The sequence below is a fragment of the Streptomyces sp. GD-15H genome (genome assembly GCF_045291515.1).
Classification (GTDB): Bacteria; Actinomycetota; Actinomycetes; order Streptomycetales; family Streptomycetaceae; genus Streptomyces.
In genome coordinates, this window is record NZ_CP149447.1 from 8,057,381 (window position 1) to 8,114,451 (window position 57,071).

General features: G+C 69.4%; 49 protein-coding genes and 17 pseudogenes (1 of these 66 cut by a window edge). 24 read left to right on the forward strand and 42 right to left on the reverse strand.

The window, feature by feature from the left end:
* The first annotated feature begins 78 nt into the window (after positions 1–78).
* A complete protein-coding gene (locus WJ438_RS38150) occupies positions 79–276 on the forward strand; it encodes a hypothetical protein (RefSeq protein WP_406729211.1) in 198 nt (65 codons plus the stop codon).
* A gap of 9 nt (positions 277–285) precedes the next feature.
* Here WJ438_RS38150 and WJ438_RS38155 read toward each other — a convergent pair whose 3' ends face one another.
* From WJ438_RS38155 to WJ438_RS38175, 5 genes and pseudogenes are all read right to left on the reverse strand, one after another.
* The gene (locus tag WJ438_RS38155; protein WP_406729938.1) at positions 286–873 is read right to left on the reverse strand and encodes an IS3 family transposase; all 588 of its coding nucleotides are present in this window, start codon (positions 871–873) and stop codon (positions 286–288) included.
* Positions 806–1,633: a transposase family protein gene (locus WJ438_RS38160; protein ID WP_406729212.1), complete on the reverse strand. Its 828-nt coding sequence runs from the start codon at positions 1,631–1,633 to the stop codon at positions 806–808. Before WJ438_RS38160 ends, WJ438_RS38155 begins: the two co-directional genes overlap by 68 nt.
* Positions 1,634–1,751: 118 nt before the next feature.
* Positions 1,752–2,162, reverse strand: a complete 411-nt coding sequence (locus WJ438_RS38165) for an IS3 family transposase (protein WP_406729213.1) — start codon at positions 2,160–2,162, stop codon at positions 1,752–1,754.
* 26 nt (positions 2,163–2,188) lie between these two features.
* A complete protein-coding gene (locus WJ438_RS38170; protein WP_406729214.1) occupies positions 2,189–2,479 on the reverse strand; it encodes a transposase in 291 nt (96 codons plus the stop codon).
* 389 nt (positions 2,480–2,868) lie between these two features.
* Positions 2,869–4,241: pseudogene (locus WJ438_RS38175) on the reverse strand (erythromycin esterase family protein).
* Positions 4,242–4,583: 342 nt separating this feature from the next.
* Between WJ438_RS38175 and WJ438_RS38180 the strand changes: the two are divergent.
* Together WJ438_RS38180 and WJ438_RS38185 are read left to right on the forward strand one after the other, a co-directional pair.
* Complete coding sequence (locus WJ438_RS38180; RefSeq protein WP_406729215.1) at positions 4,584–4,901, forward strand: DUF2795 domain-containing protein; 318 nt, start codon at positions 4,584–4,586, stop codon at positions 4,899–4,901.
* Between the two features lie 205 nt (positions 4,902–5,106).
* Positions 5,107–5,439: a DUF3140 domain-containing protein gene (locus tag WJ438_RS38185; protein ID WP_406729216.1), complete on the forward strand. Its 333-nt coding sequence runs from the start codon at positions 5,107–5,109 to the stop codon at positions 5,437–5,439.
* Positions 5,440–5,571: 132 nt separating this feature from the next.
* Here WJ438_RS38185 and WJ438_RS38190 read toward each other — a convergent pair.
* From WJ438_RS38190 to WJ438_RS38210, 5 genes and pseudogenes are all read right to left on the reverse strand, one after another.
* Positions 5,572–6,150, reverse strand: a pseudogene (locus WJ438_RS38190) (molybdopterin-dependent oxidoreductase); the annotation flags it as partial.
* Between the two features lie 94 nt (positions 6,151–6,244).
* Complete coding sequence (locus WJ438_RS38195) at positions 6,245–6,922, reverse strand: IS6 family transposase (RefSeq protein WP_406729217.1); 678 nt, start codon at positions 6,920–6,922, stop codon at positions 6,245–6,247.
* Between the two features lie 145 nt (positions 6,923–7,067).
* Complete coding sequence (locus tag WJ438_RS38200; protein WP_406729218.1) at positions 7,068–8,690, reverse strand: glycosyltransferase; 1,623 nt, start codon at positions 8,688–8,690, stop codon at positions 7,068–7,070.
* Between the two features lie 495 nt (positions 8,691–9,185).
* Positions 9,186–9,584, reverse strand: a complete 399-nt coding sequence (gene tpg / locus WJ438_RS38205; protein ID WP_406729219.1) for a telomere-protecting terminal protein Tpg — start codon at positions 9,582–9,584, stop codon at positions 9,186–9,188.
* Positions 9,585–9,622: 38 nt separating this feature from the next.
* A pseudogene (locus WJ438_RS38210) lies at positions 9,623–9,739 on the reverse strand (XRE family transcriptional regulator); the annotation flags it as partial.
* 267 nt (positions 9,740–10,006) lie between these two features.
* Here WJ438_RS38210 and WJ438_RS38215 point away from each other — a divergent pair.
* The 3 genes and pseudogenes from WJ438_RS38215 to WJ438_RS38225 all read left to right on the forward strand — a co-directional run bounded on the left by WJ438_RS38215 (position 10,007) and on the right by WJ438_RS38225 (position 12,324).
* On the forward strand, positions 10,007–10,192 hold the full coding sequence (locus tag WJ438_RS38215) for a hypothetical protein (RefSeq protein ID WP_406729220.1): 186 nt from the start codon (positions 10,007–10,009) through the stop codon (positions 10,190–10,192).
* A gap of 293 nt (positions 10,193–10,485) precedes the next feature.
* A complete protein-coding gene (locus WJ438_RS38220) occupies positions 10,486–11,106 on the forward strand; it encodes a transposase family protein (protein WP_406729221.1) in 621 nt (206 codons plus the stop codon).
* Positions 11,078–12,324: pseudogene (locus WJ438_RS38225) on the forward strand (IS3 family transposase). Before WJ438_RS38220 ends, WJ438_RS38225 begins: the two are co-directional and overlap by 29 nt.
* Positions 12,325–12,716: 392 nt before the next feature.
* Here WJ438_RS38225 and WJ438_RS38230 read toward each other — a convergent pair.
* A pseudogene (locus tag WJ438_RS38230) lies at positions 12,717–13,147 on the reverse strand (helicase); the annotation flags it as partial.
* Between the two features lie 757 nt (positions 13,148–13,904).
* Between WJ438_RS38230 and WJ438_RS38235 the strand changes: the two are divergent.
* The 4 genes from WJ438_RS38235 to WJ438_RS38250 all read left to right on the forward strand — a co-directional run bounded on the left by WJ438_RS38235 (position 13,905) and on the right by WJ438_RS38250 (position 16,232).
* Positions 13,905–14,369 (forward strand): hypothetical protein, encoded by a 465-nt coding sequence (locus tag WJ438_RS38235; protein WP_406729222.1) that lies wholly within the window; start codon positions 13,905–13,907, stop codon positions 14,367–14,369.
* 503 nt (positions 14,370–14,872) lie between these two features.
* Positions 14,873–15,541 (forward strand): hypothetical protein, encoded by a 669-nt coding sequence (locus tag WJ438_RS38240; protein ID WP_406729223.1) that lies wholly within the window; start codon positions 14,873–14,875, stop codon positions 15,539–15,541.
* A gap of 314 nt (positions 15,542–15,855) precedes the next feature.
* On the forward strand, positions 15,856–16,002 hold the full coding sequence (locus WJ438_RS38245; protein ID WP_406729992.1) for a hypothetical protein: 147 nt from the start codon (positions 15,856–15,858) through the stop codon (positions 16,000–16,002).
* Positions 16,002–16,232: a hypothetical protein gene (locus WJ438_RS38250; RefSeq protein ID WP_406729939.1), complete on the forward strand. Its 231-nt coding sequence runs from the start codon at positions 16,002–16,004 to the stop codon at positions 16,230–16,232. The genes WJ438_RS38245 and WJ438_RS38250 overlap by 1 nt, the downstream gene beginning before the upstream one ends.
* A 210-nt stretch (positions 16,233–16,442) precedes the next feature.
* Here the strand turns inward: WJ438_RS38250 and WJ438_RS38255 are convergent, their stop codons facing one another.
* The 5 genes and pseudogenes from WJ438_RS38255 to WJ438_RS38275 all read right to left on the reverse strand — a co-directional run.
* The gene (locus WJ438_RS38255; protein WP_406729224.1) at positions 16,443–16,790 is read right to left on the reverse strand and encodes a hypothetical protein; all 348 of its coding nucleotides are present in this window, start codon (positions 16,788–16,790) and stop codon (positions 16,443–16,445) included.
* 486 nt (positions 16,791–17,276) lie between these two features.
* Positions 17,277–17,378, reverse strand: coding sequence for a helicase associated domain-containing protein (locus WJ438_RS38260; protein ID WP_406729940.1), 102 nt, complete (start codon positions 17,376–17,378; stop codon positions 17,277–17,279).
* 34 nt (positions 17,379–17,412) lie between these two features.
* A pseudogene (locus WJ438_RS38265) lies at positions 17,413–17,714 on the reverse strand (DEAD/DEAH box helicase family protein); the annotation flags it as partial.
* 31 nt (positions 17,715–17,745) lie between these two features.
* A complete protein-coding gene (locus WJ438_RS38270; RefSeq protein WP_406729225.1) occupies positions 17,746–18,279 on the reverse strand; it encodes a hypothetical protein in 534 nt (177 codons plus the stop codon).
* 234 nt (positions 18,280–18,513) lie between these two features.
* Positions 18,514–18,823 (reverse strand): annotated as a pseudogene (locus tag WJ438_RS38275) (transposase family protein); the annotation flags it as partial.
* 593 nt (positions 18,824–19,416) lie between these two features.
* Here WJ438_RS38275 and ltrA point away from each other — a divergent pair.
* Entirely contained in the window at positions 19,417–20,880 is a 1,464-nt protein-coding gene (gene ltrA, locus WJ438_RS38280) for a group II intron reverse transcriptase/maturase (protein ID WP_406723623.1), read from the forward strand.
* 118 nt (positions 20,881–20,998) lie between these two features.
* On the opposite strand, the pseudogene WJ438_RS38285 reads toward ltrA, so the two are convergent.
* Positions 20,999–21,383: pseudogene (locus tag WJ438_RS38285) on the reverse strand (hypothetical protein); the annotation flags it as partial.
* Positions 21,384–21,619: 236 nt separating this feature from the next.
* On the opposite strand from WJ438_RS38285, the gene WJ438_RS38290 reads away from it, so the two are divergent.
* Positions 21,620–21,793 carry a hypothetical protein gene (locus WJ438_RS38290; RefSeq protein ID WP_170102187.1) on the forward strand — a complete coding sequence of 58 codons (174 nt, stop codon included), beginning with the start codon at positions 21,620–21,622 and terminating at the stop codon, positions 21,791–21,793.
* 389 nt (positions 21,794–22,182) lie between these two features.
* Here WJ438_RS38290 and WJ438_RS38295 read toward each other — a convergent pair whose 3' ends face one another.
* From WJ438_RS38295 to WJ438_RS38305, 3 genes are all read right to left on the reverse strand, one after another.
* Positions 22,183–22,773, reverse strand: a complete 591-nt coding sequence (locus WJ438_RS38295) for a hypothetical protein (protein WP_406729226.1) — start codon at positions 22,771–22,773, stop codon at positions 22,183–22,185.
* Positions 22,774–22,990: 217 nt separating this feature from the next.
* On the reverse strand, positions 22,991–23,149 hold the full coding sequence (locus WJ438_RS38300; protein WP_406729227.1) for a hypothetical protein: 159 nt from the start codon (positions 23,147–23,149) through the stop codon (positions 22,991–22,993).
* Between the two features lie 84 nt (positions 23,150–23,233).
* On the reverse strand, positions 23,234–23,785 hold the full coding sequence (locus WJ438_RS38305) for a hypothetical protein (protein WP_406729228.1): 552 nt from the start codon (positions 23,783–23,785) through the stop codon (positions 23,234–23,236).
* Between the two features lie 173 nt (positions 23,786–23,958).
* Between WJ438_RS38305 and WJ438_RS38310 the strand changes: the two genes are divergently transcribed.
* The 3 genes and pseudogenes from WJ438_RS38310 to WJ438_RS38320 all read left to right on the forward strand — a co-directional run.
* A complete protein-coding gene (locus WJ438_RS38310) occupies positions 23,959–24,231 on the forward strand; it encodes a helix-turn-helix transcriptional regulator (protein ID WP_406729229.1) in 273 nt (90 codons plus the stop codon).
* A gap of 462 nt (positions 24,232–24,693) precedes the next feature.
* Positions 24,694–25,995 (forward strand): hypothetical protein, encoded by a 1,302-nt coding sequence (locus WJ438_RS38315; protein ID WP_406729230.1) that lies wholly within the window; start codon positions 24,694–24,696, stop codon positions 25,993–25,995.
* Positions 25,996–26,164: 169 nt separating this feature from the next.
* A pseudogene (locus WJ438_RS38320) lies at positions 26,165–26,353 on the forward strand (DnaB-like helicase C-terminal domain-containing protein); the annotation flags it as partial.
* Between the two features lie 475 nt (positions 26,354–26,828).
* Here the strand turns inward: WJ438_RS38320 and WJ438_RS38325 are convergent.
* A complete protein-coding gene (locus WJ438_RS38325) occupies positions 26,829–28,055 on the reverse strand; it encodes an IS110 family transposase (protein WP_406729231.1) in 1,227 nt (408 codons plus the stop codon).
* 249 nt (positions 28,056–28,304) lie between these two features.
* Between WJ438_RS38325 and tpg (WJ438_RS38330) the strand changes: the two genes are divergently transcribed.
* Together tpg (WJ438_RS38330) and WJ438_RS38335 are read left to right on the forward strand one after the other, a co-directional pair.
* The gene (gene tpg / locus WJ438_RS38330; RefSeq protein ID WP_406729232.1) at positions 28,305–28,643 is read left to right on the forward strand and encodes a telomere-protecting terminal protein Tpg; all 339 of its coding nucleotides are present in this window, start codon (positions 28,305–28,307) and stop codon (positions 28,641–28,643) included.
* A gap of 117 nt (positions 28,644–28,760) precedes the next feature.
* A pseudogene (locus WJ438_RS38335) lies at positions 28,761–28,950 on the forward strand (23S ribosomal RNA methyltransferase Erm); the annotation flags it as partial.
* Between the two features lie 241 nt (positions 28,951–29,191).
* Here WJ438_RS38335 and WJ438_RS38340 read toward each other — a convergent pair.
* The 14 genes and pseudogenes from WJ438_RS38340 to WJ438_RS38405 all read right to left on the reverse strand — a co-directional run bounded on the left by WJ438_RS38340 (position 29,192) and on the right by WJ438_RS38405 (position 44,363).
* Positions 29,192–30,637: a fibronectin type III domain-containing protein gene (locus tag WJ438_RS38340; protein WP_406729233.1), complete on the reverse strand. Its 1,446-nt coding sequence runs from the start codon at positions 30,635–30,637 to the stop codon at positions 29,192–29,194.
* A gap of 198 nt (positions 30,638–30,835) precedes the next feature.
* Positions 30,836–32,099: pseudogene (locus tag WJ438_RS38345) on the reverse strand (IS701 family transposase).
* A 261-nt stretch (positions 32,100–32,360) separates the two neighbouring features.
* On the reverse strand, positions 32,361–32,558 hold the full coding sequence (locus WJ438_RS38350; protein WP_406729234.1) for a hypothetical protein: 198 nt from the start codon (positions 32,556–32,558) through the stop codon (positions 32,361–32,363).
* A gap of 328 nt (positions 32,559–32,886) precedes the next feature.
* Positions 32,887–33,876, reverse strand: a complete 990-nt coding sequence (locus WJ438_RS38355; RefSeq protein ID WP_406729235.1) for an aldo/keto reductase — start codon at positions 33,874–33,876, stop codon at positions 32,887–32,889.
* Between the two features lie 237 nt (positions 33,877–34,113).
* A pseudogene (gene istB / locus WJ438_RS38360) lies at positions 34,114–34,749 on the reverse strand (IS21-like element helper ATPase IstB); the annotation flags it as partial.
* A 207-nt stretch (positions 34,750–34,956) separates the two neighbouring features.
* Entirely contained in the window at positions 34,957–35,349 is a 393-nt protein-coding gene (locus WJ438_RS38365; protein ID WP_406729236.1) for a Mu transposase domain-containing protein, read from the reverse strand.
* Between the two features lie 27 nt (positions 35,350–35,376).
* Positions 35,377–36,147 (reverse strand): IS21-like element helper ATPase IstB, encoded by a 771-nt coding sequence (istB, locus tag WJ438_RS38370; protein ID WP_406723569.1) that lies wholly within the window; start codon positions 36,145–36,147, stop codon positions 35,377–35,379.
* Positions 36,144–37,559: an IS21 family transposase gene (gene istA / locus WJ438_RS38375; protein WP_406723592.1), complete on the reverse strand. Its 1,416-nt coding sequence runs from the start codon at positions 37,557–37,559 to the stop codon at positions 36,144–36,146. Before istA (WJ438_RS38375) ends, istB (WJ438_RS38370) begins: the two co-directional genes overlap by 4 nt.
* A gap of 125 nt (positions 37,560–37,684) precedes the next feature.
* Positions 37,685–38,596, reverse strand: a pseudogene (gene istA, locus WJ438_RS38380) (IS21 family transposase); the annotation flags it as partial.
* 120 nt (positions 38,597–38,716) lie between these two features.
* Positions 38,717–38,851 (reverse strand): annotated as a pseudogene (locus WJ438_RS38385) (cytochrome P450); the annotation flags it as partial.
* Between the two features lie 435 nt (positions 38,852–39,286).
* Positions 39,287–41,179 (reverse strand): IS4 family transposase, encoded by a 1,893-nt coding sequence (locus tag WJ438_RS38390; RefSeq protein ID WP_406729237.1) that lies wholly within the window; start codon positions 41,177–41,179, stop codon positions 39,287–39,289.
* Between the two features lie 43 nt (positions 41,180–41,222).
* Entirely contained in the window at positions 41,223–42,203 is a 981-nt protein-coding gene (locus WJ438_RS38395; protein WP_406729941.1) for a transposase, read from the reverse strand.
* Positions 42,204–42,296: 93 nt separating this feature from the next.
* Positions 42,297–44,021 carry an IS1182 family transposase gene (locus tag WJ438_RS38400; RefSeq protein ID WP_406727186.1) on the reverse strand — a complete coding sequence of 575 codons (1,725 nt, stop codon included), beginning with the start codon at positions 44,019–44,021 and terminating at the stop codon, positions 42,297–42,299.
* A gap of 48 nt (positions 44,022–44,069) precedes the next feature.
* The gene (locus WJ438_RS38405) at positions 44,070–44,363 is read right to left on the reverse strand and encodes a hypothetical protein (protein WP_406729238.1); all 294 of its coding nucleotides are present in this window, start codon (positions 44,361–44,363) and stop codon (positions 44,070–44,072) included.
* Between the two features lie 1,271 nt (positions 44,364–45,634).
* Between WJ438_RS38405 and WJ438_RS38410 the strand changes: the two genes are divergently transcribed.
* Positions 45,635–46,135: a hypothetical protein gene (locus WJ438_RS38410; protein WP_406729239.1), complete on the forward strand. Its 501-nt coding sequence runs from the start codon at positions 45,635–45,637 to the stop codon at positions 46,133–46,135.
* Positions 46,136–46,156: 21 nt separating this feature from the next.
* On the forward strand, positions 46,157–47,023 hold the full coding sequence (locus tag WJ438_RS38415) for a hypothetical protein (protein ID WP_406729240.1): 867 nt from the start codon (positions 46,157–46,159) through the stop codon (positions 47,021–47,023).
* 84 nt (positions 47,024–47,107) lie between these two features.
* Here the strand turns inward: WJ438_RS38415 and WJ438_RS38420 are convergent, their stop codons facing one another.
* The 5 genes and pseudogenes from WJ438_RS38420 to WJ438_RS38440 all read right to left on the reverse strand — a co-directional run bounded on the left by WJ438_RS38420 (position 47,108) and on the right by WJ438_RS38440 (position 49,629).
* Complete coding sequence (locus WJ438_RS38420) at positions 47,108–47,305, reverse strand: IS3 family transposase (RefSeq protein WP_406729241.1); 198 nt, start codon at positions 47,303–47,305, stop codon at positions 47,108–47,110.
* A gap of 22 nt (positions 47,306–47,327) precedes the next feature.
* Positions 47,328–48,398, reverse strand: coding sequence for an IS110 family transposase (locus tag WJ438_RS38425; RefSeq protein WP_406729242.1), 1,071 nt, complete (start codon positions 48,396–48,398; stop codon positions 47,328–47,330).
* 198 nt (positions 48,399–48,596) lie between these two features.
* Positions 48,597–49,022: a DDE-type integrase/transposase/recombinase gene (locus WJ438_RS38430; RefSeq protein ID WP_406729243.1), complete on the reverse strand. Its 426-nt coding sequence runs from the start codon at positions 49,020–49,022 to the stop codon at positions 48,597–48,599.
* 65 nt (positions 49,023–49,087) lie between these two features.
* A pseudogene (locus WJ438_RS38435) lies at positions 49,088–49,315 on the reverse strand (IS3 family transposase); the annotation flags it as partial.
* Between the two features lie 26 nt (positions 49,316–49,341).
* Positions 49,342–49,629 (reverse strand): transposase, encoded by a 288-nt coding sequence (locus WJ438_RS38440; protein ID WP_406729244.1) that lies wholly within the window; start codon positions 49,627–49,629, stop codon positions 49,342–49,344.
* Between the two features lie 90 nt (positions 49,630–49,719).
* Between WJ438_RS38440 and WJ438_RS38445 the strand changes: the two genes are divergently transcribed.
* The 5 genes from WJ438_RS38445 to WJ438_RS38465 all read left to right on the forward strand — a co-directional run bounded on the left by WJ438_RS38445 (position 49,720) and on the right by WJ438_RS38465 (position 54,085).
* Positions 49,720–50,139, forward strand: coding sequence for a hypothetical protein (locus tag WJ438_RS38445; RefSeq protein WP_406729245.1), 420 nt, complete (start codon positions 49,720–49,722; stop codon positions 50,137–50,139).
* Positions 50,140–50,151: 12 nt separating this feature from the next.
* On the forward strand, positions 50,152–50,502 hold the full coding sequence (locus tag WJ438_RS38450) for a hypothetical protein (RefSeq protein ID WP_406729246.1): 351 nt from the start codon (positions 50,152–50,154) through the stop codon (positions 50,500–50,502).
* 443 nt (positions 50,503–50,945) lie between these two features.
* Entirely contained in the window at positions 50,946–51,281 is a 336-nt protein-coding gene (locus WJ438_RS38455) for a hypothetical protein (protein ID WP_406729247.1), read from the forward strand.
* A gap of 1,131 nt (positions 51,282–52,412) precedes the next feature.
* Positions 52,413–52,763 carry a YciI family protein gene (locus WJ438_RS38460; protein WP_406729248.1) on the forward strand — a complete coding sequence of 117 codons (351 nt, stop codon included), beginning with the start codon at positions 52,413–52,415 and terminating at the stop codon, positions 52,761–52,763.
* Positions 52,764–52,795: 32 nt separating this feature from the next.
* Positions 52,796–54,085 carry an RNA polymerase sigma factor gene (locus WJ438_RS38465; protein WP_406729249.1) on the forward strand — a complete coding sequence of 430 codons (1,290 nt, stop codon included), beginning with the start codon at positions 52,796–52,798 and terminating at the stop codon, positions 54,083–54,085.
* A gap of 792 nt (positions 54,086–54,877) precedes the next feature.
* On the opposite strand, the pseudogene WJ438_RS38470 reads toward WJ438_RS38465, so the two are convergent.
* Positions 54,878–55,009 (reverse strand): annotated as a pseudogene (locus WJ438_RS38470) (transposase); the annotation flags it as partial.
* A 252-nt stretch (positions 55,010–55,261) separates the two neighbouring features.
* Positions 55,262–57,071, reverse strand: a pseudogene (locus tag WJ438_RS38475) (ISAzo13 family transposase); it runs 295 nt beyond the window's last position.

The following is a 57,071-nucleotide window of genomic DNA, read 5'->3' on the forward strand; positions in this document are numbered from 1 at the left end:
TACTCGAGCCGAGCCGATTACAGGCCAGGGATGGCGGCACCCCCGCGCACACGTCCGACCAGGCGAATGGACGAATCGATGACCGACTACATCTCTGATGACGCTTCCAACGTTGAGCTGGCCCTACGGGCGGTGGCCGAGGGCAGGGCGGACAACGCCGAACTGGACACCCTCGCCCGTAGTGTTTTCCTGATCCCCACCGGCGCCGCCCCCGACGACAACCAGAGTCCTGGCATCGGAACTGAGGGGTCTCGCGTTTTCCGGACGGGCGTCTGACCGTCTATTTCACGCGGCGATTCGCAACTTCTCGTACTCGGCGTGGACTTCACGCGGAGGGCGGTAACCCACCGCCGAGTGGAGGCGTTTGCGATTGTACCAGAATTCGATGTAGCGAGTGATGTCCTGCCGGGCGGCCTCGCGGGTCAGGTAAGTCACCCTTGATACACGCTCGTTCTTCAGGGCGCCGAAGAATGATTCGGCCATGGCGTTGTCGAAACAGATCCCGGTGCGGCCGGAAGATCTGCGGAGCCCGAACCGGTCGAGCGTCTTCCCGAACTCGGCTGACATATAGTTGCTTCCGCGGTCGGAGTGAAATATCGCGCCGGCCGAGAGGTTCCTGTTCCGTGCCGCATTGCGGATCGCTCTGGATATCAGTGGGGTTCGGTAGTGGTCGTCCATCGCGTAACCGATGACTTCCTTCGTGCAGCAGTCGATGACCGTTGCGAGGTACAGCCAGCCTTCCCCGGTCGCGATGTAGGTAATGAAATCTTCTCGGTAACGTCTCGTGACGTTTTGTGATCTTCGTTCAGGTAGTGCGGCCGTGTTCGAGCTGGAGCAGGACGAGGGCGGCTCGGGCGATCCTGGTGATGGCAGCGGGGTCGAGACTGACCCTGCGCAGCGCCTTGAAGGTGACCTTCAGCAGGGCGTTGGCGCGCTCGGCGACACCGTGGATGCCGCGGATGACGGCGTTGAAAGTCCGTTTCTCTTCTGCGAGTTCGCCTCCCGTGGGCTTCTTGTGCGGGTGGCGGAAGCCGTCGCCGGCGTTCTCGTAGCCGAGGTCGACCAGGGTAGGGATGCCCAGAGTGGCGGCGAGCCGGTTCAGGGCGTCCACCAGTCCGTGGGCCCGGGCGCAGGTGGTGTCGTGCTCCCGGCCCGGCCGGACCGGGGAGACCCAGATGGGCCAGCCGTCCGGGGCGGCGATGACCTGCACGTTCCCGCCGTGATGCTTGTGTTTCCCGGACCACCACAGGTCGGCCTTGTTGGGGCCGGCGGCGGCCACGCGGTCGGTGCGGATGACGGTGCCGTCGAGGTTGAGGTGGGTGTACCCGGCGGTCGCCGCTCGTTCAAGAGCGGTGGACAGATCGGGCGCGTGGTCGGCCAGGACGGTCAGCCCCTCGTGCAGGTAGCGGTAGGTGGTCGGCACGGAGATGCCGTTGTCCCGGGCGAGTTGGGCTATCCGGGTGCCGTCGACGAACCAGCGCAGCACGAGCACTGCCTGCCTGAAGGCGCCCAGCGCGCGGGTGCCCCTGCGGGTCCCGAGCCGTTCACGGTGCCCGCGCAGCAGCTTCGCGAAGTGCTCGGCGGTCGCCCTGCGGACATCGAGCACGGCGGTGTAGGTGATACTGGACGTCACGTGGAGCCTCTGGTTGTACGGAACGTGATCTTCGCAGACCTGTTCCTACCAGGGGCTTCACTCATGTCCGGCATCGAGTCACCACCCCGCCGCCCGGCATCATCACGCACCGCAACTGTCACGTTGCCGAGAAGACCTCAATGTCGTCGACGAGTTTTTCGCCGGGTGCGTCAGCGGTGAAGTTGCGGCCGACGAGGTCCGGCACCTGGCCGACCGTGGCCTGGGTGAGGCTGAACCTCTTCGGCTGCGGCTGGCAGGGCTCAAGGCCCAGCTCGCGCATGAGCCGGCGGACCAGTTCCAGGCCGGCGGTGACGCCCCAGCGGTCCAGCTGAGCCCGGATGCGCCGGTGGCCATAGGTGCCGTCGGACATGTCGAAGGCCTCCTCGATGAGCAGTTTCAGTTCCTCGCGTCGCTGGGCCCTCGCAGATTCCGGGCGGGATCGCCATTCGTAGTAGCCGGATCTGGAGACGCCGAGTCGGCCGCACATGAACTCGACGCTGTATGCGTACTCCGTGGTGTCGAGCCGCATCTCGTCGATGAACTCGTACTTGCTTGTTACCGGGGATCCTTCGCGAAGTACGCTGCGGCTTTTTTCAGGAAGGTAACTTCCATCTCCAGCTCGCGGTTGCGTCGTTCGAGTTCCTTCAGGCGCGCCCGCTCGTTCACCGTCAGTTCCGCATCGGGAGCCGGTTCCTGCTGCTTTTGGTGCTTCTTGACCCAGCCGCATAGTGTCTCCGGGTTCAGCTCAAGCTCCCGGGCGACTTCGGAGATCGTCTTGCTCGACCTCAACGCGATCTGGACGGCTTCCTCGCGGAACTCCGGCGAGTACTTACTGGGTGGCGCCACTTCTTCCTCGTTTCCTGTTCAGGACAACCCTATTGGGTCCCTGTCCGGAAACTTCGTGGCCCCTCAAACATCGTGCAGCTGCCTGTCTATGAGCAGCGGAACGGCACCGAGCTGGTTCCGGTCTTCACTTCGCACACACGCGTCTGCGGGAGCCTTCCCGCAGATCACGGAACATCAACGGATACCGCTCGGCAGGCCGGCACATGGCTGGCCGTCCGGCGACGTGGCGCTGGTGATCGACGCCGGCACGCCGGAGGAGGTGGCGCTCACCTCTCGGGAGGACAAGGGATCTGCTCGACCGGGGCGTCGGGTGAAGCGCACACCGACCTGGCCTTTCAGTGGATGGGCGATGGATCCGGGTTCTGCCGTCGACCCAGTCGACCCGCGGGTCATACGCCCGTCGGCCAGGTCTCTTCCTCCGGGCTCTCGGCCGCAAGAGGCTGCAGCGGGGTGAGGGCGCTGGTGCGGTCGAGATAGCAGAAGGCGTCGTAACGCTCGCCCAGGACGGTGGGAACGTAGTTGCCCACCCGCTCGTATTCCGGCCGGTAGACCACGCCGATGGCGCGGTGACCGCGTTCGTCGTGGAACCACTCGCCCCGGCCGGATGAGGGCGGCCGCTGGAACTGCACGTGGGGGAAGACGAACAGCGCCCGCTCGCCCGGCAGCGCCCGGTGCAGCAGATCCTCCAGGCTGTCCCTGCGGGCGGGCGGCACACCCATGATCCGGGGCACGTCGCCCAGGCGTCCGCGGCGACCACGATGCCGGAATACGAACCGAACCCGACCAGCACCACTCCCTCGCCCATGTGCTGTTCGCGGACCAGCTGGCCGATGTTGATCTCACCGATGTCAGCCATGTCCGTGGCACGGGCATCGCCGACGTGGGTGTTGTGCGCCCATACGACCCCCTTGGCCTCGGGGCCGTAGTGCTCCATGAGACGGTCCAGTGTGTCGGCCATGTGGTGGTCGCGGATGTTCCAGGACTCGGGGCCGCTCTCCAGCATGGCCCGGTAATAGCGTTCGGCGCCGGCCAGCACTTCCGCGTTCTGCCGGGCGGCGAACTCCGCGAGCGAGCCGTCCAGGGAGGCTGTCTCCGCGGCCCGTCGGCGCAGCTCGGTGAGCAGGCTGATGACCTCCGGTTCGCAGCCTTGGGGCAGGTAGCGGGTGGTCAGGGCATAAGTCTGCGGATCCTCGGCATACGGCTCGAAGCAGCGGTACGCCTCCAGAGCGTGCTCCACCCGGTCGGGGTCGTGCTCGCGCAGGTGGTCGAGCACCGCGTGCAGGGAGTCCCACAGGCTGTAGACGTCCAGCCCGAAGAGCCCGACACGCTGCTCGGGTGCCAGCTGCTCGTTGTGCCGGCGCAGCCACCGGGTGAACGCGACCACGTCCGTGTTGGCCCACATCCACGTCGGCCAGCGCCTGAAACGCGCCAGCACCTCTTGTGGATCCTCCGGTGCACCCGGCGTCGCGACCACCGAGCAGTGCACGGCCTGACAGTCGGGCCAGTCGCCTTCCACGGCGACGAAGGAGAAACCCTTCTCCGCGATCAGCCGACGGGTCAGCACGTCACGGATCTGATAGTAGTCAGCGGTCCCGTGGGACGCCTCGCCCAGCAGCACGTAGCGGGCGTCACCGATGCGGTCGAGCAGCGGGTCCAGCGACGCAGGATCCGTCAGCGGGAGCGCCGCTGTCCGGATACGCTCCTGCTCGGTGTCGGGCACAGCACGCTTCCCTTCCTTATCGCGTGCCGCACGGGTTCCCACCCCGCCGCAGCCTGAAACGGTGCGAAAGGGACGGGTAGGCGCGGTGATGCGAACCCTGGTCGGTGGCCTACACGTATCTCTGCAGGCTCCGGCGCTGCTGTTGGGGTCATACGGGCCCAGTCAGCTCCTGCACCTCCCCGTGGCCTGCCTGGGTGTCCGACGGCAGGGGGAAATGTCAGCCGCCACGCCGATACCCACTCGTATTGCCCATACGTCGGACAAGCCACCGTTCGGCGCCAACGAGCGCGACACGTCTGGCGCCGATTTGATCGACCCTCGTGTGCCGGGAGTCGACACGGGTACGCGGAGACCGTTCCTATCCTGAGTGAGGGAGTGTTTCCCATGGCGCACGCGACGCTCGACAACGTGCTGGGCGCTCTGCGGAACGTGGACTTTCCAGCAGACAAGACCGAGCTGCTGGAGGCGGCCCGTTCCGCCGGTGCCTCCGGCGAGGTGATGGCCGCTCTGCGTGGTATCCCGCCGGAGACCTACACCAATCGGGAAGACATCGCCCGTTCGGTACGGACCGATCCCGACACGGATCTGGGACACAGCCCGGCCCAACGCGGCGAACAGGCCCGCCAGGGCGGCAAACCCGGTCTATCGCAGCACCTGCGCGAGGTGCCCAAGACACCGATCGAGGAAGAGATGGACCGCTGAAACAGGACGGTGGCCCGGAAACCCGCGCAGCAAGGAGTTCCCGCTCACCCTGATCAACAACATGGAAGGTGACGGGCGTAGCTGCGCCGGGCCACACATCCAAGGGCATCACCGCCGAGCTGGAGAAGGTGCGGTAGATGTTCGAGGCGGAGAACTGGCCGCGCGAGAGCTGACCGCCGGCACGACAACGACGAAAGGGCATGCCATGACCGACGCCCTCGAACTCGACGCGCTGTGGGAGAACTTCCACCGCGTGGTGAACATGACCTCGCAGGAGCTGGCCGCCTGGCTCCGGGTGCGCGACGCCGACGAGACGACGGAGGCGCTGCCCGAGGAGGCGGGCACCCCGACCGGCCGGCATGTGCTGGCCATCCTCCAGAAGCGGCGCACCGACCTCACGGAGGACGACCTTCGCGTGATGCGGAAGGTGGTGGACACGGTCGCCGAACAGACGGACCTGGCGGACGAGCCCGCGGCCGAGGACACCGCCCTGCGCCACCGGCTCATGACGGTCGGCCACGACCCGCTCAAGCCCTGAGCCGACCGAAGCCTCGAGCCTGGCCTCGCTCAGGCCGCTGGCAGCACGGCCACGCGCATCCGTCGTGAGGACGCGGAGTCAGAGGCCGGTCATCGGGAGGTCGAGGAGGCGCACTAGGGTGCGCAGCACCCGGTCCGGCCTGGCCTCGCCGGGCGGTTCGACCGCCTTGTCGGACAGGTGCACGGTGCGGTCGGCGTTGGTGAACGTCCCGGTCTTCTCGCCCCAGGTCGCGGCGGGCAGGACCACGTCGGCCAGCTGGGCGGTCTCGGTCAGGAACAGGTCCTGTACGACCACGAGGAGACGCTCCTGCGCCAGGATCGAGCGGATGCGGGACAGCTCGGGCAGCGATACCGCCGGGTTGGTGCCGCTGATCCACAGCATGTGGATCGAGCCCTGCTCGGCGTAGCGGAACATCTGCAGGGCGTGCGTGGGCGGGGCGTAGTGCGGGATGGCCGCCGGCTCCACGTTCCACACCCTCGCCAGGTCGGCGACGTGGTCGTCGTTCTGCCAGTTGCGGAATCCCGGCAGGTCGCCGTTGGCTCCGCACTCGCGGGTGTTCTGGGCGGTGGGCTGCCCGTTCATCTGCAGCACGCCGGCGCCGGGCCGCCCGAGCATGCCGCGGATCAGGTGCAGGTTGTTGATCTGCACCGCGGCGGCGGTGGCCTGGTGGGACTGGTAGACGCCCTGCAGGACCGTGGACAGCAGCCGCTCGCGGACGGTCTCCTCCAGGTGCGTTGTCAGGTTGAGCGAGTGCTCGAGGGTGTGAGCCGGTTCGGCGCGTTTCGGCTCCGGTGGTGACAGCGGCTCAGGCTACGGCGGGCAGGCCGGCGACGCCGGTGATCTGGTCCCAGATCGCGAAGCAGATGATCGTCTCGGCGCGGTGGTCGGCGGCGGTCATCGGGTGGCGCCGGGGCCGGAAGGGGGGTGAGATGCGGCTGAACGCGGCCGGGAACCGCTGGGCTCCGCCGACGCTACGGAAGCCCTTCCTCGCGCGTTCGCGCTGCCGGGTGGGCCGGTGGCTGTTCTCGGCCCGGTTGTTCAGGCCCTTGGGGGAGCGATGCGCCACCGCGGGCATGACCTCGCGGTGGGCCGCCCGGTAGGAGCGGAGCTTGTCGGCGACGACCACCCGCGGCACCGAGCAGGTCTTCTTGAGCAGCTTGCGGAAGAAGTGTCGGGCCGCGGCCCTGTCCCGCCGGGACTGGACGAGGATGTCGAGCACGGTGCCGTCGGCGTCGGCGGCCCGCCCCAGGTACTTCCGCTTTCCGCCGATCTTGATGAGGGCCTCGTCCGGGTGCCACTTACCGCAGGGCCGGGGGCGTCGGCGGCGCAGGCCGTCGGCGTAGGTCTGCCCGAACGTGGCGCACCAGCGGCGGACCGTCTCGTGGGAGACGAGCACGCCGCGCCCGGGCCTCAGCTCCTCGACCCCGCGGAACGACAGCGGGAAGCGGACATACCGCCACCCGCAGTGCGCGATGATCTCCACCGGGTGCGGGTGCCCCTTGGTACGACGGCGGCGCGGACGACACGGGCGAACCCCTCCCCGGCACGACCAACTCCAAGATCATCCCAGACCGGTCAGTCAACGTGAGACAACGTCGCCGACAGTCCGCCGACACCCTTCCGGTGCCTCACCGGCGCACCCAGTGCAGGGCCTTCGCGAGCGGCCCCCGCACGTGTGCCGGGACGCGGATCAGCTCCCGCAGCCCCGCCCGCCGCGGAACCGCGTCCAGACGGTGGTAGAACTCGCCGACGTCGAGCGCCAGCTGGCGGCCGGCGGTCCAGTACGGGATGACCGCGTGCGAGGGCGTCCCGAGCCGCACGGCCTGCCCGCCCAGGGGCCAGGCTCTCCACGTCCCCCGCAGCGCGACGCTGCGGCCGACACCGAGGACCTGGAAGTACGCGGACACGTCGTGGACGCCACGGTCCAGGGGACCGCCGCCGGCCGCGGTGAGCGGATCGATCCGCATCGTCCCGGCCACCACGGGCCGCCGTCGGCCGCCCCTGCCGTTCTCGAGCCGCACGGTGAGATCCGACGCGGGGAACCAGCCGACGTGCTGTCCGCGGTGGGAGAGCCGGATCTCCCCGTAGGCGGCGGTCAGGTGATCGCCGACCGCCCACTCCCCGGCTCCGGCGATCCCCTCGGTCAGCGCCGGATCGAGCACCAGGCGCCCCCCGCGCTCCAGGAGGGTCACCGCCCTGCCGTCCTGGTGGGCCAGGTGCATCCGCACCGGGGCGGTGAGCGCGCCGTCGTGCCAGCGGGGCCGGCCGAGTTCCGCGAGGGGCCTCACCTGGCGGGTGCGGCGGGCCAGCAGCGACAGGGCGTCGAGGCGGCCCTCCTCCAGCAGACGGGCCCGCAGCCGCGTCACCGCCGGAAACCCTTCCCGGACGGACGGCGGGAATTCCTCGAGCACCAGCCGTCGTACCGCCTCGAACCGCTCCTGGACCTGACCGTGGCCGCTCAGCACGTAGGGCTCGCTCACGTGGCGGAGGATCTCCACCCGGTAGGTCCGGCGGAGCATCGCGTCCTGCACCGGGCCGGGCGGGGTGTGCGCCTTGACGGTCTGCACGACCTTGCGCAGCCAGCCGAAGTACTCGTCGACGACGAGCTGCCTGCTGCTGGTGTTCCCGCCGTCCTCCCGGCGCATCCAGTAGTAGCAGGGGTAGTCGCCCAGGACCGAGACGCATCGCGCCACCGCGTACGCGTGCGCCATGAACACCTGGTCCTCGAGCCGGCACCGGCCCTCCGGGAACCTGACGCCGTGGTCCAGGAGGAAAGCGCGGCGGAACATCTTGTGGGGCGTCAGGCTCTCGAACAGCGGGTGGTCGCCCACGGTGCAGCGGTCGACCGTGCGGGCGAAGACATTGCTGGGCCGTGCCATGGTGCCCGCCGGTTTGCCGAGGACGATGTCCGATCCGTTGCGTCTGCCCAGGTCGTAGAGCCGTTCCAGCGCCTCGTGGCCCAGTTCGTCGTCCTGGTCGACGAACTGGACGTACTCGCCCCGGCTCAGCCGTACCCCGACGTTCCTCGGCTTCCCCGGCCAGCCGGAGTTCTCCTGGCGGTGCACCCGCACGTGGGGGTGCAGGGCCGCGAGCCGGTCCAGGCGTTCGGCCGAGTCGTCGGTCGAGCCGTCGTCGACGTACACGACCTCGTAGGCGTTGCGGCCGATGCTCTGCCCGAGCAGGCTCTGCGCGCACTTGTCGATGTAGGAGCCCGCATTGTGGACGGGGACGACGACGCTGACTTTGAGCACGGGATCCACCCTCGTGTCCGACTGGGGGCCGCGGTGGTCTCGGTGTCCGACGGCGGCGGAACGCCGGTTCCGGCACCGCCGTCCGTTCCCGGAACGGCCACGGGTGAGAATCACCTGAGCCCACGGGCGAGGAACGTAACACCGGAGACGGAGCCGCACCGCGAACGAGCGGCACATGCACCCGAATGGCGCACCGCACCGGGCGGTGGCACGGGACAGCCCCGCCGGCGGGGAAGACCGGCGGGGCTGTCCGTCGTACCGCACTGGCTCAGTGGACGGAGTGCTCCTCCTGCGGGAACGCTCCGCCGACGACGTCCTCGGCGAACGCCTTCGCCGCACTGATGGTCTGCGGGGGAGTGTCGGTTGAACGTCGTCGGCTGGGGGTCAGTGGCGCAGATGCGGTGACCTGGTCGTTGATGCTGACGGGTGGTGCTCACTCGTTGCCGGCATGAGTGACGAAGCGGAACCTGTCATTCTCACGCCGACCACCACTCATCAGATCGAAAAGTCGGCGAACTCGAGGTCACTGAAGGCGATGTGGAGGCCGTGGGTACGGCGGCCTCCATCGCGGAAGTAGGCGTGCCCCAGCGCGCGGGCGAGGATCACCATCTGCTGCTGCTCGCCCGCGTCGGCATCTCGGGCGGCGAACAGCTCCCGCGCGACCTCCCCCGGCAGGTACTGGGTGATCCACCGCACCCGCGAATCGTCCGAGGAGCCTGCCGCAGCAGCGAACCCGAATCGCGCCCGGGTATGGAAGACGAAGCCCTCGCTTCGGCCTGTGCACGCCGACGGGCCCGTACCCGGGGCTGCCACCGAGCCCGGACCGCTTCCTCGATCGCCCGGGCCTGCAGCGGACCTGGCGGACGACGTGCTCCGGAATTCTTTGTCACCCACCGCTGCACGGTGCGCTGTGACACCCCCAGCACGGTGGCCACCTTCCGGGTGGAACCCCGGTGCGTCGCCAGCAAAAACCGCAGGCGGGCCTCGGTGCTTGGGGGAACGGGTCGGGTGCGCAACGCGCGCTCCAGCCCCTGCTCGATCTGTCCCACGTCCGCCTCTCCAAGCGGCCGGCCGGCAGGGCCAGCACCCCGCAGTCCGTAGCGTCAGTTCTCCCGCATCGCCCACCCCTGCCTGCCAGTTTCTGCATTCTCGGGACAGCGCCGGCTGACGCAGGCTACGAGCCCTTGGGGGAGCACCGGCGACAAGCTGGCGGCGTGGGTCAGGACGGACGTCGCCGGCACCCCGGTGCTGTCCTTCGGGTGCCGGGTCCCACCAAGGGGTGAGGCGGGAGAGTCCCGCTGGATGGAGGTACCGCTGTGATCGTCCGACTCCTGGGTGGCCCGCTCGCCGGTCGCGTGCTGAAGACCACCGATGCTCCGTGGACCGGAGGCTGGCTCACGGCCAGTGACGCCGACTGGGGCCTGTACGTCCCCGTGCACCGCCACCCGGTGACCGACGTCGTCCTGGCAGAGGTCCGGGTCACCATCCCGCGCCGACGGTAGTCGCCTGCTCCCGACAGCGACCGCAACGCCGCGCCCTGGCCGCCTCTCTGGACGGTTGGGACGCGGCGGGAAGGGCTCGGCCCTGCTTGCCGCCGCCGACCGGCTCGCGGAACGGGCCCGCAAGGAGTCCTGGACCCACGCCGAATACCTCGTCGCCTGCCTCCAGCAGGGCGGTTGCAAGTTCCGGGATCGCGTGGATCGTCCGCGCCCAGCGGGAGTTGACGCGGCAACAGCACAGGCACGAGACCGGTGATCATCAGGGTGTCTATGCCAGCTGATCACATTGAGGTCCCGTGCCTGCCACTCCATCCTCCCCGATCCCTGCCGTCCTGGCGAAACTGGGCTCCCTTCACCAGCACGACACCGGCCGCCTGAGCGCCCACCTCCGGCGCGTACCCGACCCGCGTTCGCGTCGCGGGCGGTGGTACCCCTTGGCCGGCTTGCTGCTGGTCTGCGCCTGCGCAGTCGTCTCCGGCGCCCGGACCGTCACCGAAATCACCGAGTGGGGACAGCGCGCCACCACCACGGTGCTGGAACAACTCGGCATCCGCCGCCACCTGCCCGGACGTCGACGCGCCCCGTCCCATGCCACCCTCACCCGGCTCCTGGCCGCCCTCGACGGCGATGCCCTGGACGCCGCGATCGGCGCCTACCTGGCCGGACACGACCACACCGACGTCGGCACCACCGGCTCGGCGCCGCGGCCGGCGATCGCGGTGGACGGCAAGGCGCTGTCCGGCTCCGCGCATCGACAGCAGCGCCACCGGCACCTGCTGTCCGCCGTCACCCACGCCCCCACCGTCACCCTGGCCCAGCGGGAGGTGGGGGCCAAGACTGAACCACCCCGGCTCGAATGGAGACTCGATTTCATGAAAGGATCGAGTCATGGCACGACCTTCCCGTTACCCGCTTGAGCTGCGCCGTCGTGCGGTGCGCATGGTCGCCGAGGTGCGCGACGACCACCCGAACGAGACGGCCGCCCTGCAGGCGGTGACCGAGAAGCTGGGCATCGGCTCCCGCGAGACGCTGCGGAACTGGGTGAAGCAGCACGCAATCGACACCGGGACGCGGCCGGGGACGACGACGGAGGAGTCCGCCCAGCTCAAGGCGCTCCAGAAGGAGAACGCCGAACTGAAGCGGGCCAACGAGATCCTCAAGGCCGCGGCGAGTTTCTCCGCGTCAATGACAGAGTCAGGGACACGGGCCTACGGGTGGTGACACAGTGGCAGGTACCGGCGGGGCTGGCTCGTTTCTTTGCTGCCCCGGCAACGGTGGCTTGTCGGCGATGTGCCGTCCCGCCGGCCCTGGTCTCCGCCTCGGAGTGGCCTGATAGGAGCGTGCTGCGCAAGCCCGATTGAGGCGTGCCCCCCGCGGTGGAGACGTCCGTCAACTCTCCATCGGGCTGCGGGGCCCGGAAGATCTGGCGGGAGCTGAACCGGCAGGGTCACACGGTGGCCCGCTGCACCGTCGAACGGCTGATGCGCGAGCTGGGCATCGCCGGCGCCGTCCGCGGCAAGAGGGTCATCACCACGATTCCGGACCAGCAGGCCGAGCGGGCACCGGACCGGGTGGCCCGCGACTGCGTCGCCGGCGCGCCGAATCGCTGCTGGGCCGCGGACTTCACGCACGTGGCCACCCGGGCCGGGGTGGTCTGCGTCGCGTTCGTCGTGGACACCTTCTCCCGGCGGATCGTCGGCTGGTCCGGCGCGACGTCGAAGGAGACCCGGCTCGTCCTGGACGCCCTGGCGAGGGCGCTGTGGCTGCGCGACCGCGATGAATATCGCTATGTTCGCGGCGAGTCGATACACCACAGCGACGCGGGCAGCCAGTACACCAGTTTCCGGCTGGCCGAACACCTGGACACGGCCGGCATCGCGGCCTCGATCGGCTCGGTCGGCGACGCGTACGGCAACGCCCTGATGGAGAGCACGATTGGCCTGTTCAAGACCGAATTGCTCAAGCCGCAGCGGCCCTGGAGGACGCTCTCCCGGGTCGAGCTGGCCACCGCCGAGTGGATCGACTGGTACTGCCACCGCCGACTGCACGGTGAGAGAGGCCACGTCCCACCCGTCGAGTACGAGGCCAACCACTCCAGGGAATCCACGAAACTCCAGGTCACAACCATAATCTGAGGTCTCTACCGAACCCGGGGCGATTCACCCTGCTTGGTGCGCTGGGCCTGGCTCTTGGCCACGAGCCCTTCGAGCGTGACGCGGACGACCTTGGTCTTGATGCCGCGCTCGGGATGGGCCTGGCCGAGCGCGGCGGAGATTTCCGCGGCGGAGCGCGGTTCGCTCTGCTCGGCGAGGTGGTGGCGGATGAGGTCGACCAGGGTGGGCCGGGCCGTCTTCGCGGTGCCCGATGCCTTGGCCGCGGCCTTTTTGGCGGCGGCCTTCCTCGCCGTGCGCTTGCCGGGCCCGGCGGCCGCTGCCTTCCGGGGAGAGGACAGGGCGGTGCTGTCGGGCCCGGCCGCGGGTTTGGCCGGCGCCGGGGTGATGCCGAGTGCCTGCTGCACGGTAATCAAGTAGAAGTCCGCGTCGATCGACGACCCGGGGAGCTTCTCCGCCTTGGCCAGGTCGTCGTCGGAGGCGTCGGTGACGTACAGCTCGGCTGCGGTCTGCGGCATCTTCTCCGCGAACGCGGCGGCTTTCTCTACCTTCTGGTGGAACGTCATCACGGTGCGCAGGCTGTGCGCGGCCGCGTGCTCCAAAAGTGTGGTCTGCAGCAAGGCGAGGCGCCGTCCCCGCTGCGCCTCCTCCGTTTCCCCGGGGACGGGGAGGGGTCACGGATCTCCAGGACGTCGATCTCGAACCCGGTGAGGATGCCTAGCTCGATCGCCTTGCTCAGCCCGAGCTCGGCCAGCCACGCGCCGTAGGTCCGGTCCGGGTCGTCGGCCATGCTCGCGATCTCCAGCTCCTTCCCGCCCATGTCCTTCTACGGCCGGGGAGAGGCCAGGCCTTGGCGGGCTGGCCGGCGGCGCCGGTGGCCTGGTCCCGGAGGGCGAAGCGGATGGTCATCTCGGTGCGGTGGTCGGGGGCTGTCCTCAGGGGGCGGCGTGGCCGGGTGGCTTCGTTCATCTCCCGGCACAGCGATGGCCGGTAGGTTCCGGAGGCAGTCGGTGATCACTCGCCTCGTGAATCTCGACGAAAGGCGGCGGCACTTCGCAGGTGGTGTTCGTGGGCCTCGCGCAGCCCTACCACCTGGTCGTCGTCGGCCGGGGTCGCGTTCGCCGGCGACGTCGCCGCGGTGGTGGTGTCGGCCGGATCGGCGGTCGGGGCGGGGGCGGGGTGAGGCTCCGGGCGTCGGCGAGGAACTCGCCGGCGTCGGCATTCGGGGTCGGCTCCGGCTCGGGCGTGGGTGCGGCGGGTCTGGTGCTCCAGGCTTCGGTGAGGAAGTCAGTGGGCGGCTTCTGCGGCCGTCCACCAAGATCTACGGCAGCATGCCGCCCGCCGTCGCCGGCGTGGAGGGCGGCATGTCCACGCCGTCCACTCGCCGGCCGGTGCAGACGTCGGCGAAGGGGGCGGATGGGGGAGCAGGGAAGCGTGAAGGGGCCTGGCACCGGACACGCCGACCCCGTGTGTCCGCGATTTGCTCGTGGCGACAGACATCATGTCCCTGGCCTGCTCGCGCGGTGGCGCGTGGGACCTGTTGACCCAGGACGCGAACACGGGATGGATCATGCTGGACAGTCCCGCCTCCACCCCGCGAGGCCGTGCGGAGCACGGCGGGGCGCGTCCTGGCCGGAGTTCTTCTCCTGGCCGATGCCGGGATCCACGCCTACGAGGTCATCGACGCGGACGTGCCCTTCCTCATCGGCGGTTTCATCGCCACCGTGGTCGGTGCCGCTGCGGGTGCCCTTCTTCTTCTGACCCGCGGACCGCGGCTGGGCTGGATCGTGGGAGGGCTCACCGCGTTGCTGACCACCATCGGCTACATCGTCACCCGTGCCATGCCCATTCCCACCGACGAGGACGACTACGGCAACTGGCTGGAACCTCTGGGCATCTGCTCGTTGGTCATCCAGGGCATTATCGTCGTCATGGCCGCCGTGGCTCTGAGCGGGCTCGCCCCACTACGGCCGGGCCACCTCGTCCAAGAGGCGAAGTCGGTGACACCCGGCCTTCAGCCCGAGGAACCAGGTTCCGGTTCGCCGGACGAGCCGCCCACATCACCATGAACAGAGCCCGTTGCGGGCGGCGGGCACGCGTCCGAGACGCTCACGTGGACCCGCCGGCCAGCCGCAGGTGCACAGTGACGAGGACCCGGGTCAACGTCAGGTCTTCGCCTTCATCGAAACGTTCTATAGGAACGTCACCCTTCGGACGGCAACACGTCACGTCACGGGCCCGCCCGCGCGCTCGGGCGCCCCACCCGCCATCCAGCAGCACAACGGAGTGCCGATTTGACCTGATGTGTCAACGAACGACACGCTGCGGCTGGGGGTGAGCAGGTGCCGGCAAAGTCCCCCGGACAGCGTATCGGTGCATCAAGTCCACTACAGGAAAAGTCACCTGATTGACCATCAGCATGCCATGACGCAGCATGCAAGCGCCCCCTATAACCTGATCGGAGTCAATCTACCGACTTCCCTTTGTGTCCCGATATGGCAGATATGAGAACCGGTCGGTACGTTCATCACGAGTCGGCCGGCCAGCCGATCCCCCGAGACAGGAGAAGCGCGTGATGATTACCCGTCCCACCGTCGTTACCGTGGCCGTCGCGGTCGCCGCGGGCCTAGCCGTCACCGGTATCACCTACGCCTCGGCGTCCGCCTACGGGCAGGCCCAGGCCGCCCCCGCTGTCCAGCAGGCAGCCGCCCCTGCCTCAGCCCTCATGGGCGGCGACTCCGGCCGGGGCAACGAAGGCCGGGGCGACGAAGGCCGGGGCGACGAAGGTCGGGGCGACGAAGGCCGGGGCGACGAAGGCCGGGGCAACGAAGGCCGGATCCACATCAACGAGCGTTCCTACTCGGACAACCCGGGCGACTGCATCACCGTCGTGAGCGGCCTGGGCTCCCGAAGCCTGAACATCCGCAACGACAGCCGGAGGAGCGTCGAGGTCTTCCGCGGAGCCACCTGCGACAACGGTGCCCCCATCGCCATCGTCGGACCGCACAGCTCCAGCGACGGCGTGTTCCCCTACCACGCCGAGGGCGGCGTGTTCCCCCACCATGTCGAGGGCGGCGTCTTCGTCGAAGACGGAGTGGTAGCCAGCTTCCGGGTCATCGACCACCACTTCGGCGGACACGGCGGACAGGGCGGACAGGGCGGACGGGGCGGACAGGGCGGACAGGGCGGAAACAGCGGACAGGGCGGACACGGCGGAAACAGCGGAAACAGCGGACGCTAACCAAACCGCCACCCCGGCACAACATAAAGACCCCGGCCCGCTGGAATCGGGTCGGGGTCCCCCTGCGGCACCCCACCCCGAACACCCCGCTTTCGCATACCCGCCCGGGCATCCCATCGCAAATCCGGACAACGAAGCCCTGCCAGCCCAGCCCCACCACGCCGGCGCACTCAGGGCGATCTCAAAGTCGGAGCGATCATGTAGGTGTGCAGGCCACGGCGGTGTGACGATGCCGGATGGGTACGCGACCGTACGCAACGAAGCTCCGTTGTGGAGGTGACTTTCCCAAGTCCCCTTCGCGCAACGGAGCTTCGATGTGCCGTCAGTCTTCCACCATCGGCCTGGTCAAGTCGCCCACTCATCAGCACCGTGCGACCGGTCCGCTGGCCGAGCGGCCGCTGACGCGGCCGATCCGCGGCGCCGACGCGGGAAGCGTCACCCGTTCGCGGCAGTACTGCTGATCGCGTGCTCCGCTGTCGTCACCGGAGCAAAGACGTTCACGGCGATCGGTGGGTGGGCGACAAAGGCCCCGCAGGACGCCCTGGCCCGACTCGGCGCCCGCACCGCGACGGCCCTGGCCGTACGTATCTCGCCCAGCAGCGCGACCGGGCGGATCGTCGGCGCCGGCGGCGACGGGGAACCGGCGAGGACCCGACCGACATGGTCGCCTCCTCCTCATATGCGGGACTGAGCGGGGCACCGGCCCGGTCCGCGAGCGAGTGCCGGAGTTGGCGTCACCTGAGCTGTCGCGCCAACGGCGAAGACAACGACTCCGGCGGAACACGCCGCAGTCGCCCTTCCGGGAGGTGGCACGTGAGCGTGTACCAACCCGCATCAGCCGTACTGAGACCGGCGCCACCTGGCCCGGGGCGGCGGCGACCTGCCGCTGGGCCGGGCCTGTCTACAGGCGCAGGAGTCGCTCCGTGATCTCCCGGTACTGCCGCAGCGCGTGCCGGAACTCCTCCGCCTGCGCCTGGGCCTCCTGGTCCTGCCAGCCCGCACGGAGGACGCGTCGCCGTTCCGCGAGGGCGCTCGCGAGCTCTGCGGTGACCTCGTCGAAGGCGCTCTCGGCCGCTTCCAGCGCCTCACGCGGGGTGTCGGCGAAGTCGAGGAGGGCCTGCCGCAGGCGCTGGGAGACCCGGTCCCGCTCCTCGGCGGGCAGCAGCGGCTCAGGCCCCGGGGCCCGGCGTGCGACGGCTCCGACACCCTTGTCCGGAGGCTGCTGGGCGCGTGCCTGGTCGTACATCATCGTGTGCCACTTCCCTGTACGTCGCGCAGGCCGAGTGCCACCCGGCCCTCGTCTGGATCAAGCCGGGCTCGCGAAGCCTGAGCCGAACGAAAGCCCTCGACGCTCATGGCCCGCCTGGTCGGCCTACACCGTCCCACCAGTCAACGCCCGGCGACGCCCCCTGTCAACGAACCTCTAGGACTGGCGAGTTGCGGAGCGCCACCCATCCGAGAGACGGACGGAATCCCGACGGCACGACCCGGCCCTCCCCGTGGTGACGGCCACCCCGGGACAACGGTCTCCGTGGCCGGTCCGGGGCGGGGTGCGCCGGTGCCCTGGCCATCGTCGGATGGTAAGGGTTCGTCGGGGCAGAGGGTGTTCATGACCTCATTGGCTTTGACGGCTGGTCCCCACCAAGCGGTGACGCTCTGGAGCTTCCTTGTGGGTCTGGCGGTAGTGGCTGGTGTGTGGTTGTGGGTGCATCGGCGTCGCTGGCATGCCCCGGCTCTACGACCATCGCATGCCGATGGCGGAGAGCTGCTCCATCCGCTCCGGTGTCAGCGTGGTGGCCCGCGAGCGCTGGTTACCGATCCATGCCCCCAGCTTCAGCTCTCGGACCTCCTGGTTCTTTCCACTCCCGCTTGAGCACTGGGTCGTTCTCCAGCGAGCACACCGCCACCATCGGCGCCCGGTGCCCCACCAGCCGCCACGCCTGGGCGGTCTGCACCAGCAGGTCCAGGGTCGGCACCGTGACGAGGATCCGCCCGCCCGGGAAGCATTCCAGCGCGCACGCGGCAGCCATGATCGTCTTACCCGACCCGGTCGCGGACACGATCGTGCCCCGTGCCCCCTGAGGGGGCACAGATGACCTTGCAGGGAATCCCACTCACTTACGGAAACTCGCTTTCTGGCCACCTGGTGTTCCCGAAGCCGAATACCCAGCATTTCCACGCTCCTCCTTCGCTCGCTTCGGAAATCACAGGGACGGCGTGAAGGGCGGGACGGACACCGTACCGTCCTCGCCCACCACGATCCGCTCGGCAAGCTGGGCCAGGACCTCAGAGGGGCGCAGCCCCGTCCGGCCGACCACCGTCTGGACCAGCCGGCCGGATGCGGCGGACAGCCGGACCTCCGCCCGCAGCTCATCCGCTTCCTCCCCCCGCCGTGCCCCCAAGGCGGCCGGTGCCGCAAGAGCACCGGCAAGCCGTTCCTCACGCTCGCGAGCCCACACCGAGCCCTGAGCGTCCCGTTCCGGCTCGTACACGCTCCAACCGACTGCAGTCATCAAGTCCCTGACGCGCTGCCACTCGGCGTGCTTGGCCAGCCAGATGACAGCCAACCGCTCCCGGTCCATCTCGAACTCGTAGAAGGAACCGTTCCCCCGCAGCTGCTCCGCGGTCTCCCGCTCACGGACAGCGGCCTCCGCGACCTTTTCCGCAACGGCGGCGACATCCAGGCCACTCGCCTGACGCCGGACCTGATCCCGCGCCACGTCCTGAGCACTCCACATGAGCTTTCCCTTTTCCGGAAGCGCGGGCATCTGGACCCGCATCTGACAAATCCGTTAACGATCACTAGGTGAGCGAAGCGCTGACCTGGGAGTCTAGTGATCGTTTCATGACTCGCGACTGTGGTGTGGTGCATCTCTGAACTGGGGTTTTCGTGGAACTGCGGTAGCTGGAGAGGTCCTGACGTGCAAGTTCAGTGATCGAGCCTTTCCCCTTCACTCTGAGCTGGTCAGATGAAGGGTGAGGACGGCCTGCTCGACGAGGGCCCGGATCTTCGCGTGAGACCGGTTCACCGCCTTCTGGCCTGCGGTGAGGGCCTCCCACCGTCCCCAGCACGGGATGCGGACCGTGCCGCCGGCACCCCGATAACCCTTGTCGGCCCAGCACGTGGTGCCGGCCTCGGCGAGGGCACCGACGATGCCGTGTGCACGGGCCGCGGGCGTCGTGGACGGCGCCGGGCAGGGCCGGTGAGGCCCACAGCAGCCGGCCGAAGGGATCCGCGACGGCCTGCACGTTCATCCCGTGCTTCGTGTGTTTGCCGGAGTGTGCGCCGTGAGGCGCTTGTTGTTCGAGTGGAGGTGAAAGACCGCCGCCGCCGTCCTGTCGCAGCAGGACGGTTGAAGCTGAGGGCAGCCTGACCCGGGAGGTGCCGGGGAGGGCGGGAAGCAGCCCTGACAAAGCCGGGACGTGCCAGTACTGCCAGATGGGGCGGGTTCGGCAAGCGAGACGGAGAGGAGTACGCGAGGAACCGGCGTCTACGCCTCCTTAAGGCACGCCAGCTCGAACCTGGTGGATGAGGGCTGGATGCGGTGCGTCCCCGCTGGATATTCGGCCGGCGGGGAACTTTCCGCGCGGTCTACTTCGGTCGCGCGGGGAGGCCACGGTGAAGTGCTGCGGGGTAGCCGTGGCGAGGCCGCGGGGGCATAGCCGGGCTCCTACTCCGACGATCGAACAACGAGCGAACACGGGAACCGTCCCGGTCCCGCCCTCCTGCCGCGTGTCCAGCACGGCGGGAGGGCTGGGTCCACCGTCGGCCGACCGGGCCGGGGCGGGGCGGAGCCACCGTAGTACTCCGAGCCGGGGAGAGCCTGGCACATGGGGAAGGGCGGCAGCGGTTTCGAGAAGGGAAGGAGGCTGCAATGCCGAAAGACGCGCTGCTGAACAGCAGTGCTCCTGAGGCCCCGCGGGGGTCTCACCAGCGGGTATCGGGGATGCAGGCCAAGCTTCACCGTTGGGCGGCGGCCGACCGTGGCCGCAGGTTCGACGATCTGTTCAACCTCGTATGCGATCCGGCGACGCTGCTCGTGGCGTTCGAACGGGTCGCGGGCAACAAGGGAGCCCGAACGCCGGGCGCGGACGGCCTCACCGTCGTCAACGTCGAGCAGGAACTCGGCCTCCCGGGCTACCTGGAGGACCTGCGACGCGTACTGAAGACGGGTGAATTCCGCCCGTTGCCGGTACGCGAACGCAAGATCCCCAAGCCCGGCGGGAGCGGGAAGGTGCGCAGGCTCGGCATCCCGACCGTCTCCGACCGGGTGGTCCAGGCGGCCCTCAAGCTGGTGCTGGAACCGATCTTCGAGGCCGACTTCCTGCCGGTCTCCTACGGCTTCCGGCCCCTGCGGCGCGCACACGACGCGATCGCCGAGATCCACCGCTACGGCACCCACGGCTATCGCTGGGTGCTGGACGCGGACATCGAGGCGTGCTTCGACTCCATCGACCACACGGCCCTGATGGACCGGGTGCGCGCAAGGGTCAAGGACAAGCGCGTGCTGCGGCTGGTCAAGGCGTTCCTCAAGGCCGGTGTCCTGACTGAGGGCGGCGGTCGCGAGGAGACCTTCACCGGCACCCCGCAGGGCGGCATCCTCTCCCCGCTGCTGGCGAACATCGCCCTGTCCGCGCTCGACGAGCACGTGATGGAGCCGTGGGAGCCGGGCGGGCGGATGTCCACCAGAGGCAGGCGGGCACACCATCGCCACCACGGCCGCGCGAACTGGCGCATCGTCCGCTACGCGGACGACTTCGTCGTCCTGGTCGACGGCAGTCGTGACGACGTCGCCCGCCTGCGCGAGGACATCGCCGACGTACTGCACCCTCTCGGGCTGCGGCTGTCACCGGCCAAGACCCAGATCGTGCACATGTCGGACGGGTTCGACTTCCTGGGGTTCCACATCCAGTGGCGCCGCAAGCGAGGCTCGAACAAGTGGTACGTCTACACCTTCATCGCCGACCGGCCCATCCGGCAGCTGAAGGACAAGATCCGTGCCCTGACGAACAGAACGTCGCAGCAGGACCCGGGGACCGTGCTGAAGAGGATCAACTCGATTCTGCGCGGCTGGGTCAACTACTTCAAGCACGCGGTATGCAAGACCACGCTGAAAGCCCTGGACCACTTCGTATGGCGACGGGTGACCAGCTGGTGGATGGTGCTGCATCGCTGGAGGTGGAAGGACGTCCGCCGACGCTTCACCGACCGCAACGGCCGGTGGCACAAGCTCTCGGCGGACGGGATCGAACTGTTCCCCATGGTCTCGATCGCGGTCACCCGCTATCGCTACCGGGGCAACACAATCCCCAACCCCTGGACCCTCAACCACGCCTGAACGACAGAGACCGTGGAGAGCCCGGTGCGGTGAGAGCCGCACGCCGGGTTCGGCGAGCGGCACGGAGAAACGGACCGATGGCAACATCGGCACCGCGCTCCGTGCCGACTCAACAGGACGGCCGGTCCGCGGCGATGCGGTCGATCGGCAGCAGCGTGCCGTCCAGGAGCAGATCCGCCTTCACCGACGCGGTCCGCACCGCGTCGGTGAGGCCGGGGCGAGGGTGGCCGGGAGCTGGACAGCCTCAGTGACATGGCGGTAGGCCCTCGTGGTTCCGACGCCGAACCCGGCCGTGAGCCGGGTGTTGGGGGTGCCCCGGCCGGAGGCTGGGGGAGTATGCCCCACCCGTAGATGAGCGAGTGTCGGCAGGCCTGGCGGCCGGCGCTCAGGCGCCGCCAACGGGAACCGATCGCACGGCGGTGCCGCCGCACCTGCTGCGTGAGGAAGCGGAGGGCAGAGCTGGACACGTCGACGCGATGGGGCCTCCCCTGCTCTGGGGGCACCTCCCAGCGGTAGCCGGGGGAGAAGCCGAGAGCTTGGGGAAGGGTAGAAAAGCACGTGAAGCCTCTGGTGGAGACGGTTCTCTTGGTCGAAAACCCATCTACCAGAGGCTTCACCACGTTGTCAGCCCAACTGCCGAACTCCGGAGGCAGGTTGGAAAGGGATCAGTGTCTGCGCCCCGGCTTGTGGGGGTGATGTCGGGGCATACGGGCTTCACCCGTTCGAGAGGAGCCTGTTCATGCTTGGCATAGTGGCTGCGGTGCTGTTCTTCTTCGCGTTTTTGATCAACGCGGCGGACATCGGCACCAACGATGTGTTCTCTTCGACGAATGTGATGCTGCTGGGACTGACTGCCCTGGCGCTGCATGTGGCGGGAATCGGTGCCGGCTGGGCTTCCAGGAGCCGACGCTGACCCTGGACCCCGCGCCCGCTGACCCGGTGACGGGATGCCCGGGGCGGCGCAAACACCCCGAGCCCCCTTCATGGCCGGCCTTGCCCGCGTCAGCCGGTCCCCATGAGGCGCCCGCTTATTGATCTTGATCGCGGCCTGCTGTCGCTCCGCCGCACTGCGCGGCGTATTCGGCCCGCGGTTCGGGGAGGCCTCGCTCGGGGCTGAGTGGGGCGGCGCGGCTGACACATGGGCCGAACTCGCGTTGGTGCCGCGCGGGCCAGACGGTTCAGTCGGCGGTGGGGCACGCAACGAGTTCGGCGCTCGGGCGGCGGCAGGTGACCCGCCGGGCGGTCCGATCGGCCCTGCCGCCGGCAGACGGAGGCGGGTGACGAAAGAATGCCCCCCATGTTTCAGCGGTCGGCGTCTGCGGGGCGCGTCTCGGCCTGGGCGGCGGGGGCGGTGTAGAAGACCGAGGCGCCCTGCTTGGTGCGCTGGGCCTGGCTCTTGGCCACGAGCCCTTCGAGCGTGACGCGGACGACCTTGGTCTTGATGCCGCGCTCGGGATGGGCCTGGCCGAGCGCGGCGGAGATTTCCGCGGCGGAGCGCGGTTCGCTCTGCTCGGCGAGGTGGTGGCGGATGAGGTCGACCAGGGTGGGCCGGTCCGTTTTCGCGGTGCCTGATGCCTTGGCAGCGGCCTTTTTGGCGGCGGGCTTCCGTGCCGTGCGCTTGCCGGGCCCGGCGGCCGCTGCCTTCCGGGGAGAGGACAGGGCGGTGCTGTCGGGCCCGGCCGCGGGTTTGGCCGGCGCCGGGGTGATGCCGAGTGCCTGCTGCACGGTCACCAGCACGGTGTGGTCCTGCCGCAGGGCGGTCAACCGCTCCTGAACAGCGGTGATTTCCGCCCCGATGCGCTCCTGCTCCTGGACGTTGCGCTCGAGGTCACCGGTCACCTGGGCACGGTATTGCGACGCCAGTTCGGTGGCGGGGGCCTGGGTTTTGGGCATGACGGGGCCTTTCGGCGGCTCGCCGGCCACGCCGCCGGGAGGGGTCGGTGCGCGCGTGGCCGGAAGACGGGCTGTGCGCACACTGGACCAGGTGCGGGACCGCAGGGGCTGCGGCCTGCGCCAGCGTAGACCCGGCAACGGTGAGGGAACCGGACGTTGCTGTCGAGAGAGGTCTGCCCCTGGCTCTTCGAGGGGGGCAGTCGCCTGCCGGCCGGTGTCAGTGTTCCGCCCGGGGCACGGCCGGCGACTGCCAGCAGATCTCGTCGGTTCCCCGGTCGTGCTGCCAGCCGGCCAGGGTCTGCGAGGCCACCAGCCGGTCGAGGAGTTCTCCGGTCTGCTGCGGGGAGTGCCCGCACAGCCGGGCGAGGACGTCCATGTCGATGCGGTGTTCGGCCTGGGGAGAGGCGTGTGCCCAGCACCAGGGCGGTCAGCCGCAGTGCGGGCGGCGCGGCCGGCAGGGTCAGGGGCGCGGGGTGCAGTGCCCAGTGGGCGGCGCGGCGGCGGGGGAGGTGAACCGGGGCAGTGCGGCGGGGTAGGTGAGCGTCTCCCGCACGCGCACCTGTTCCTTGAGTCCTGGACGAAACCTGTGGTGCGCGGGGACTGGCCGGCCGGGGGAGGGGTGCGGCCGGGAGGAGCCGAGCAGTGTGTCGGGCACGGCGGCGGTATGGCTGGTCGCCGCCGCGCAGGCCGCGCAGGTGTCGGCCAGCCGCCAGGTGCGCCCGCTGCGGTCGCGGGTGAGGGCGAGCAGCACCGGCCCGGCACACCCGCGGTGCCGCGGATGCCACCAGCAGCCCTGCGTCCGGCACTGGCAGCTGCGCAGGTAGGCCGGCAATGCGTCGGTGCGGGCATGGCGGGCCAGATGCGTCAGGACGGCGGACCGTGCGGAGGCGGCCTCCAGGGGAGCGGCGGGAGCAGTGCAGGAGAGGCAGACGAGCGTCAGGCCGCCCGCTCGCGGACGCAGCTCCACTGTCCAGATACGCCGCACCGCGGTATGCGCGCCGGCAAGCCTCATCGGCTAGTCGTCCTCCCAACTGTCCGTACTGCGATGGCCGGTGCCCCGGCGCCAGGAGGCCGGAGACGGACGCACGGTAGTGCGGATCCTTATACCGCGCGCCATCCGTCCTCCGGCAAATAGTGCAGAAATCTGCACTGACAGGGCGGATATCCGAACCTTCGGATGGTGGAGTGACGATCTTGCCGCCCGACCCCGACACCACCGCACTGCGCCTCCAGCTGGCGCGCCTACGGGTCGAACGCGGCTGGAGCTTCGACAAACTCGCCGGCCGCAGCGGCCTGGCCCGGCGCACCCTCATCGACCTCGAACACGGCCGCGCCGTCGGCAATGTCACCACCTGGCACACCCTCGCCCACACCTTCGACGTGCCGATCGACCACCTGCTGGACGCCCGGTGCTCCGACCACACCCCACCCGGCCCCCGCACCCCCCGCTCCGCATGAATGGGGAGCGCAAGGAATCACCCGAATCGACGAGCGGACGCCGAACGCCCGATCGCATGCCGGCCGATCCGTTCGGGCGTGCTGGGCAGGCCGGGGACAAGGCCCATGCTCCATGTCCTGGCCGGTCTGCTGCGCCAGGAGGGCGAGCGGATCGTGCGCCGCTTCACCGCCGACGACACCCACCGGCGCACCACTGGCGAACACGCTCCCGGAGCGCGGCCGCGTCCCGTCCTGCACCACCTGCTAGCCCTCAGTGGTTCCCGACCCTGCCCCACCACGCCCGACACACCGTCAGACACTCACACACTCAACCACGTGACAACGCCGTCGATTGCGATGGGCGGGTCCACCCCCTGCCGGGGTTCACCCATCGCGTTTCAGGGCAACCTTCCGGGAAGTTCGCGAGTCATGAGTATGCGTCACCGATCCGGTGCGCATGATGTCCGAATTACGGAAGGTCTCATGACTTCTCTCGCCGTCGTGCGGCGTACCATCTCCGCGTTTGTGCTGGCCGCGCTGGCCGGCACGGCGCTGGCCGGTCCTGCCCATGCCCAGGAGGAACCGCTGCCGGTCTCGATCACCGGCCCCGACAGCGTGAACCTCTCGCTGCACCCGGAGGCCGGTGAGCCGGGGGAGCCGCAGATCGAGCTGGGACTCCGGGCACCCGGCGAGCCGGTACCGGACGAGGACGGCGTCATCTGGCCGATCCACACCGGCGAGTACACGGTCACCGTGGACGCGAGCTCCCTGGCCGGCGTCGCCGCGGTGGACTTCTCCCAGCTCGGCGGGTGGCAGGGGTGCTCCGTCGACGGGCTCGTCGCCACCTGCAGCGACTACGAGATCTACGCGGGCCAGGACTACAACGACCTCGGCGGCATCCGCCTCGACGTGACCGACGGGAGCGCCGCGGGCGACTTCGGCGCCATCGAGATCACGGCCGTGGGCGAGGGTCTGGCCTTCACCGGGCACACGGTGGACGTGCTGGTGGGCGGCCCGGAGCTGCTGATGAAGCAGCTGGCCGAGCCCGAGGGCTTCCAGGCCGGTGACACCTTCCAGGCGCCGCTGGGCTTCCGCAACGTCGGCGGGCTGGGCGGTGACGGCATCGTGCTGCGGATCTCCGGCAGCCGGGGCCTGTCCTTCCCCAGCACCTTCGGCAACTGCTGGTATGACCCGCGCGACCCCGGCGAGGTGCTCGGACGCTCCACGGCGCTCTGCATCTTCGACAGCGAGTTCACCGGTGAGGCGGCATACGGGCTGAGCGCGCCCTTCCCGATCGAGACGGCCGGTTTCGCGCTCTACGACACGATGTCCTACAGCTTCAGCGCGGTGCCCGCCGAGCAGGCCCGGGAGCTGCTGACCGAAGGCGACTACCAGGCGGGTGACGGGCCGGCGCTGGAGCTGGTCCGCGTGCCGGACGCGGACCCGGCCGATTACACCCGCTACGCGGAGATGGACTTCCCGACGGCGAACACCTTCGACCTCGATCTGACCGGTGAGCGGCTGCGGGCCCGTGAGGGTAGCACGGTGTCGGTGGACATCGGCTTCGCCAACCACGGCCCAGCCTGGCTGGCCGTGCTCCGCTCCGGCGGCGAACCGATCCCCTTCTGGGTCGACCTCCCCCCGGCACCACGGTCACCGCGGTCCCTGAGGACTGCCGCCCGGGCTGGGAGGGCGCCGAGGGCGACTACCTCTGCTTCCTCGACACGCCGATCCTGGAGGACGCCTCCCGCACCTTCACCTTCGGCCTCCGCGTCGACGAGGTGATCAAGAACGCCACCGGCCGGGCGTTCTTCGCGTACACGATGCCGAACGAGGGCAACCCGGCGAACGACTCCGGGGAGATCGTGCTGAACCCGGTGGGCAAGTACTGATCGTCAGCTGTTCTGGCACAGCGGGCCCGCCCGGAAGGGCGGGCCCGCTGTGTGCTGCGGCTGATGGGCGGGAATCCGGTGCCCTGGAGCAGGACGCCGACGCGATCGTCCTGCTGCACCGCGAGGACTACTACGAGCCCGAGTCCGGGCGGGCCGGGGAGAGCGCCCTGATCGTGGCCAAGCAACGCAACGGGCCCACCGCCACGGTCACGGTGGCCCATCAGTTCCACTACAGCCGCCTGCGCGATATGGGCGCCGCCGAAGAACCCGCCTGTGGGATCTCAGATTCCGTGGCCAAATCTCACGAACGATGGCCAAGCGGCGGCCACTTGCGAGACTTCGCAGGCCGGAGCCTTGCGCATCGGTGGCCGCCCTGAGGATTCGGACACGGCCGTGAGACTGGACGGCTGGCCAAGTCGTGAGGCAGCGCGACAACTACCAGGTCACAGCGTCGCCGTTGGCCACGGGCGGCGAGACCCTACACCGCCCCCTGACCGCCCTGGACGCCGCTGTGCGGCCCGTTCCGCCCGACGTAGGGCAACTACCCCGGCCCGGGCGGGAACGCCGCACAGCGGCCCACACAGCCGATCATGAACGGAGACCCCCCGATGGGCATCGTCGGAGACGGCCTGTACCGCGCCGTACAGCAGGCGTTCACCTGCCCCCTCCCCACGTCGGCCGGCGCGCAGATGTGCTACCTGGTCAGACACCCCATGTCGTTTGGTGTCAAGCGGCGTGGGGGTGGGCGTGGTGCGACCATGCGGTCGCTTCGTTGTAGGGGGTTCGGGTCTTGAGGCATCCGTGGAGGATGCCGACGAGGCGGTTGCCGAGCTGGCGGAGGGCGGGGTTGTCGCCGGCCTCGCGGGCTCGCTGCTTGTCGTAGTAGCGGCGGGCTCCGGGTGAGGCACGCAGGGCGGAGAACGCCTGGGCCTGCAGGGCGTCGGCAAGCCGGTTGTTGCGCACGAAGCGGGCCTGGACGGTGTGGCTCTTGCCGGAGGCCCGGGTGATCGGGCTGGTGCCCGCGTAGTTCTTCCGGGCCTTGGCGGAGCTGTAGCGGGTGGGGTCGTCGCCGAACTCGGCGAGCACCCGGGCGCCGGTGATCGCTCCGATGCCGGGCATCGAGAGGTAGATCTCAGCGTCCGGGTGCGCGAGGAAATGCGCCCTCACCTGCGCTTCCATTTCGGCTATCTGCTCGTTCAATGCGATCAGCAGCCGTGCGTGGGCGATGGCGGTGGCCGCATAGGCGGTAGTCACCGGCTCAGGCAGGGTCAGGTGCTTCTCGCGCAGCGCGGCGGTGATCGTGGCCGCTTTCGCCGTCCGGTTATGCCGGCGGTGCCGGGCCAGGACGGCGGTGATCTGGGCGCGGGTCAGCTTCGCCGCCGCTGCCGGGGTGGGGGCCTTGATCAGCAGCTCCAGGGCGTCCGTGCTGGTCAGCGTGAGGTCGGCGTAGGCGTTCAGGGCGGCCGGGAAGTACTCGCGCAGGGTGTTGCGCAGCCGCTGGAAGGTGCGGGTACGTTCCCAGATGAGGGTCTGGTGGGCGCGGGCGACGACCTTGACGGCCTGGGCCTGCTCGCTGTCCCCGGCGATCGGCCGCAGCTGGGCGCGGTCGATGCGGACCATGTCGGCCAGCGCGTGGGCGTCGCCCTTGTCGCTCTTGGCTCCGGAGGTGCCGTACCGCTCCTTGAACCGGGCGGCCTGCCTCGGGTTGATCGCGTAGACCTGGTAGCCGGCGGCGAGCAGCGCCTGCACCCAGGGGCCGCGGTCGGTCTCGATCCCCACGATCACCTCGGTGGCATCGAGGTCCTCACCGCCGTGCTTCGCGACGAGTTCATGAAACTTGGCGATGCCCTCGATACCTTCGGGTAGCTTGGCGGCGGCCAGTTTTCGGCCGGTAGCGTCCTGGACCTCGACATCGTGGTGGTCTTCGGCCCAGTCATCGCCGATCAGCAGCAACTCGTCCTCCTGGTCAGGTACTTCCCTACTCGTGCAGCCTCCGGAAGACACGGCACGCGGCCTAATGGATCCAGTGCTCACGCCCCACTCGGCGGGCACGCCACCCCATCAGCGGTCTGGCCTCCCGGCCGACCAGCAGGGGCACGGTCTGACCACAGAGCTCGAACGGCTCCGGCAGCGGAAGTGCTCACCTGCTGGCGGCTACGGCACCGAGTCTCACCGACCCGGCAGCTCCCATTAGGCAGCTCAATGGCACCCGCGCGGTGGCCGACGCCCTCGGCGTCTCGCAGCGCACCGTGGAGCGGTACGTCAAAGAGCAGATCCGCCGACCCCGCCCGGCGCCTTCAGGACGCGGTCCGCGCCCGCTGGCAGCCCCGCATCCGCGAACGTGCTCGCCGCCCGGCCGCCACCAGCACCGACCTGGTCGTCGACACCCGCGCCCGCCTCGGGTTCACCGCCGCGCCCGGCACCACCGACGACGCCCGCCTCCGCCACCTCACCCTCGCCCTGCCCCCGCACCGTTCGAGGGCAGGAGCGTCTCTGCCATCGAACGGAACCTCCTCACACCGGTTGCCGCCCGCCCGATGACCGCTCACTCATACCGGCGGCGCGGTCGGGGTTGTGCCGGTGCCGGGCCCTGGCGACCGGCACAACCCACCTGGTGTCAGCGGCGGCCGCCGCGGTGGCGGCCCCAGGAGTAGTCGTCGACGAAGCGGCCGCGGTCGTTGCGCGGGGTGGCGGTGTCGGAGCGGTTGTCCCACACGTAGACGCCCCGGTGGCCGCAGGTTCGGCCCCGCCCGCGGCGGCGACGGCTACGCACCCCGCGCACAGGTCCTGCAGACGAAGGGGCGCCAGGGCGCGCGGCTCGTCGTACGGACGCCGCACCGGCAGATAGCGACCCACCGGCAGGCAGTGACCCTGTCACCCCGCCGCCGTTCACGGGCAGGGAAGGCGGCGGGGCGACGGGCGCCTGTCCCAGGCTCTCGGGTCAGCCCTGCCCGCCCCTGCTCGGTCCCGGTGGACCTCCGTACGGCGCGCCCTCGCCCGGGCCGCGCCGGCGGCACGCCCCGGCGGCTCGCGGGCGCCCGGCCCGGGTGGCCGGCCCTCGCCCGGGCCGGTGTGTTCGACGCGGGTGTTCAGCGGGTCACGGCGGCGACCTCGGACGCGCCAGACTCGGTGCCGTCGGCGTAGAGGACCGTGACGCGGTAGTACACCGTGGTGGCGGCCGGCTGGGTGTTGTCCGCCCAGAGCCCGGTGCTGGTGCCGTCCTCGGGCTCGGTGCCGATCAGGTCGAACGTCCCGGTCCGCGGGTTCCAGCGATGGATGGCGTAGCCGGAGACCGGACTGCCGTTCTCGTTGCTGGCGCTGGAGAGGGCCCAGGTGATCAAGCCGCTCGTGCGGGTGCTGAGGTAGGCGAGTGGAGCGCCGGTCGCGGGCGGGGCGGTCGGGCGGAGGTCCAGTTCGGTGATGTCGATGACGGCCGCGCCGGTGTCCGGGGTGAGCTGGTTGCCGTACTGGTCGACGGCGACGACGGCGTAGCGCACCTGCTGCCCTTCGGCGGGCACGGCGTCGTGGAAGCTCGTGGACGTGACCCGCCACGGCTTGAAGTCCAAGGGGTTCTTCACCGGGATGTATGTCCACTGCCCGTCGACGAGGGAGCCGCGCAGCACGAGGTAGTGGTCGAGATCGGGCGCGCTGCTCGCGTCCCAGGAGAGGGTGACGCCGTTCTCCTTGGGGACGGCGGCCAGGCCGGTGACCGCGGCAGGGGCGGTCGTGTTGCCGACGACGGTGATGACGACCTCTTCGGAGGGGGTGCCCCCGTTTCTGTTGTGGTCCAGGGCGATCACCGAGTAGTACGTGACGCCGGGCGGCGGGGCGGCGTCGGTGAACGAGGTGCCCTTCACTCCCTCACCGACCCGCTCGCGCATGCCCGGGGCGGGCTGGCGCGATCGGTAGATCGCGTAGCCCGCGAAGTCGTTGCTGGTTCGCTCGGAGGCATCCCAGGTCAGGGTGACGCCCGCCTCGCTTTCCGTGGCCCGCAGGTTGAGGGCGGTGTCCACCGGGCCCGTCCGGTCGCGGGTGTAGTACATCGCCGTGCCCGAGGGCGCCGACTCGTTGCCGTGCGTGTCGACGGCGGTGACGACGTAGTAGTAGGTGTCGCCGGTCTGCGGCAGGGGCCCGCTGTAGTAGCCGGGCGCCAGTTTGTCGCCGGTCAGCCGGTTCTCGGCGGTGAGGGCGACCGGGGAGGACGTCGAGCGGTACACGCGGTAGCCGGCCAGGTCGGGCTCCGTGTTGCTGTGCCAGTGGAGGGTGATGTTGTCCGGGGAGCCCATGACCCAGTTGTCCTCGACGCCCTTCGGGGCGGCGGGAGCGGTGCGGTCGATGGTGGTGATGCCGAGGTCGGCGGTGCCGGCCGAGAGGTTGCCGGCCTTGTCGTAGGCGCGGACCTCGTAGTAGTAGACGTTGCCGTCCTTCGGGACGGTCGTGTCGGTGTACGAGGTGAACGTTGTGGTGGCTATCGGCTTCGTGGGGAAGGAGGTGCCCTTCAGGCGCCGGTACACGCGGTATCCGGCGAGGTCCATCTCCTTGTTCTTGGCCCAGCCGACCTTCGTGGACGCGGTCTTCGTGCTGTAGGTGGCGGCGGCTCCGGCCGGGACTAGTAGGGCTTTGTTAGGTCCTGTGGTGTGGTTCTGGTGTCGGTGCGGGCCGGCCGCATATCGAGCAGGCGCCGGCCCAGGTGGCCAGGAGGGCCTGGAGTTCGCGGAGGACCGCGTACAGGGTCAGGCCGGCGCAGGGACTTTTGGGTCGAGTCGCAGCAGGGTACAGAACGCCTGGGCGAGGGAGGCGAGGGTGGTGTGCCGGTGCCAGCCGGAGTAGTTGCGGCCCTCGAAGTGGTCCAGGCCCAGGCCGTCCTTGAGCTCGCGGTAGTCGTGCTCAACTCTCCAGCGGATCTTGGCGATCCGGACCAGGTCACGCAGCGGGGTGTCGGCAGGCAGGGTGGACAGCCAGTAGTCGGTGGGCTCGGCGGAGCCCGGTGGCCACTCGGCCAGCAGCCAGCACTCGGGCAGGGAGCCGTCGGCGAAGCGGCGGATGGTGCGGTTGGCGGGGCGGACCCGCAGCGCCAGGAAGCGCGAGCGCATCTCGGCGCGGGGGTTGTGCTTGCCGACCCTGCTGCCCTGGCGCCAGGTCACCGTCCGCACCACCGACCTTCCTGCATCCAGGGCGAGTTGGCGCAAGGTGGTGTGCGGCTGGGGGTAGGTCGGGACGGGTGGGCGACCCCGACCGGAGTACGGCGGGCGCTCGGGGACCGCGTCACCCGGGTAAGCGGTGGTGGTGCCCTTGACCGCCACGGCGTAGGCCAGGCCGCGCTCGGTCAGCCCCTCGCGAAAGCCGGTGGCATCCCCGTATCCCGCGTCGGCGACGACCGGCAGGTCCGGCAGTTCCCAGTCCCCGCGCACTTCGTCGAGCATGTCCAGGGCCAGGCGCCACTTCTCCCGGTGCCGCTCGGCCTCGGGGATGCCGGCCCTGGCACGTCGGTGCCGGATCGCCTCCGCCAGCAGCACATCGCCGGCGTGCTGGGCGTCGTCCCAGCTCTCGGGCAGGAACAGGCGCCAGTCGACGGCCGCCGAGGCGCGGTCGGACACCAGGTTGACGCTGACGCCGATCTGGCAGTTGCCGCGCTTGCCCAGCGCGCCGCAGTACATCCGGGCCACCCCCGGGGAGTCGTAGCCGTCCTTGGGGAAGCCCACGTCGTTCGATGGCGTACGCCTCCGGCGAGATGTGGGCGGCGGCCCAACGGGCCATCCGCTCACGGACCTTGACCCAGTCCCAGGTGGAGGAGGAGACGAACTGCTGGAGTTGCTGGTGGTCCACGCCCAGGCGTTCGGCCATCGGCTGCATCGACTTGCGCTTGCCGTCCAGCATCAGCCCACGCAGGTACAGCTCACCCTTGGCCCGCTGGTCCCGCCGCGGCAGCGAGCCCAGCATCTCGGCCGCGAACGCCTCCAGGCGCGGGCGGACCGTCTCCATCTCCTCCGGTGTCACACCCGAAAGAAGATCACAACACTACCTACGCACGAACAATCGGGGTACCTAACAAAGCCCTACTAGTTCTCCTTGTCCTCCAAGGTCAGGCTTTCGGGCTGGCCGAGGGCGACCGGTTCGCGACCGCGCTCCAGAGTCACATCCACAGGATGGCAGGCGAACAGGGCGGCTGCAGTCATGCCGACCGCCTGTCCGCCAGCAAGGTGTGGTTCGAAGGAGTCACCTGGTCAGGCAAGCCAAGCGGGAAGACGGGGGCGCGCATCACGAGGTCCGCGTACTGCCTGAACCCGGCCCCGTCAGCACGGCGACCGTGGACGTCGCCGCCGCAGCGTGCTCGTCATACTCCTCCCCGCTCTTGGAGTTGCCGGCGGCGTCCAGCTCCAGCTTGCGCAGCGCGGACAATTGCCCCTCCCTTGGCAGCAGCAGCCGGGCCTCCTGGTGGCCGCGAGCGGTGAGCACCCCCAGGGTACGGAGTCGGCCGGCTTCGTCTCGATGCGGGCCAGGCCGCAGTCCTTGAGGACGTTGAACGTGTCGCGGGTGTGCCGCTCGTGCCTGTCGCCGTGGCGCAGCATCCGCCACAGCTGGTCGGCGGGCGCCCACTGGAAGATCCCCAGCGTCTTCAGCACCCCCGCCGGCAGACACCGGTCGGCCCCTTCCGCCCGGTGGTGCCTGGCTCAGAAGGGTCGTCGTACGCCGTGGCTTGTGCGGCTGCCGCCGCGTGGGCGCGACAGTCAAAACGCACCCGCAGACGCCGACGACAGAACCTGGCAGCTGCTGCCGCGCCCGGCTAGCGGTTGACGGCTCGCATCCCTGCCTCGTCATACCGCTCACCCGCCGCCTTGGGCAGCTCCGCGTCGATGCGGGCCAGCTCGTCCTCGGTCAGCGTGATGTCGACCGCGGCGACATTCTGCTCCAGGTAGGTACGGCGCTTGGTGCCCGGGATCGGTACCAGGTCCTCACCCCGGGCCAGCACCCAGGCGATGGCCAGCTGGGCCGGGGTCACGTCCTTCTCGGCGGCGATCTCCTTCACCTTTTCCGCCAGCCGCAGGTTCGCCTCCAGGTTGGCCTCCTGGAAGCGCGGGTTCTCGCGGCGCCAGTCGTTCGCGTCCAGCTCGTCCGGCGAGGTGAACCGCCCGGCGAGGAAACCGCGGCCGAGCGGCGAGTACGGCACGAAGCCGATGCCCAGCTCCCGGCAGGCGGGCAGCACCTCGGTTTCGACGTCCCGTGACCACAGCGAGTACTCGCTTTGCACCGCGGTGATCGGGTGCACGGCGTGGGCGCGCCGGATGGTCTCCGCGCTCGCCTCGCTCAGGCCGATGTACCGCACCTTGCCCTCGGCGACAAGCTCGCCCAGCGCGCCGACCGTCTCCTCGATGGGTACGTTCGGGTCGACCCGGTGCTGGTAGTACAGGTCGATGTAATCGGTCCCCAGACGCTTCAGGGAGCCGTGGACCGAGCTCCGGACGTGCTCGGCCGAGCCGTCCTGCGGGCCGACCGTGCTGATGTCGCCGAGTACGGCGCTGTCCATCCGGTAGTTGAACTTCGTCGCGATCACATACTCGTCGCGATGCCCCCGGATCGCCTCGCCAACGAGCGACTCATTGGTGAGCGGCCCGTACATCTGTGCGGTGTCGAGAAAGTTCACCCCGAGGTCGAGGGCGCGCCGGATGGTCGCGATCCCCTCCTCCTGATCGGCGGATCCGTAGAAGGCGGACATGCCCATGCACCCCAAGCCGATGGCCGATACCTGGAGGTCCCGCAGACTGCGCTTCTGCATGCCGTGTCCCAGCCTTTCCCTGCACACTCGTTCATCGTTCGGACGGCACGAAGCCCCTCATTTATTTAGCGACGGATTCCCCCGCCCGGCATCCCGTGAGAGGCACCGGGCGACACGGGCTTCGTGCGCCGCGGTGTCTGCGACGCTACGACCTGGAGCGCACTGTCGGCGGCGGCTGAACTTGGACCCACTTTGGCCGGTTGAAATCTGACCCGGGTGTCTTCGGTTTCGGTTGTTTCAGTCGTTGTCGCTGGTGGTGGGGACGCGTCCGAGTTCGCGTCCTCGCATGCGGTAGGAGTCGCCTTTGAGGGAGTGGACCTCGGCGTGGTGGACGAGGCGGTCGATCATGGCGGCGGCCACGGTCTCGTCGCCGAAGACCTCTCCCCGGCGTCCGAAGGGCTTGTTACTGGTGACGATCACGGACGCGCGTTCGTATCTGTTCGAGACCAGCCGGAAGAACAGGTTCGCCGCCTCCGCCTCGAAGGGGATGTAGCCGACCTCGTCCACCACGATCAGCGGGTAGCGGGAGAGCTTGGTGAGCTCTTGCTGGAGCCGTCCGGCGTGGTGGGCGGCGGCCAGGCGGTCGACCCACTCGGCGGCGGTGGCGAACGCGACACGGTGTCCGGCCTGGCAGGCGCGGACCGCCAGCCCGATCGCCAGGTGTGTCTTCCCGGTGCCCGGCGGACCCAGAAAAACGGCGTTCTCCTTCCCGGCGATGAAGTCCAACGTGCCCAGATGTGCGAGCTGTTGTCGCGTCATGCCGCGCAGATGGGTGACGTCCAGTTCCTCGATCGTTTTGACCGCGGGGAGGCGGGCCGCCCGCACTCGCGCCTCGCCGCCGTGCGATTCACGGGCGGAGACCTCGCGTTGGAGGCAGGCGACGAGGTACTCGGCGTGGGTCCAGGACTCCTTGCGGGCGCGTTCGGCGAGCGCCGGCGGCGTCCAGCAGGGCCGGGGCCTTCATCACGCGGGCCAAAAAGGCAAGGTCAGCAGCGGTCTGGGAGCCGGTTCTGCGGCCCGCCGGTTTGCCAGCACCCTCCTTGGTGTCGTTGCCGATGACGGTGATGGGGGTGCGGGGCATCAGCCGGCCTCCCTCTCGCCGCCGCCGTCGATGACGGTGAACAACCGGTCATAGGAGCTGAGTTCGCGTTGTTCGACCTCGACGAGTGGGCCGGAAGCATCCTGGGTTGTGGCCTGGCGTGTGGCCTTGGACTGGACGGCCTGCTGATGGTGCAGGTGTCCGCGCATCGTCTTGCCCGCATCCGCGTGGTCGGGATCGGTGATGGTCTGGTGGCGGGCCCAGCAGCGTGGGTGCCGGGCGACGATTTCGCCGCCCGGGGCAAGGGCGATGACCTCGTCGTTATCGGTGAGCACGGTGACAGTACGGCCGATCGCGGCGGGGTGCACGGAGTAGTCGTTGGTGTCGACGCGGACGTAGTGGTCGCTGTCCGCGTACTCGTCTGAGTGCACCACCGAGTACGAAGTTATGTGCACCACTGCTCAGGCCACGTCGGTGTCCCGCTCGATGGCCTGGAGGCGGTTCTTGAGCCGGTAGCTGTTGCCGTTGATCGAGACGACCTCGCAGTGGTGCAGGAGGCGGTCGAGGATCGCGGTGGCCAGGACCTCGTCGCCGAAGACCTGGCCCCACTCGCCGAAGGTCTTGTTCGACGTCAGGATGATCGACCCCTTCTCGTAGCGCTTGGAGATCACCTGAAAGACCAGGTTCGCCTCGGCCCGCTCCAGGGGCTGGTAGCCCACCTCGTCGACCACGAGGACGCTGGGGCGGAGGTAGCTGGTGAGCTTGCTCATCAGCCGGCCCTGGTCCTCGGCGGCCTTGAGGTGGCGGACCATGTCGTCGAGGCTGGTGAAGTAGATCGAGTAGCCGGCCCGGCAGGCCGCGACCGCGAGGGCGACGGCGATGTGCGTCTTGCCGACCCCCGGCGGCCCGAGCAGGGCGACGTTGGCCTTGTCCTCGACGAAGGAGAGGGTGGCCAGGTCCTTGACCTTGCGCGGGTCGAGGTCGGGCTGGAAGGAGAAGTCGTAGTCCTCCAGCGTCTTGTGGTGCGGCAGCTTCGACAGCCGCAGGCCGTTGCGAAAGCGGCGGTCGTCGCGGACGGCGAGTTCCTCGGACAGCACCAGGTCGAGCAGGTCGAGGTAGCCCATCTTGGCCTCGTCGGCCCGCTGGATGTACTGGTTCAGGGCCTCGGCCAGGTGCGGCAGGCCGAGCTTGACTGCGGTGGTGCGGATGCGGGTGCTGGTCAGCTCGCTCAACGGGCTTCCTCGGTCGGGGCGGGTGAGGTGAAGGGTCGGGTGCCGGTCAGCTCGTCATAGACCGACAGCGGACGGCGGCCGACCTCGATGTGGGCGGCTGCGGCCCGGTTCAGCAGAGCCTGCAGCGGTCCGGTCTCCGGCCCGGCCTGGCCGCGGCGGGGTGGCGGCAGAGTGTCGCCGGTGGTGACGCGTCGGCCGGCGCCGGTCGGCAGACCGTCCCAGTGCGTCTCATCCACGATGCGGGCGCCTCGGCCGACTGCCCGCGGATGGACGGCCAGCAGCGTCTGACCGCTGGCGTCATGAACAGTGGAGTGCAGCGTGATCTGGGACTTCGTGGCCCGGACTTCGACCAGTTGACGGGGGCGGACCCTGCGGGCGGGTACCGAGTAGAGGTTCGCGTCGAAGGCGACCAGGCAGTCCTTGCCGACGTGCCGCAGATGCCGCTGGGTGACCACATAGGGAGTCTGCGGCAGCGGGCGCAGAGCCATGTGATCGCGCACGGCCCGGTGTCCGATGACCTCACCGTGGGTGCCGTGGACCTTCGCCCGCCGCAGCGGCACCCAGGCCGCGAAGGCGGCGTTCATCTCCTCGATCGAGGCAAACGCCCGCCCGGCCAGGACGTGGTCGCGGACGATGCCGACCTGCCGCTCGACCCGGCCCTTGCCCTGAGGCCGGTAGGCGGCCAGCACGTCGATGTCGAAGTCGTAGTGCCCGGCGAAGGCGACCGCCTCCGGATGCAGCGGGACCGCCTCCCCGGGGGCGACGTGCCGGCGCACGACCGTCTTGGTCCGGTCGTAGACGATGCTCATCGGCACCCCGCCGAAGTGCGCGAACGCCTGGCGGTGGCAGTCGAAGAACGTCGCCAGGTCCTGGCCGGTGGTGAAGCAGCAGAACGGGTCGCGCGAGTACGACAAGGTCATGTGGAAGGAGTAGACCTTCAAGATGCCGACATGGGCGAGGATCTTGCCCTCATCGCCCCAGTCCACCTGGGCCTGAGCACCCGGGACGACCTCGAACCGCCGGTGCAGACCCGCCAGCTCGCCCGGGCTGATGCCCAGTTCCTCCGCGATCCGGGGCCGGGCCTCCTGAAGGTAGAGCTTGATCCGCTGGTAGTTGATGGTGACCCCGTACTCCTGGACCAGGCGCTCGTGGATCACCCTTCCCTTGAGCAGGATCTCGGACCTGAGCATCGCGTCGATCAGCGGAGCGACCTCGTCCACCACCCGCCGAGGGCGCTGACCTGCTGCTTCTCTCTTCGGCGGCGCTGCCGAAGCGGGGTCCTTGAGGTACTTGCCGACCGTTCGGCGGTTCAGCCCGGTCTCCTTCGCGATCTCCCGCAGGCTCATCGCGCCGGACTCGTACAGCGACCGGAACCGCCTCAACTCCAGCCAGCGATGGGGATCCAAGACCACCGTCAGCCGCCTCCCTGTCCCGTCGAACCGACAGCAGCAGACTCGCGGCCTTCACCCCATCACCGCACCGAAAACGGTGCACTTTCATCCGTACGAGGTGGTGCACGTTCGCTTGTACGCCGACAGTCGCGGCCGATCCGCGTCTGCATCCGCCACCAGGCGGGCGGGTCGACGGGCGGCAGGGTGAGCATCCCGGCCCGGTCGGCCTCCCACCGCTCGACCGGGCGGGTCTGCAGGGTGCGGTGGACCCGTCGGTTGGCGACCGCCCGCCAGGCCGTCAGCTGAGTGTTGAAGTCGCCGGGACCGCCGAATGTGCGACCGGGCAGGAAACTCGTCTCCAGGTAGCCATTGGCCCTCTCGACCAGGCCCTTCGCTTCCGGATCACGAGGCCGGCAGAGGTGGATCTTCGTGGCGAGCAGGCCCGCGAACGCGGCGAACTCGGCCGCCGGCCTGCCGCGGCCGACCCCGGCCTCGTTGTCCCAGACCAGCGTCTTGGGCACCGCGCCCCAGGCGGACAGCAGCCGCCAGTGCCCGTCGATCAGATCGCCGGTTGTGCGGGAGGGCAGCATCCGTGCGGCGATCACCCGCGAGTAGCCGGACACCATCACCAGCACCGGCGGGCGCCCCGTCTGCCCATAGCCGAGCGGGATGTCCGCCTCGGGAAACCACAGATCGCACTGGGCCGGCTCGCCCGGCTGATAAGTCGTGCGGGAGACCGGATCGACGGGAACGTAGGCGGGTCGCAGTTCACGCACCCGCTCCTTGAGGACCGTCATTCCGCGCTCCCACCCGATCCGCTCAGCGATCACCGTGGCCGGCATCGTGGGGGTCTCCCGCAAAAGCTCACGGATCTGCACCTCGACCGCGTCGACCACCGATCCCTTCGTCGGACGCTCGTACTTCGGTGGCCGGTCGGTGGCCAGTGCCCGCTTGACCGTGTTCTTCGAGATGCCCAGATGCCTCGCGATCGCCCTGATCGGCATCTGCTCGGCCCGGTGCAGCCTGCGGATCTCTGCCCAGTCCTCCACGCAGATCACCCTCTCCCTCCTGACCTCAGATCAAGATCAGGCTCAGGCGAAGATCACCAAGTGGGTCACTTTTGATCCGCCATCAGAGGGTCAGGATTCGAGCGACGCCGAGACGCACTCCAGCGCAAGTCAACCGTTCAGGCGGACCGGCAACTCGAACAGGTCGTTCTGCGTGACCACCGGCTGGCTGCGCAGCTCCGATGCGGGCACCGCCGGCTCCAGGCCGGGGAAGGGGGCGTACAGCGGCGGCAACGCGACCCCGCCTCCAGGCGCATCGGACGCCCGCCCTCCCAGAACGTCGGATCTGGAAGCGGGCACCGCCATCCCGCAACCACACAACGACTGCATCCCGCCCCAACCAGAACCAGTACAGCCCGTCACACCACGCAGCCAGATACGCTCACAACGACCCACCCCAACTTCTGTCTGGCCCAAGGCCGTCTCAACCTCGATTCTTCAGCGGTCGTGAGTGCATGACCGGGCTGCCGGTTCGCCCTGGTTGTTCCGCTTGATCGCGGGCGGGGCCTTCGCGTGTCGCTGCGGCTGCGCCGGGGTTCCACGGCACCCGGAGGTTGTGCAGGTCGTTCCTTTCCTTGTCTCGTCGGGCTGCTGGTCTGGTCGTCAGGTGACGGCGGGCAGGGCGGTCAGCCGGTGCCAGCAGGTGGTGAACGCCTTCGCCCAGGGCCCAATGCCCCGCAGTTAAGCGGAACCAGCGCTGGTCAACTCGGGCGATTTTTGGGCATATTGAGTGTGGGTGTAGTTGCCGGGCCCGCTGCGTTCGATGACGCCTTGGCGGACCCAGCGACAGAGTTCACTGACCAGACTGCGGTGTCGGGAGGGCGGAAGGTCCAAGGCGTGCAGGATTTCGTGGACCTTCCATGAGCGTCCAGGATGTGCCTGAAGGAGGGCGATCGTGCGTTCTCTCGCGGTGTGTCCGGCGCGTCTTGGGTGGGCTGGATCGGCCCACGCCGGGGTCAGGATGTAGGCGCCGGGAGCGGTGCGTTCCAGCACTCCGGACAGCGCCCACTGGCAGAGCTGACCTGCGATGACGCTGTGCTTGGGGAGGCCGAGGGAATGAGCGATCTCGCGGGCTGTCCAGGAGCGGGCGGGCATGCTCTGCAGGAGCTGGATGACCTGTTCCTTGCGCTGGGAGCGGGAGGCCGTGAGCCGTTCGTCTTGGACGGGGGTGTGGGTGGGTGCGCTCGGGAAGGCGACGTGGCCGTCGTAGATATCGATGGCCAGACGGACGACGTCTGTACTGGTCATCGCCCTGTCGCCGTCGGCTTTGCCCGCGTAACGGGACGTTGAGCACTTGACCTTGCGGATGCTGAGGCGGGGGCGCCGCGGGGGCATCTGAGCGGTGAGCCCGGCACCGCCGATGGTGCCGGGGGCGGTGGGACCGATCTCGCAGCCGTCGATGCCGGAGGCAGTGGTCACCTGATTGCGGGCGCTTTCCAGGCCGACGGTGAAGCTCATGCGGTCGGGGTCTGTGCCGGGGCGCCCCAGTGCGGCGTCCGTCATCGCCCGGCGCAGGAGCTGATAGACGATGAGGCTGGACCACAGCTCCTGCTCAAGTCCGGCCGGATCACACGAACGCAGGACCCGGCCGTCTTGCAGCGTGTGGCGTAGGGCGTAGAAGGCGGACTCGATCTCCCATCGCTCGTGATAGAGGCGGACCAGTACGCCGGCGGGGTCGTTGACGGGATCGAGCAAGGTGGTGGCCAGTCGATAGGAGTCGCTCACCTTCTTGCCGTCGGCGCAGGTCGCGGTAACCGTGGCGACGATGATGCGCACCGGGCGTCCGCCCAGGTGTGTCAGGTAGGAGCCGTCGGACAGAACGGTCTCGATCAGGGGGCGGCGACCCGATCGGAGGCGAACGAGGTACTGGGCGCCGGTATCGCTCACCGAGCTCAGGAAGGTATCGGCATCGAAGCCTCGGTCGGCCAGCAACAGCATCTTGGGGTTGAGATGACCCAACAGGGCGGTAGCAGATGCCAGTTCACCCACCGAGCAGGAACCGAAGACCGCTGCGAGCAGGCCACGGGTCCCGGTCTCGCACAGCGCGGTCAGCCGTAGCGCGGGGTAGCCGGCGTCACCCTGCTGATTGCGTGACTTGCCCAACACCGTCCGCAGACGCGGACGGTCGGGGACTTTGATCGAACTGCAGCCGTCGAAGGCCACCGTGCGCCAGCGCCGGTAACACACTCCGGGCGTTTCCGGCGGCGCCAGCGATCCGGAGATCACCTCGAACAGCATCCTGAACGGGAGCGGCCCCAGGCGGCGGCGCACCTCGCCCAGCGCGCGTTCCGACGGGCGGATGCACAGGTGAAGCGGAAGGCCCGCGACGAGCTTGTCCCATACCCGTGCGTAGCCCAGGGTGGGGAAGAGCGTCAAAGCCAAGACGAAGTACACCCCCACTCGAGAGGGCAGCAGGCGCAGCCGCCGCTGAACTCTGCGAGTCTGGGTCAGCACGTCCTCGACCAGCTCGAACGGCATGTACTGCGTCAGCTCTCCCAGGTGCCCGGGGGCGTAGATGCCCGACGCGGTCATGATGGCGCGAGTCGTCGTGGTGGTGACACACTGATCGGGCAAACGGGGCCCCCGAAGCAGGAATTCTTGGTCGTTTTCTCTGCTTCTACCAGGGGTCCCGTTCGTCTGTCAGGACAAGGGGAGTCCCTGACTCGCCGTTGACGTGATCCGGTCGGTGATCGACAGTCCTTCCCGGAAGGTTGACCGTCCTGGACCCGAGGCCTTCCTGTCGAGGGACCGCTCGACCAACGAGTTGACCAGCGCTGGTTCCGCTTAACTGCGGGGCATTGGCCCAGGGCCAGGTCCGCTCGATGCGCAGGTAGCGGCGGCGGGCGTGGTCGGCGAGGCGGGCGGGCAGGTGGTAGAGGCGGAAGAGCATGGTGTCCGGCTCGGCGTCGGCAAGGTCATCGATGTCGTGCAGGGCCAGCAGCCTCACCCAGGCGTCGAGATCGGCGGCGAGGTTCGCGGCGAGTATCCAGCCGCGGTTGACCTCCCACGATTGCGAGGGCAGGTTGCCCAGGCCCATCGCCTTGTTGGTACGGACCCGGTCTTCCACGGATGCATGGGAGCGGTGCAGCACGTCCAGGAACTGGGCGTGGCCCGAGCCGGCGACACCCCACATGTGGCGGATGTTGGTCGCGGTGATGCAGTAGCGCCAGCCGGTCTTCTTCTCGAACAAGGTCAGTTTCTTCAGGTGCCGCCGGGTCGGACGCACCCGGCGCACGATCAGCCGCATTCCCTCCGGCCAGCCCTCGCGGGTGTTCAGCCCGGTCAGCTCCGCGACGAAGTAGCCCTCCTGGAGGCTGCCGTCCTGGCACACGGAGATCTCCCAGGCGCTTTCGGGCAGCTGCGCGATGGCCCGCTCGTCGTCATCGGTGATCTTCCAGCCGACTGTGTAGCGGACCGTGCGCCGCGTGGTGTTCAAGGCTTCGAGGTGCTCCAGCAGCCCGTGGGTGGCGCCGGCCCCGTCCACCCGCACCAGGATTTTCGCTGCTGAGGAGCCGGGGATCTGCGCGAGGGCGTCGGTGAGCACGCGGAGGTGGTCGACCACCGTGTTCGCTCCGGAGTTGCCGGGCCGCAGGAGCATCGCCAACGATTCGGTGGTGTTCGCGCACCACGCGGCCAGCGGATGAAACCCGAACGTCTTTGAACGTGACCGCGACTCTGCTGCGCAATTCGTTCATGCGGAAAGTCGGTAGCTGAGTCGTTCGAGCCTGCTGCTGCGAGGGCGGTCGAGGGGCAGGGGCCCGGTGGTCCAGTGGGTGTCGAGTCTGACGAGGTTGAGTGCCGTGGCGGAGAAGGCGTGTTGAAGGCGGACTTTCGGCAGGCCGCGGTAGCGAGCCCGGCGGATGCCGGTGACATCGAGGGCCTGGTTGATGGTGCCCTCGACGCCGGCGCGCAGGGCGTACTTGTTCTTCCAGGTGTCGGTCTTCTGCTCGGCGCGGGCCCGGGCGAGGTTCTCGTGGAGTTCCTCGGGACGCAGGGTGAGCATGCGGCGCCCGGGTTTCGAGGTGGTGCACTGCTTCTGGAAGAGGCAGTCGCGGCAGGTCAGGACACTGAAGGTGATCACGATGGCGTCCTTGCCGTGCTGCTTGACCGGGTTCCAGTGGGAGCTGGTGCGACCGGCGGGGCAGCGGACCTGACGGGTCTTCCAGTTGATGGTGAAGGCGTTCTTGTCGAAGCCTTCGGCGGCCTTGGCCTGCGCGGAGTGGTCCAGGAGGACCGGGGTGACCATGCGGATGCCGTCCTGCATGGCCTTGGTGATCAGGTCTGCTGAGGGGTAGCCGGAGTCGAGGTAGTGCTCGGCGGGTTTCACGCCGCGCTCGGTGAGCTTGCGTTGGATCGGTGCGGTCGCCTTCACATCGGGCACGGTCGCGTCGGTGGTATGCACGTCGGTGATGAGGTTCGGCACCACCCCTGTCCCAGAACCTGCCCCAGACCCGGCGGCGGCGTCGGGGAGTGTGCCGCACGTCTCGGTCAGGTGGATCTTGTAGCCCATCCAGAACAGGTCCTCACCCTTGGCCGCCCACCGTGCGTCACGGTCATAGGGGGAGGACAGGCGGAGTTGACCGGGCGGGACACCGTCGTCGGCGTCCCGCTTCCTGATCACCTGCCGTCCCCGCGCGTCGCTGCGGATGAGGTAGGTCTGCACGAGGACCTGCCGCAGCAGGTCCACCGCCTCGATCTCGCGGATCCACCCCGGCGCGTCCTCGGCCCAGGCCGCCCGGCACAAGGCGAGGGCATCCTGCCCGAAGACCTGGGCGAGACGGTCGCGTCTGGTCTGCGAGGGCGGCATGCGCCAGCCGTCGGCCCGCGGCCCGTACCGCTCGGCGAACTCGGTGATGTCGATCTGCCCGGCCAGCCAGAGCGGGGCCGCGACCGCCAGGGCCTCCAGCGCCGCCCGCACGCTCTCCCCGGCCAGCTCCAGACGGTTCAAGTCCCGCACCGCACTGATCACATGGGTGGAATCGGTACGCTGCTTGCCGCCGGCCGCCACCAGACCGGCCTCCTTGCAGTGCGCCAAGAGCCGGTCGAAGACCACCCGCTCCATGCCGCTGTCCGCGAGCCGGGTACGGAACCTGGACAGGACACTGGCGTCGAAGCCGGTGTCGGTGAGCTCCGCACCGAGGGCGTACTTCCAGTCGATCGCCCGTACCGCCATCGCCGCGGCCTGCCGATCGGTGAGGTCCTCGGCGAACTGCAACACCGTCACCAGCGACAACACCCCCGGCGACAGGCCCGGAGCCCCACGCACCCCGAACGCGGCGGAAAACGGCTCATCAGCGAAGACCTCCGCCAGACGGTCCCGCACCCGTATCGCCAGACTCCCCTTCGGGAACGCCGCCCGGGCCACCATCACGGTCTGCTCCGGGATCTCCGGCAGCCCCGCCGGCCGCATCGACATCCGTACCGCCTCCACGGCCGCACGACAGAGAAGCGACCCCAGGAACGATCATCGCGGACCCGACCTCACCCCCGCAGCGAATTGCGCAGCAGAGTCGACCGCGGCCCCGGCCTTCTTCGACGCCGAGGTGATGATGGTGGCGTCGAGGTCGATGACGATCCAGCCCGTCAGCCGCTTGCCCGCCACGACCAGCCACGGGAAGCCGCCCGGCCGCAGACGCAGCAGACTCCACACCTGCCGGCGCACCCTCGCCCGCACCTTTGCGATCTTCGCCAGGGTGGCCTCGTCGAGCCCGGCCAGCGTCCGGCGAGCGGTGGAGTCCGAAGCCGCGAGCCCGAACAACGGTCGGTGATGCAAATGGAGTTGCTCAGCCTCCGAGAAGTTCGCCGCCCCAGCACGATCGCGATCGCGAGGTTCACCAGTACTCCGGCGCGTTCCCGCCAGCCGGCTGCTGTGCTGGATGGCAGCACCCCAGCCAGCGCACCCGTCAGCCCCGTGCGGTCCGCGCACCGGCGCAGTAGCACCGCCCCGGCATGCCCGACCAGCTTCTTCCCGTCAGCCACCACGGACAGCCGACGGTCCCACCCTGTACTCTCGACCACCAGAAAGGTGCCTTGCTCTCTGCAGCGGATACGACGTAGACACTCGCATCCTCGCAGGTCAACGGCACCTCTCTGCTATCGGGGCGTCAGATCACCCAATTCCGCTGAATACCCAGGGCTGATGTCGCGCCATCCACGGAGGGATGCGCTCCGCAGGCGGCGGGGCCTGATCTCCGCGACAGGGCTCTTCTGGGGGGTGCTCTGCACGGCAGTGATCTTTGTCATGCTTCCGACGAACATCGCCAGAAACGTCCAACTGGGCTCGGTGGACTGGCAGGCGGTGGTCCTGTGGGTGCTGGGAATCGCCATCCTGGTGAGCGGGCCGGGCGCCTTGGTGCTGCTGCGGCGGAACATGGCTGTGGGCCTCCTGCCCGTTCTGGAGGACTGGGAGGAACTGAGGGACCTCACATACGTCCTCTACCTGTGGCCCTTCGACGAGGACGGCGCGCTGTTCCGCGTGCGGCCGCTGTTCGACAAGGGAGCGTGGTTCTCCTGGTTCCGGATCTTCCATGGTGGCGGCGTGGACGACTTCCTGACGGGTGAGGAGCGGATCGTCCACCTCTTGCGGCGCTTCGGGAGGGTGGTCGCCGTCGGGCGCCCCGGCGAGCCGTTCCCGCTGCCGGGGGCCACGCGTTTCTACCTGCCGAGCACGAACTGGAAGCCGGGGGTCGGCGACGCCATGCGGCGCGCCCGGCAGGTACTCATCGTCGCCGGCATCGCGGGAGACCCGAAGCGGGCGGAGGGCACCTTGTGGGAGTACACCGAAGCCGTACGGCTCCTGCCGCCCTGTCGGCTGCTGCTGGTGACCGACGGCGATGCCTACGAGCGGTTCCGCCGGGCGGCCGATGACTACTTCGCCCGCCGGGCCGCCGAACTGTGCCGCGAGGGCGGGATACTCCCCCCGTCACCCGCCCTCCCCCGTACTCCGGGCCGCGGCTGCCGCAAAAGCCGGCGCGGCGCACACCGCTCCAGGGAGTCGTCCGCTTCGGCGACGACTGGACGCCGGAGCTCGTGTGCTTCGACCCCGCCGCGGAGCGGGGCGCGACCCACCGGGCCCGCCTGCGCGCGACGGTGCGGCGGCAGATCGATCCGCTGCTGGAACGCTTGGAACGCCAGCTGCCGGGAGTGGCCGTACGCGCCGGCACGGTGGACCACGGACCTACGGCCAGAGCATTCGTCGGATACGCGGTGCTCGCGGTGCTCTTCTACTACTGGAAACAGCAGTACTACGGCTGGCTCCCCGCCGAGACGCTCGCGTTCTCACTCTGCATGGGGCTGGTCCTGCTGGGGCTCGCCCGGACGGCAGTGCACGTCGGACGGCTCGGGAACTTATACCCAGAGGTGGTGTTCCCGGAAGGCGGGGCGCCCTGCGGCGGCCGGCCGGACGAGCTCACCCCACTGCTCCCGCCCAGCCGGGCCCAGCAGAAGGAAGGCCCGGGGAAGGGACGGCGTCCCGGGCCGACCCGCGAACGGGCGAGGCCAGGCGGTGGCACACCCACAACGTCGGCCTAGTTGCAGCCCTCGTCGTCTACGGTGTCGGCTCCGGCCTCCTCAACATCGGCGAGGCTGCGGGCATCGTCGGAGCCGCTCTGCTCGCCTCCTCTGTGCTGTACCACCTCACCAAGCCCCTCCGGCTACGCACGGGCCCGCGCTTCCCCCGCCGACCTCGCCAGGGAGGCCCCGATCCTGTACCTGCGCCCCTTCCCCGACCGGGGGCGCCCGCCCGCCGACACGTCCTCGGCAGAGGAGCGGGAACTGAAGGCGCTCCTCAAGCCGTACGGGGCTTTCGTCTTCGCCGGCCGCTGGGACGAGACGGCGGCGCTGACCGGCAGCGCCATCCTCCCGCTGCCGACGGAGGGCTGGAAGCACGGCGTCTCCGAGGCGCTCCCGCACGCCCGGCTCGTCCTGATCCCCACCACGAGCACCGGTCCCGAGACGCTCTGGCAGCTGACGGAGGCCCTACGGCTGCTGCCGCCGTCCCGCTTGCTGCTCGTTCTCTCCTCCGGCGAGGACGGCGCGAGGGAGTACAACCGTTTCCGGCTGGCGGCGCAGAAGGAGTTCGCCCGGCGGGACCGGGATGCGGGACGGGGCCGGCTCCGCGCGGCGTCGTCCGCTTCGGCCCGGACTGGAGCCCGCGCCTGCTGGACCTCCACCCCACGACCGCGTACGGCGGCGGCACGCCGCGCGGCGCGCGAGCGCATGCGCGTACGGCTGCGCCCCGCGTTGGGCCACCCGCCGGAACCCGCGCCACGGAAAGATCCCTCGGCAGACTCCTCCGCCCACTGCGCGGCCCGCTCCTGTCGCAACCGGCGATGCCGCACGTCGGCAGGCCGACGGACACCAGCCGGGCCGTCGAGGAGGCCACCGCGAGATGGTCCGGCAGTGCGGCCTCCGCCGTAGCGGTCTGCGCCGTCCTTGGCTCCCTCCTCCACCGCGGTGGTGAGGGGCCTCGCGTTTTTCGGACAGGGAATTTGACTGCCTAATTCACGCCACGAGTCGCAGACCCTCGAATTCGGCATGCACTTCGCACGGAGGGCGGTAACCCACTGCCGAATGAAGGCGTTTGAGATTGTACCAGAACTCTATGTACCGGGTGATGTCTCGCCGGGCCGCCTCGCGGGTGGGATAACTCACGCGGGACACGCGTTCGTTCTTCAGGGCGCCGAAGAAGGATTCGGCCATGGCGTTGACGCTCCTATAGTTGTCAACTCGCCGCGGAGGCCGTCCGTGGGGCCGGTCGAAGCAGGTGGTAGACCTCGCGGATGACGTAGCGCTTGAGGCAGCGGATGATCTCGCGTTTCGTCTTGCCCTCGGCGGTGCGGCGTGCGACGTAGTCGATCGTGGGCTGGTGGAACCGCATGCGGACGATGACGGTTCTGTAGATCGCGGCGTTCAGCTGGCGGTGTCCACCGTGGTTGATGCGGTGTCTGCCGCCGGTCATGCCGGAGCCGGTGGGCACGGGAGCGATGCCCGCGAGCTTGGCGAGGGCGGCCTCGGACTTGATGCGTTCGGGGTTGTCGCCGGTCACGACGAGGATCTCCGCGGCCGTGTCCACGCCGATACCGAAGGGCTCGAGCAGTTGCGGGGCGACCCGCTGGACCAGGTCGCCGATCATCTTCGTCAGTTCCCTGGCCTCGGCGTCCAGGTACTGCCACCGCTTGGCGAGCGTCCGCAGGGTGTGCCGAAGGGCGTCCTCGGGTCCTTCCAGACGGCGAGGACGCAGAGCTGCCAGCTGCCGCGCCAGGCTGATCTGTGTCTTGCCGGCAGTCTCCCGGCGCAGGGCGTCCGAGGCGTGGACGAGCATCGCCTTGATGGTGACCATCGCCGCCGCACGCTGTTCCACGGCCTGGTCATGGGCGATCTTGAGCTGGCGAATCATCTCGGCCTCGCCGTCGGCGGTCTTCGGCGTGGCCGTCGCGAACCCGGCCAGCACGGCGCGGGCGGCGTTCTCGGCGTCCAGGGTGTCGGACTTTCCGTTCATGCGCCGCAGCCGCCGGTCCGGGCGCCCGGCCTCGACCACCTTGTGACCGGCCCTGCGCAGGAATGAGGTCAATGTGGCGCCGTAGGAGCCGGTGCCCTCGATCCCGAAGGCCAGAACGTTACCGAACGAGCCTGCCCAGTCCGCCAGTTGCTGGAAGCCGCCGGTGTCGGTGGGAATCGTGAGGGTAGCCAGGATTCCGCCGATCGTGTCCATCACCGCTGCGACGTGCACGTGCTTATGCGTGTCGACGCCGATCACGACGTGCCCGGACCTGGGCTGCTCGCTGGTCTGCACGGAGTTCCTTCCGGTCGGTAGCGTGGGGTTCACGCTGTCGCCGGTCGGACGGACAGGACTGTCACGGGGACGCTTTGGCGAGTCGGCTCCAGGCTCCTATCAGGTCACGTCCGTCCGGCGGCAGCGCTTGCTGCGTGCCCGGCCGGGCGGTCGACAGATCAACGCCAGGACACTCACGGGGTCAGTCATAAGCACGAGTCAGACCGCCTCAGCCGGGGCTACCCGATCCTTGCGGGATCCGGTGCGAAAAGACTGACAGTCGAAGCAGATTCCAGTGCGGCAGGCCGACCGGCGCAACCCGAGTTCTCTGAGGACACCCGCGTACTCCGCCGACATGTAGTTACTGCCGCGGTCGGAGTGGAATATCGCGTCCTGCGCGAGCCTGCGATTCCGGGCCGCGTTGCGGATGGCCCGGGAAATCAGCGGCGTCTGGTAGTGGTCGTCCATCGCGTAGCCGATGACCTCCTTGGTACAGCAGTCGATGACGGTCGCCAGATACAGCCATCCCTCGCCAGTGGGGATGTAAGTGATATCGCCGACGAGTTTTTCCCGGGCACTTCGGCGGTGAAGTCGCGCCCGACGAGGTCCGGCACCGGGCCCGGCGCCGCCTGGGTCAGCGACCACCGCTTCGGGCGGGGCTGGCAGGGCACCAGGCTCAGCTCGCGCATCAGTGGGCGGACCAACTCCGGACCGGCGGCGTGGCCCCAGCGGAGCAACTGGGCATGCACGCGTCGGTATCCGTAGGTGCCGTCGGACATGCCAAACGCTTTCTTGACGAGAAGCCGCAGTTCCTCGCGCCGCTGCGCGGTCGCGGAATCAGGACGGCTTCTCCAGTCGTAATAGCCGGATCGGGAAACGCCGAGTTTTCTGCACATGAACTCGACGGAGTAGGCGCACTCCGCGTCGTCGGGCCGCATCGATTCGATGAACTCGTACTTGCTCGCTACCGGGGATCCCTCGCGAAGTACGCTGCGGCTTTTTTCAGAAAGGAGTTCTCCATCTCCAGTTCACGGACGCGGCGCTCGAGCTCCTTCAGGCGTGCCCGTTCGTCCACCGGCAGCGGCCCGCCCTGCCGTCCGTGCTCGCGCTCGTACTGGCGCACCCACGTGCGCAGCGTCTCGGGATTCATGTCGAGTTCCCGGGCGACATGAGCGATCGGCTTGCTGGATTTCAATGCCAGCTGGACCGCTTCTTCGCGGAACTCCGGCGAGTACGGACTTGGACGTGCCACTTGCTTCTTCCCTCGATTCCTTACAGGACAACCCTATTGGGTCCCTGTCCGGGATCTTCGGGGCCCCTCAGTGGGCAGGACGAACACCTGGTGTGGGTCGTCCTCGCCGGTATCCTCGGCGTGGCCGGCCCGGCCCTGTGGATCAACAGGAGGACGCAGGAAATCCTCGGACCCCCGCTCGCCCCAGAGGACCTGGACCGCGAACCCTGCGTCCTTTACCTGCGCCCGCGCCCCGGCGACGCGGCCCCCCGGTCCCCCCAAGGCGTTCCCCTGGAACGGGACCTGGACGTGATCTTCTACCAGGACGGGCCCCTCGTCACCGCGAGCGATCCGGACGACATGGCCCAACTGTTCGGCGTCCTCCGCCTCCCGCTGCCGCGGAACGACGCGAAGGCGGTCCTGACCGAAGCCCTCCCGCGCGCTCACCTGGTGCTGATCCCCGCCTGCGGCAGCAGCCCGGACACGCTCTGGCAACTGACCGAGGCAGTGCGCCTGGTCCCCCCGTCCTGACTGCTCATCCTCGTGCCCGCCGGAGCCGCGGCGCCCGAGGCCTACGCACACTTCCGGCAGGCGGCGGCCGACGCCCTCGCCGCGCGCGCCGACGACCTCCGGCGCGCGCATGGCCCCGGCTTCCGCCCGCCCGCCCTCCCACCCCTGCCCCACGCTCCGGCGTCCGCGGGAGCGCAGGCACCGGTGCTGCACGGCGCCGTCCACTTCACCAGGGACTGGCAGGCCGCGTTCCAGTCCTTGGACCAGCTCCCCGCGCGGCGGACGTCCCGGCCCCGGCTCCGGGGCCGGGACCGGCTCGGCGAGGTGCGGACCCGGTTGGAGCCCGTCCTGCCGCCCCGGTCCCGCCGGGGCGCGACCGGGTGAAAGTGGGAGAGGCGAACACCGCCCCGCGGAACCGGAGGAAAACCCGTGACAAACCTCGCAGTGACCGGACGGATAGACCTGACGGAGGAGCCATCATCCGTTTCAGCTATCCGCCGGCTGCGATCTCTCACCTTCGTGTCGGGACGCCACCCGCGCGTATACCGCCCGGCGACAGTACCGACACCCCTGACCTCTCCTCCCATGACAGGGGCAACACCCGCGGCAAGGCCGATTCCCAGTTCGCTGACCAGCGCGTCCGGACAACACCACGGGAACCCACCACCGACACGCCATCCCCTGACACCAAACCAAGAGATCGCACCTCGTACTGTTCGTCCGGTTCGCGCCCTTGTGCCCCCGGTGTTCACCCGTCACCGTCGGTCCGGGGACAGTGATCGCAACCTGGGGGATTCGATGGCTGACAGCACCATGCCCATGCCCGGATGGCTCACCACACTGCGGGGCCGACTGCCCCGCTGGTGGGCGCGGCTTCTCCGCCTGCCGAGACCAAGCGACCGGAACGACTCGAGCAACTCAACGTCACGAACACCGCCGCCACCCAGGAGCCGCGCGACCTCGGCCTCGAGCACCTCCGCGAAGCCCGCCGCCTCCACGAGAACATCCACGCCAGCGAGCACTACCAACGCCGAAATCAGGAGATCAAGGCCGCGGCCGCTCACGGTGTCGCCCACGAGACGATCGCCGAGGAGCTCAGCCTCGAGATCAGCACGATCAAGGCCATCGTCAGGAACAAGGCCGGCCAGGCGCCGAGCGAGTAGAGCCGTAGGCGACAACGCGATACCGCGGACCGCCGAGGAATGAGCGGCGCTCCAGCACGCCGTCGACTACCAGCAGTGCCTCCAGGACGACGCCATCATTGGCAAGGAGCCAGGGCCTGTCTGCCCGGACTGCGGTCTGGTCGGTGAGGTGCACGGGTGCCAGGAGCGCGCAGCGCGGGGCCGGCGGTGAGGGCGTCTGACAAGGCGCCGCACAAGGCGCCCGGCGCGGCGCTCTCCAGGGCGCCCCGCAGGGTGTTTTGCAGGGCGCCTCACCGCTCCGGTCCAGGCGGGAAAACTGCACTTCACAGGCGTGGTCAAGGGGGCCGGGGCACGCCGACTACTTCCTGGGAGACCCCTGTACGGGGCTTCTTCGGGCGGTACCGGCCCGTTTCCGCCGGGTCCCGGCGCCCCTGCTCCGGTCCGGGCAGCGCCGCCGGCCTCTTCCCCTCTCCTCACGACCCGGAACGGCACCGAACTCGCCGCCTGCGCCGAAGCCATTCGCCTCCGCCTGGCCCGCCGGCCAGCACACATACAACCAGCACACATGCCGAGCCGTGATACCGATCGGCACCACCATGGCCTGGCGTTCCATCAAAAACGTCAGTGCTCTGCCGGCAACCGGTGTCAGCGGCGCGACACCGGCCGTCACTATCCCGATCAGGGCCGACACCACCCCGGATCACTGCCACATCAACACCGAATCCACACCGACAGACCGACGCAGATCATCATTCAGCCCGTAGGTGCGATATTTCGGCTTCGTATCAGTGAACCACCATGAGATATACCGCGTCATGACAGTGAGCCCCAGTGCCCGTGTCACCTCATGTCAGCAGCGGACCGTCACCCGCCCCCACCGCGGCCAGCGGGAAGACGGCGGAAAGCAGCCGACGGCGACTGCCGGCCACTCCACTGACACGAACCCGGCACATCGTACCGAGGCCAGCACCCCGGCGGGCACGAGCGCCGCCGGCCACATCGCACTGAAGCGCGGTGTGTCCAGCGGGCGCCTGGATACGCCCGATCGACAAATCTTCGGGGAGGTGTCGATCTGGCCGCGTCCCGTTCGTCGTCATGGTGTGTGGCGACCTGCCGTGCGAGGGAACAACAGGACCTGACAGGAGTCGGACCGTGAAGTACATGCTGCTGATCAACGCTGGCGCGATCGACGAGAAGGGCGCGGCCGTCGAGTGCAGCGTCGAGGACTGGATGGTCTACGACAAGGAAGTGAAGGACGCGGGGATCTGGGTTTCCGGGGAGTCGCTGACCGACCTGGTTACTTCCACCACGGTACGGGTCGGCCGGGACGGCAGGCGGAGCGTCACCGACGGGCCGTTCGCCGAGACCCGCGAGGTCCTCGGCGGCTTCTACGTCATCGACGTGCCGGACCTGGACGTCGCACTCGACTGGGCCGCCCGCTGTCCCGGCGCGCGCGGCAGCGGGTCGGTCGTGGTCCGTCCGATCGCCGAGTTCGGGGCCTGACGGTGGAGGGCGAGGGAGTCACCGGGACCGGCATGCCCCTCGGGTCACCCCGCCCGTCGTCGGTCCAGTCGTCCGTGGAGTCGGTGTTCCGTGAGGAGCACGGCCGGCTGCTGGCCTCCCTCGTCCGCCGCTTCGGCGATCTCGACCTGGCCGAGGAGGTTGCCTCCGAGGCCGTGGAGGCGGCTCTGGTGCACTGGCCGGCCGGGGGCGTTCCGGCCAGGCCCGGGGCCTGGCTGTTGACCACGGCGCGGCGCAAGGCCGTCGACCGCTTGCGGCGGGATCAGGCATACGCCGCCCGCCTCGCCGTCCTGCAGGTGGAGGCGGACCGGGCCGCTCCCGCCCCGCTCGCGGACGCCGACGGCGGCCTGCCCGACGACCGGCTGCAGATGTTCTTCACCTACGCCCACCCCGCCCTCGCGGCCGAGGACCGCACGGCGCTGACCCTGCGCTGCCTGGCCGGGCTCACGACGCCCGAGGTGGCGCGGGCCTTTCTCGTCCCTGCCGCGACGATGGCCCAGCGGATCGTCCGGGCGAAGAAGAAGATCCGCCAGGCCCGTATCCCGTTTCGCGTGCCCGGCGCCGACGAGCTGCCGGAGCGCCTGCCCGGGGTCCTGCAGGTCATCTATTCGATCTTCACCGAGGGGTACGTGGCCAGCTCGGGCCCGCGGTTGCAGCGGCTCGACCTCGCGCAGGAGGCCATCCGGCTGGCGCGGATCCTGCGCCACCTGATGCCCGCCGAGCGGGAAGTCGCCGGCCTGCTCGGGCTCATGCTGCTGATCCACGCGCGACGCGAGGCCCGGACCGGTCCGAACGGCGGGCTCGTGCTGCTCGACGAGCAGGACCGCGGCCGCTGGGACCACACGATGATCGAGGAAGGACGCGGCCTGGCGGTCTCCGCGTTGACCGGCAAACCGCCCGGCCCGTACGGGGTGCAGGCCGCCATCGCCGCCCTCCACGACGAGGCCACCGACCTCGCGACCACCGACTGGCCACAGATCGCAGCGCTCTACGACGTGCTGCTCCAGCTCACCCTGTCCCCCGTCGTCGCCCTGAACCGGGCGGTGGCGGTGGCGATGCGCGACGGACCGCAGGCGGGCCTGGCCCTGCTCGACGAGCTGGCCGACGAGCCGGCACTGCGCCGCTACCACCCCTACCCGGCCGCCCGGGCGGACCTGCTGTACCGGCTCGGCCGGCTGCCCGAGGCCGCCACGGCGTACCGGGAAGCGCTCGACCTGGCCGGCACCGAACCCGAACGGGACCACCTCAGGCGCAGGCTGAACACGGTCCTGTCATCCGGACCGGACGACGGAGCCGGCACCTGACGGCGCAACACCCCGGTCGTCGATACCACGTGCACCACCTGTCTGCGCCGAGTGGCCGGGGGCAATCCCACCCCCGGCCACTCGGCGCAGAACCGTGCGTAAACCTGCGACCTCTCGGCTACATGTCGGCGAACCACCCGGGGAGACACCGCCTCATGACAGTGAAATCCGGTGCCTGTGCCACCCCAGTGTCCAGAGGCGGACCGTCACACGCCCCCACCGCGGCCAGTGGGAAGACGGTCGGCAGCCGCTGACGACGACCGCCGACCACTGGCACGAACCCGACACATCGCAGACGCAACCTCTGATCTACCTCAAACTGAGGTTCGACGGGGCAGGCCGTGAGCAACACTGACGACATGAGCCTCTTCCCTCGGCGCGGCCGGCGCCGCACACAGCCCGGCAGCACGCCGTCCTCGTCGACCACGCCGGCGGCTCGCCGTGACGACAGCACCCTCTCCTCCGACCCGGGCCCCTCATCATGGGGCGGCGCCTCGGACTCGTCCTCTTCATCGAGCTGCGACTCGTCCGACAGCAGTTCCAGCTCGTCGAGCTGCGACTGACCATCAGCCCCGCGCCGGTACCTCGGCCCTGGATGCGATATCTCGGCCTCGTGCCAGTGAACCACCACGGGATATACCGCGTCGTGCCAGTGAACCCCGCTGCCCGTGTCACCCCCGTGTCAGCAGCGGACAGTCACTCACCCCCACCGTGACCAGCTCAAAGACGGCGGAAAGCAGCCGCCGGCGACTGCCGGTCACTCCACTGACACGAACCCGACACATCGCAGCGGCGCGGTTCGGCGTCGCGGAGCATGACCCGGTCCGAGCGCAGCCGGCCGACCAGCTCGACCGGAAGATCCGCCAGGACGTAGGCGAGACGGGTGACGTCGTAGCCGGCGTCCATCACGATAAGGATGTCCGGCGCTGTCACGTTGTTGGGTATGGGGTTGCCTGACGGCGTGTCGGGGCGTGGTGGACTTGCGTTTCGGGCCTGTGCTCAGGCCGTGGTGGGCCGCCGGCAGCGCCGGTGATCTGGTCCCGGACGGTGAAGCGGGTGGTCATCTCGGCGCGGTAGTTCGAGGCGGTCATCAGGTGGCGGCAGGGCCGGAAGTGGGGTGAGATGCCGCTGAACGCGGCCAGGAACCGCTGGGCTCCGCCGAGGGCTTGTAAAGAATCAACGTGGTGATTCGGCTTTCTGCGGGGCGTTCTCGGGTGGTGCGACGGAGGCGAGGAGGTCCGCTGCGGTGCGGAAGGGCGTGGCCGGTGTCGGGAGGTGGCCGTCTTCTTCCAGGAGGGGGCGGAGGTCACGGAAGATGGTGCCGATGGTCTGCGGGGTGACGTCGAAGAGGGCGGCGAGTACCTGTCGGGTGCAGACGTTGCGCTGGTGGAGGACTGAGATCAGGACGCGTTCCGCGTGGGGGATCTTCTGGTGGAAGGCGCCGCCGTTCGTCCCGGGCCGGCGTGGCCCGCCGCGTCGCTGGTAGCGGCGCCGTTCCCGCAGGGCTGTATACCTCACCAGTAGCCGGTCGGTCAGTTTCTGCAGGTCTGCGCGGCTCATGCCGGTCAGTGACGGGTCGGACAGCACCGTGGAGATGTCCGGCCGCCGGGGCGGGGTGGCGGAGCCGGTCCGTACGAAGGCGAGGACCTCCTGCGCCTGGATGAAGTGCAAGGCGGTGGGGGTAATGGCGTAGTGGTGCTCGTCCAGCACAGGCCGGGTCTCCCTGATCGCCTGGCCGATCGCCGGCGGGGTGACCTGGAGGATCTCGGCCAGGACTTTCTGGGCGCATGTCTGCCGCAGATGCAGGACGGTGATCAGGAGGCGGTCCCTGGCCGAGAGCAGGGACCGGCCGTGGGCTCCCGGGACCTGGCGGCGTTTCCCGCCGCGCTGCTGGTGGCGGAGTTCTTCGCGCCGCGCGGCCTGGGCGGGGGCCAGGTGCCGGGCCATCGCGTCCAGTTCTTCGTGGCTCATCCCGGTCAGGCGCGGGTCGAACAGCAGTTCAAGGGCCGCCGCCCGCTCCGGCAGCGGAGCCCTCCCGGGGGCCGCCGGGTCGGTGGGCTTGTCCGCGGGGCGGATGGTGTAGTTCCAGGTGCCGCGCTGGGTGTGCGGCTCGAGGGGAAGTGCCTTCATGCGGTCGGTGCCGACCGTGACGCCGGTGGGATAGGCGCCGGTGTCCAGGGCGGCCTCGACCCGCAGCCCGGTGCGGGTCCGGGTCGAGGCGATGGTCTGGACGACGACTTCGTGGCTGGTCAGTGGCCTGCCGCGCCAGTTCATCGTGATGTGGGAGAATAGCCGATGCTCAATTTTATTCCATTTTGAAGCACCCGGCGGAAAGTGACACACCGTAATCTTCAGGCCCGTCTCGGCGGCCAGCGCGGCCAGTTCGGCCTTCCAGACCCGGGTGCGATAACCGTTGGAGCCGCCCGCGTCCGCGGTGATCAGCAGCCGGGTGGCCTGCGGGTAGTCGTCTCGTCCGCGAGCCTGCCACCAGCGGCGGATGGAAGCGACCGCGAAGGCGGATGTGTCGTGGTCGCATCCGACGTTGACCCAGCCGGTATCGGCGGTGAGGTCGTAGATGCCGTAGGGGATGGCCTGCTCGGCGTCGGGCCGGCGGCGAAGAAGCTGTGGTCCTCCACCTTGACCGGCTCGCCCTTCGGGCGCCACTGACGGCCGGCGTTGGGCAGCCGGCCGAGCCTCTCCTTCTTCTTGGCATCCACGCTGATGACCGGCTCACTGGCTCCCTGGTGCTGCTTGACCTGCTCGTTGATGTAGCGGAACTGGGCGTCCCGGTCAGGGTGCTGCCTGCCCTCCAGGGTCTTGGCGTTGACCTGGAGGCTGAAGCCGTCCTCCCGCAGCAGCCGGCCCACGGTGGGCGCCGACACGGGATGCCCCTGCCCGGCGAGTTCCTCGGCCAGGTGCCGCAGCGACTTGGTCGTCCACCGCAGCGGCGACATGGGATCCCCCCGCTCGTCCGGCTCGACCAGCC

Bases quoted from the DNA above. Each gene is read 5' to 3' on its own strand.
- WJ438_RS38420 (WP_406729241.1), bottom strand. From the start codon at position 47,305: ATGGCCGAATCCTTCTTCGGCGCCCTGAAGAACGAACGCGTGTCCCGC.
- WJ438_RS38150 (WP_406729211.1), top strand. From the start codon at position 79: ATGACCGACTACATCTCTGATGACGCTTCCAACGTTGAGCTGGCCCTA.
- WJ438_RS38165 (WP_406729213.1), bottom strand. From the start codon at position 2,162: ATGCGGCTCGACACCACGGAGTACGCATACAGCGTCGAGTTCATGTGC.
- ltrA (WP_406723623.1), top strand. From the start codon at position 19,417: ATGCCGAAAGACGCGCTGCTGAACAGCAGTGCTCCTGAGGCCCCGCGG.
- WJ438_RS38245 (WP_406729992.1), top strand. From the start codon at position 15,856: ATGTGCCGTCAGTCTTCCACCATCGGCCTGGTCAAGTCGCCCACTCAT.
- WJ438_RS38270 (WP_406729225.1), bottom strand. From the start codon at position 18,279: ATGTGGAGTGCTCAGGACGTGGCGCGGGATCAGGTCCGGCGTCAGGCG.
- WJ438_RS38395 (WP_406729941.1), bottom strand. From the start codon at position 42,203: ATGCTCCTGCGGCCCGGCAACTCCGGAGCGAACACGGTGGTCGACCAC.
- WJ438_RS38185 (WP_406729216.1), top strand. From the start codon at position 5,107: ATGACCGACGCCCTCGAACTCGACGCGCTGTGGGAGAACTTCCACCGC.
- WJ438_RS38340 (WP_406729233.1), bottom strand. From the start codon at position 30,637: ATGGACCTCGCCGGATACCGCGTGTACCGGCGCCTGAAGGGCACCTCC.
- WJ438_RS38315 (WP_406729230.1), top strand. From the start codon at position 24,694: ATGACTTCTCTCGCCGTCGTGCGGCGTACCATCTCCGCGTTTGTGCTG.
- WJ438_RS38295 (WP_406729226.1), bottom strand. From the start codon at position 22,773: ATGCCCAAAACCCAGGCCCCCGCCACCGAACTGGCGTCGCAATACCGT.
- WJ438_RS38290 (WP_170102187.1), top strand. From the start codon at position 21,620: ATGCTTGGCATAGTGGCTGCGGTGCTGTTCTTCTTCGCGTTTTTGATC.
- WJ438_RS38455 (WP_406729247.1), top strand. From the start codon at position 50,946: ATGGCTCACCACACTGCGGGGCCGACTGCCCCGCTGGTGGGCGCGGCT.
- WJ438_RS38180 (WP_406729215.1), top strand. From the start codon at position 4,584: ATGGCGCACGCGACGCTCGACAACGTGCTGGGCGCTCTGCGGAACGTG.
- WJ438_RS38300 (WP_406729227.1), bottom strand. From the start codon at position 23,149: ATGGACGTCCTCGCCCGGCTGTGCGGGCACTCCCCGCAGCAGACCGGA.
- WJ438_RS38465 (WP_406729249.1), top strand. From the start codon at position 52,796: ATGCCCCTCGGGTCACCCCGCCCGTCGTCGGTCCAGTCGTCCGTGGAG.
- WJ438_RS38355 (WP_406729235.1), bottom strand. From the start codon at position 33,876: ATGCAGAAGCGCAGTCTGCGGGACCTCCAGGTATCGGCCATCGGCTTG.
- tpg (WP_406729232.1), top strand. From the start codon at position 28,305: ATGGCACCCGCGCGGTGGCCGACGCCCTCGGCGTCTCGCAGCGCACCG.
- WJ438_RS38305 (WP_406729228.1), bottom strand. From the start codon at position 23,785: ATGAGGCTTGCCGGCGCGCATACCGCGGTGCGGCGTATCTGGACAGTG.
- WJ438_RS38400 (WP_406727186.1), bottom strand. From the start codon at position 44,021: ATGTCGATGCGGCCGGCGGGGCTGCCGGAGATCCCGGAGCAGACCGTG.
- WJ438_RS38255 (WP_406729224.1), bottom strand. From the start codon at position 16,790: ATGATGTACGACCAGGCACGCGCCCAGCAGCCTCCGGACAAGGGTGTC.